Origin of the sequence: Amycolatopsis sp. NPDC005961 (assembly GCF_040629235.1) — a bacterium.
GTDB classification, from domain to species: domain Bacteria; phylum Actinomycetota; class Actinomycetes; order Mycobacteriales; family Pseudonocardiaceae; genus Amycolatopsis; species Amycolatopsis camponoti.
This window is the reverse complement of the sequence record NZ_JBEXVF010000065.1, coordinates 1-55668: the sequence shown is the minus strand read 5'-3', so window position 1 is coordinate 55668 and position 55668 is coordinate 1. Positions and strand designations below refer to the sequence as shown.

General features: G+C 71.2%; 57 protein-coding genes and 1 pseudogene (1 of these 58 only partly in view). 24 read left to right on the top strand and 34 right to left on the bottom strand.

The window, feature by feature from the left end; all coding sequences use genetic code 11:
• The 3 genes in view from ABZ342_RS38860 to ABZ342_RS38850 are tightly spaced (at most 45 nt apart) and all read right to left on the bottom strand, a layout consistent with a single transcriptional unit that may run on beyond the window.
• Positions 1 to 399 carry the 5' portion of a DUF350 domain-containing protein gene (locus tag ABZ342_RS38860; RefSeq protein ID WP_360484081.1) on the bottom strand. 105 nt of this gene lie to the left of the window's left edge, so 399 of the gene's 504 nt are visible here — the first part of the coding sequence; it begins with the start codon at positions 397 to 399; its stop codon lies off the left edge, out of view.
• Between the two features lie 45 nt (positions 400 to 444).
• Positions 445 to 1611: a glutathionylspermidine synthase family protein gene (locus ABZ342_RS38855; RefSeq protein ID WP_155548457.1), complete on the bottom strand. Its 1167-nt coding sequence runs from the start codon at positions 1609 to 1611 to the stop codon at positions 445 to 447.
• Positions 1612 to 2163 (bottom strand): hypothetical protein, encoded by a 552-nt coding sequence (locus ABZ342_RS38850; RefSeq protein ID WP_360484077.1) that lies wholly within the window; start codon positions 2161 to 2163, stop codon positions 1612 to 1614.
• A 155-nt stretch (positions 2164 to 2318) separates the two neighbouring features.
• On the opposite strand from ABZ342_RS38850, the gene ABZ342_RS38845 reads away from it, so the two are divergent.
• From ABZ342_RS38845 to ABZ342_RS38830, 4 genes are all read left to right on the top strand, one after another.
• Positions 2319 to 3356: a septum formation family protein gene (locus ABZ342_RS38845; protein ID WP_360484074.1), complete on the top strand. Its 1038-nt coding sequence runs from the start codon at positions 2319 to 2321 to the stop codon at positions 3354 to 3356.
• Positions 3356 to 3706 carry a metallopeptidase family protein gene (locus ABZ342_RS38840; RefSeq protein WP_360484071.1) on the top strand — a complete coding sequence of 117 codons (351 nt, stop codon included), beginning with the start codon at positions 3356 to 3358 and terminating at the stop codon, positions 3704 to 3706. The genes ABZ342_RS38845 and ABZ342_RS38840 overlap by 1 nt, the downstream gene beginning before the upstream one ends.
• 100 nt (positions 3707 to 3806) lie before the next feature.
• Complete coding sequence (locus ABZ342_RS38835) at positions 3807 to 5051, top strand: MFS transporter (protein ID WP_360484068.1); 1245 nt, start codon at positions 3807 to 3809, stop codon at positions 5049 to 5051.
• Between the two features lie 38 nt (positions 5052 to 5089).
• Positions 5090 to 5572, top strand: coding sequence for a hypothetical protein (locus tag ABZ342_RS38830; protein ID WP_155548453.1), 483 nt, complete (start codon positions 5090 to 5092; stop codon positions 5570 to 5572).
• Here ABZ342_RS38830 and ABZ342_RS38825 read toward each other — a convergent pair.
• The 3 genes from ABZ342_RS38825 to pheA all read right to left on the bottom strand — a co-directional run bounded on the left by ABZ342_RS38825 (position 5569) and on the right by pheA (position 7858).
• Positions 5569 to 6213: a DUF4232 domain-containing protein gene (locus tag ABZ342_RS38825; RefSeq protein WP_360484065.1), complete on the bottom strand. Its 645-nt coding sequence runs from the start codon at positions 6211 to 6213 to the stop codon at positions 5569 to 5571. The two genes, ABZ342_RS38830 and ABZ342_RS38825, sit on opposite strands and share 4 nt — an antisense overlap.
• Before the next feature lie 122 nt (positions 6214 to 6335).
• A complete protein-coding gene (locus tag ABZ342_RS38820; RefSeq protein ID WP_360484062.1) occupies positions 6336 to 6953 on the bottom strand; it encodes a histidine phosphatase family protein in 618 nt (205 codons plus the stop codon).
• Positions 6950 to 7858, bottom strand: coding sequence for a prephenate dehydratase (pheA, locus tag ABZ342_RS38815; RefSeq protein ID WP_155548450.1), 909 nt, complete (start codon positions 7856 to 7858; stop codon positions 6950 to 6952). The genes ABZ342_RS38820 and pheA overlap by 4 nt, the downstream gene beginning before the upstream one ends.
• A 98-nt stretch (positions 7859 to 7956) precedes the next feature.
• Between pheA and ABZ342_RS38810 the strand changes: the two genes are divergently transcribed.
• From ABZ342_RS38810 to ABZ342_RS38800, 3 genes are all read left to right on the top strand, one after another.
• Positions 7957 to 8571 carry a macro domain-containing protein gene (locus ABZ342_RS38810; protein ID WP_155548449.1) on the top strand — a complete coding sequence of 205 codons (615 nt, stop codon included), beginning with the start codon at positions 7957 to 7959 and terminating at the stop codon, positions 8569 to 8571.
• Between the two features lie 113 nt (positions 8572 to 8684).
• On the top strand, positions 8685 to 9617 hold the full coding sequence (gene coaA / locus ABZ342_RS38805; protein ID WP_155548448.1) for a type I pantothenate kinase: 933 nt from the start codon (positions 8685 to 8687) through the stop codon (positions 9615 to 9617).
• A 218-nt stretch (positions 9618 to 9835) separates the two neighbouring features.
• Complete coding sequence (locus ABZ342_RS38800) at positions 9836 to 9991, top strand: hypothetical protein (RefSeq protein ID WP_196425826.1); 156 nt, start codon at positions 9836 to 9838, stop codon at positions 9989 to 9991.
• Positions 9992 to 9994: 3 nt separating this feature from the next.
• On the opposite strand, the gene ABZ342_RS38795 is transcribed toward ABZ342_RS38800, so the two are convergent.
• The 3 genes from ABZ342_RS38795 to ABZ342_RS38785 all read right to left on the bottom strand — a co-directional run bounded on the left by ABZ342_RS38795 (position 9995) and on the right by ABZ342_RS38785 (position 14047).
• A complete protein-coding gene (locus tag ABZ342_RS38795; RefSeq protein WP_360484057.1) occupies positions 9995 to 11506 on the bottom strand; it encodes a hypothetical protein in 1512 nt (503 codons plus the stop codon).
• 188 nt (positions 11507 to 11694) lie between these two features.
• Positions 11695 to 13038, bottom strand: a complete 1344-nt coding sequence (locus ABZ342_RS38790; protein WP_360484054.1) for a DUF6880 family protein — start codon at positions 13036 to 13038, stop codon at positions 11695 to 11697.
• Between the two features lie 88 nt (positions 13039 to 13126).
• On the bottom strand, positions 13127 to 14047 hold the full coding sequence (locus ABZ342_RS38785) for a nitrate- and nitrite sensing domain-containing protein (RefSeq protein ID WP_360484051.1): 921 nt from the start codon (positions 14045 to 14047) through the stop codon (positions 13127 to 13129).
• A 133-nt stretch (positions 14048 to 14180) separates the two neighbouring features.
• Between ABZ342_RS38785 and ABZ342_RS38780 the strand changes: the two genes are divergently transcribed.
• On the top strand, positions 14181 to 14522 hold the full coding sequence (locus ABZ342_RS38780; protein WP_155548445.1) for a nucleotide pyrophosphohydrolase: 342 nt from the start codon (positions 14181 to 14183) through the stop codon (positions 14520 to 14522).
• Here the strand turns inward: ABZ342_RS38780 and ABZ342_RS38775 are convergent.
• The 3 genes from ABZ342_RS38775 to ABZ342_RS38765 form a co-directional block, all read right to left on the bottom strand.
• Entirely contained in the window at positions 14495 to 15028 is a 534-nt protein-coding gene (locus ABZ342_RS38775; protein WP_360484048.1) for an AAA family ATPase, read from the bottom strand. The genes ABZ342_RS38780 and ABZ342_RS38775 overlap by 28 nt on opposite strands.
• Positions 15029 to 15063: 35 nt before the next feature.
• The gene (locus ABZ342_RS38770) at positions 15064 to 15402 is read right to left on the bottom strand and encodes a DUF3024 domain-containing protein (RefSeq protein ID WP_360484045.1); all 339 of its coding nucleotides are present in this window, start codon (positions 15400 to 15402) and stop codon (positions 15064 to 15066) included.
• Positions 15403 to 15473: 71 nt separating this feature from the next.
• Positions 15474 to 16865 carry an exonuclease domain-containing protein gene (locus tag ABZ342_RS38765; protein ID WP_360484042.1) on the bottom strand — a complete coding sequence of 464 codons (1392 nt, stop codon included), beginning with the start codon at positions 16863 to 16865 and terminating at the stop codon, positions 15474 to 15476.
• Positions 16866 to 17058: 193 nt separating this feature from the next.
• On the opposite strand from ABZ342_RS38765, the gene ABZ342_RS38760 reads away from it, so the two are divergent.
• Entirely contained in the window at positions 17059 to 17832 is a 774-nt protein-coding gene (locus ABZ342_RS38760; protein WP_360484039.1) for an excalibur calcium-binding domain-containing protein, read from the top strand.
• 14 nt (positions 17833 to 17846) lie between these two features.
• Positions 17847 to 20111 carry a helicase-associated domain-containing protein gene (locus ABZ342_RS38755; protein ID WP_360484036.1) on the top strand — a complete coding sequence of 755 codons (2265 nt, stop codon included), beginning with the start codon at positions 17847 to 17849 and terminating at the stop codon, positions 20109 to 20111.
• Here ABZ342_RS38755 and ABZ342_RS38750 read toward each other — a convergent pair.
• Positions 20108 to 20746, bottom strand: a complete 639-nt coding sequence (locus tag ABZ342_RS38750) for a class F sortase (RefSeq protein ID WP_360484033.1) — start codon at positions 20744 to 20746, stop codon at positions 20108 to 20110. The genes ABZ342_RS38755 and ABZ342_RS38750 overlap by 4 nt on opposite strands.
• Positions 20743 to 21231 (bottom strand): excalibur calcium-binding domain-containing protein, encoded by a 489-nt coding sequence (locus ABZ342_RS38745; RefSeq protein WP_360484030.1) that lies wholly within the window; start codon positions 21229 to 21231, stop codon positions 20743 to 20745. Before ABZ342_RS38745 ends, ABZ342_RS38750 begins: the two co-directional genes overlap by 4 nt.
• A 293-nt stretch (positions 21232 to 21524) precedes the next feature.
• Between ABZ342_RS38745 and ABZ342_RS38740 the strand changes: the two genes are divergently transcribed.
• Entirely contained in the window at positions 21525 to 22151 is a 627-nt protein-coding gene (locus ABZ342_RS38740) for a response regulator transcription factor (RefSeq protein WP_155548437.1), read from the top strand.
• A gap of 198 nt (positions 22152 to 22349) precedes the next feature.
• On the opposite strand, the gene ABZ342_RS38735 is transcribed toward ABZ342_RS38740, so the two are convergent.
• The 6 genes and pseudogenes from ABZ342_RS38735 to ABZ342_RS38710 form a co-directional block, all read right to left on the bottom strand.
• Positions 22350 to 23480, bottom strand: coding sequence for a histidine kinase (locus ABZ342_RS38735; protein WP_360484095.1), 1131 nt, complete (start codon positions 23478 to 23480; stop codon positions 22350 to 22352).
• Positions 23481 to 23861: 381 nt separating this feature from the next.
• Positions 23862 to 24050: pseudogene (locus tag ABZ342_RS38730) on the bottom strand (sensor histidine kinase); the annotation flags it as partial.
• Positions 24051 to 24109: 59 nt separating this feature from the next.
• Entirely contained in the window at positions 24110 to 27460 is a 3351-nt protein-coding gene (cydD, locus tag ABZ342_RS38725; protein ID WP_360484092.1) for a thiol reductant ABC exporter subunit CydD, read from the bottom strand.
• A 44-nt stretch (positions 27461 to 27504) separates the two neighbouring features.
• Positions 27505 to 28512, bottom strand: coding sequence for a cytochrome d ubiquinol oxidase subunit II (cydB, locus tag ABZ342_RS38720; protein WP_360484027.1), 1008 nt, complete (start codon positions 28510 to 28512; stop codon positions 27505 to 27507).
• A gap of 120 nt (positions 28513 to 28632) precedes the next feature.
• On the bottom strand, positions 28633 to 30105 hold the full coding sequence (locus ABZ342_RS38715; protein WP_360484024.1) for a cytochrome ubiquinol oxidase subunit I: 1473 nt from the start codon (positions 30103 to 30105) through the stop codon (positions 28633 to 28635).
• Between the two features lie 79 nt (positions 30106 to 30184).
• Positions 30185 to 31144, bottom strand: a complete 960-nt coding sequence (locus tag ABZ342_RS38710; protein WP_360484021.1) for a S41 family peptidase — start codon at positions 31142 to 31144, stop codon at positions 30185 to 30187.
• A 186-nt stretch (positions 31145 to 31330) separates the two neighbouring features.
• On the opposite strand from ABZ342_RS38710, the gene ABZ342_RS38705 reads away from it, so the two are divergent.
• Positions 31331 to 31918: a TMEM165/GDT1 family protein gene (locus ABZ342_RS38705; protein ID WP_360484089.1), complete on the top strand. Its 588-nt coding sequence runs from the start codon at positions 31331 to 31333 to the stop codon at positions 31916 to 31918.
• Positions 31919 to 31974: 56 nt separating this feature from the next.
• Complete coding sequence (locus ABZ342_RS38700) at positions 31975 to 32637, top strand: DUF998 domain-containing protein (RefSeq protein ID WP_360484018.1); 663 nt, start codon at positions 31975 to 31977, stop codon at positions 32635 to 32637.
• On the opposite strand, the gene ABZ342_RS38695 is transcribed toward ABZ342_RS38700, so the two are convergent.
• Positions 32634 to 33269, bottom strand: coding sequence for a helix-turn-helix domain-containing protein (locus tag ABZ342_RS38695; RefSeq protein ID WP_155548432.1), 636 nt, complete (start codon positions 33267 to 33269; stop codon positions 32634 to 32636). The two genes, ABZ342_RS38700 and ABZ342_RS38695, sit on opposite strands and share 4 nt — an antisense overlap.
• The gene (locus ABZ342_RS38690; RefSeq protein ID WP_277875494.1) at positions 33266 to 34120 is read right to left on the bottom strand and encodes a hypothetical protein; all 855 of its coding nucleotides are present in this window, start codon (positions 34118 to 34120) and stop codon (positions 33266 to 33268) included. Before ABZ342_RS38690 ends, ABZ342_RS38695 begins: the two co-directional genes overlap by 4 nt.
• 85 nt (positions 34121 to 34205) lie before the next feature.
• Between ABZ342_RS38690 and ABZ342_RS38685 the strand changes: the two genes are divergently transcribed.
• The 4 genes from ABZ342_RS38685 (at position 34206) to ABZ342_RS38670 (ending at position 38508) form a co-directional block, all read left to right on the top strand.
• The gene (locus tag ABZ342_RS38685) at positions 34206 to 35378 is read left to right on the top strand and encodes a homogentisate 1,2-dioxygenase domain-containing protein (RefSeq protein ID WP_360484015.1); all 1173 of its coding nucleotides are present in this window, start codon (positions 34206 to 34208) and stop codon (positions 35376 to 35378) included.
• 71 nt (positions 35379 to 35449) lie between these two features.
• Entirely contained in the window at positions 35450 to 37258 is a 1809-nt protein-coding gene (locus tag ABZ342_RS38680) for a substrate-binding and VWA domain-containing protein (RefSeq protein ID WP_360484012.1), read from the top strand.
• Position 37259: 1 nt separating this feature from the next.
• Positions 37260 to 37997: a hypothetical protein gene (locus tag ABZ342_RS38675; RefSeq protein WP_360484009.1), complete on the top strand. Its 738-nt coding sequence runs from the start codon at positions 37260 to 37262 to the stop codon at positions 37995 to 37997.
• Positions 37998 to 38019: 22 nt separating this feature from the next.
• A complete protein-coding gene (locus ABZ342_RS38670; RefSeq protein WP_360484006.1) occupies positions 38020 to 38508 on the top strand; it encodes a DUF4231 domain-containing protein in 489 nt (162 codons plus the stop codon).
• Positions 38509 to 38595: 87 nt separating this feature from the next.
• Here the strand turns inward: ABZ342_RS38670 and ABZ342_RS38665 are convergent, their stop codons facing one another.
• Positions 38596 to 39501, bottom strand: coding sequence for a LysR family transcriptional regulator (locus ABZ342_RS38665; RefSeq protein ID WP_360484003.1), 906 nt, complete (start codon positions 39499 to 39501; stop codon positions 38596 to 38598).
• 92 nt (positions 39502 to 39593) lie between these two features.
• Between ABZ342_RS38665 and ABZ342_RS38660 the strand changes: the two genes are divergently transcribed.
• Entirely contained in the window at positions 39594 to 40829 is a 1236-nt protein-coding gene (locus tag ABZ342_RS38660; RefSeq protein WP_360484000.1) for an MFS transporter, read from the top strand.
• Here the strand turns inward: ABZ342_RS38660 and ABZ342_RS38655 are convergent.
• Positions 40796 to 41854 carry a hypothetical protein gene (locus tag ABZ342_RS38655; RefSeq protein WP_360483997.1) on the bottom strand — a complete coding sequence of 353 codons (1059 nt, stop codon included), beginning with the start codon at positions 41852 to 41854 and terminating at the stop codon, positions 40796 to 40798. The genes ABZ342_RS38660 and ABZ342_RS38655 overlap by 34 nt on opposite strands.
• Positions 41855 to 41989: 135 nt before the next feature.
• On the opposite strand from ABZ342_RS38655, the gene ABZ342_RS38650 reads away from it, so the two are divergent.
• Complete coding sequence (locus ABZ342_RS38650) at positions 41990 to 42784, top strand: DUF2470 domain-containing protein (protein ID WP_360483994.1); 795 nt, start codon at positions 41990 to 41992, stop codon at positions 42782 to 42784.
• Here the strand turns inward: ABZ342_RS38650 and ABZ342_RS38645 are convergent.
• Entirely contained in the window at positions 42776 to 43237 is a 462-nt protein-coding gene (locus ABZ342_RS38645) for a PPOX class F420-dependent oxidoreductase (protein ID WP_360483991.1), read from the bottom strand. The two genes, ABZ342_RS38650 and ABZ342_RS38645, sit on opposite strands and share 9 nt — an antisense overlap.
• 22 nt (positions 43238 to 43259) lie before the next feature.
• On the opposite strand from ABZ342_RS38645, the gene ABZ342_RS38640 reads away from it, so the two are divergent.
• The 3 genes from ABZ342_RS38640 (at position 43260) to ABZ342_RS38630 (ending at position 46004) form a co-directional block, all read left to right on the top strand.
• Positions 43260 to 44072, top strand: coding sequence for a type II CAAX endopeptidase family protein (locus ABZ342_RS38640; protein ID WP_360483988.1), 813 nt, complete (start codon positions 43260 to 43262; stop codon positions 44070 to 44072).
• 40 nt (positions 44073 to 44112) lie between these two features.
• Entirely contained in the window at positions 44113 to 45300 is a 1188-nt protein-coding gene (locus ABZ342_RS38635; protein ID WP_196425922.1) for an arginine deiminase, read from the top strand.
• 149 nt (positions 45301 to 45449) lie between these two features.
• Positions 45450 to 46004: a ferritin gene (locus ABZ342_RS38630; protein ID WP_155548420.1), complete on the top strand. Its 555-nt coding sequence runs from the start codon at positions 45450 to 45452 to the stop codon at positions 46002 to 46004.
• An 82-nt stretch (positions 46005 to 46086) separates the two neighbouring features.
• On the opposite strand, the gene ABZ342_RS38625 is transcribed toward ABZ342_RS38630, so the two are convergent.
• The 4 genes from ABZ342_RS38625 to ABZ342_RS38610 form a co-directional block, all read right to left on the bottom strand.
• Positions 46087 to 46911 (bottom strand): hypothetical protein, encoded by an 825-nt coding sequence (locus tag ABZ342_RS38625; protein WP_155548419.1) that lies wholly within the window; start codon positions 46909 to 46911, stop codon positions 46087 to 46089.
• Entirely contained in the window at positions 46908 to 47420 is a 513-nt protein-coding gene (locus ABZ342_RS38620) for a SigE family RNA polymerase sigma factor (RefSeq protein WP_155549409.1), read from the bottom strand. Before ABZ342_RS38620 ends, ABZ342_RS38625 begins: the two co-directional genes overlap by 4 nt.
• A 198-nt stretch (positions 47421 to 47618) precedes the next feature.
• On the bottom strand, positions 47619 to 47969 hold the full coding sequence (locus tag ABZ342_RS38615; RefSeq protein ID WP_360483984.1) for a DUF952 domain-containing protein: 351 nt from the start codon (positions 47967 to 47969) through the stop codon (positions 47619 to 47621).
• A gap of 469 nt (positions 47970 to 48438) precedes the next feature.
• Positions 48439 to 49320: a DUF5926 family protein gene (locus ABZ342_RS38610; RefSeq protein WP_360483981.1), complete on the bottom strand. Its 882-nt coding sequence runs from the start codon at positions 49318 to 49320 to the stop codon at positions 48439 to 48441.
• Between the two features lie 53 nt (positions 49321 to 49373).
• Here ABZ342_RS38610 and ABZ342_RS38605 point away from each other — a divergent pair, with 53 nt between their 5' ends.
• The gene (locus tag ABZ342_RS38605; RefSeq protein WP_360483978.1) at positions 49374 to 50540 is read left to right on the top strand and encodes a cytochrome P450; all 1167 of its coding nucleotides are present in this window, start codon (positions 49374 to 49376) and stop codon (positions 50538 to 50540) included.
• A gap of 111 nt (positions 50541 to 50651) precedes the next feature.
• On the opposite strand, the gene mca is transcribed toward ABZ342_RS38605, so the two are convergent.
• Positions 50652 to 51497, bottom strand: a complete 846-nt coding sequence (gene mca / locus ABZ342_RS38600) for a mycothiol conjugate amidase Mca (protein ID WP_360483975.1) — start codon at positions 51495 to 51497, stop codon at positions 50652 to 50654.
• Positions 51498 to 51606: 109 nt separating this feature from the next.
• Between mca and ABZ342_RS38595 the strand changes: the two genes are divergently transcribed.
• Positions 51607 to 52197, top strand: a complete 591-nt coding sequence (locus ABZ342_RS38595; RefSeq protein WP_360483972.1) for a TetR/AcrR family transcriptional regulator — start codon at positions 51607 to 51609, stop codon at positions 52195 to 52197.
• Here ABZ342_RS38595 and ABZ342_RS38590 read toward each other — a convergent pair.
• The 4 genes from ABZ342_RS38590 to ABZ342_RS38575 all read right to left on the bottom strand — a co-directional run bounded on the left by ABZ342_RS38590 (position 52194) and on the right by ABZ342_RS38575 (position 55665).
• A complete protein-coding gene (locus ABZ342_RS38590; protein WP_360483969.1) occupies positions 52194 to 53216 on the bottom strand; it encodes a DUF4328 domain-containing protein in 1023 nt (340 codons plus the stop codon). The two genes, ABZ342_RS38595 and ABZ342_RS38590, sit on opposite strands and share 4 nt — an antisense overlap.
• 2 nt (positions 53217 to 53218) lie before the next feature.
• Complete coding sequence (locus tag ABZ342_RS38585; protein WP_155548413.1) at positions 53219 to 53578, bottom strand: rhodanese-like domain-containing protein; 360 nt, start codon at positions 53576 to 53578, stop codon at positions 53219 to 53221.
• Between the two features lie 168 nt (positions 53579 to 53746).
• A complete protein-coding gene (locus ABZ342_RS38580; protein ID WP_360483966.1) occupies positions 53747 to 55375 on the bottom strand; it encodes a cation acetate symporter in 1629 nt (542 codons plus the stop codon).
• Positions 55372 to 55665, bottom strand: a complete 294-nt coding sequence (locus tag ABZ342_RS38575) for a DUF485 domain-containing protein (RefSeq protein WP_360484084.1) — start codon at positions 55663 to 55665, stop codon at positions 55372 to 55374. The genes ABZ342_RS38580 and ABZ342_RS38575 overlap by 4 nt, the downstream gene beginning before the upstream one ends.
• Between the last annotated feature and the right edge of the window lie 3 nt (positions 55666 to 55668).

Below are 55668 nucleotides of genomic sequence, written 5' to 3'. Positions count from 1 at the left end.
GACGATGCTCACCGGGGCGAACTTCTCGCTCTCGATGGTCGACGCCACGTCGATGCGGGTCGCCCACTCCAGGAGCCGGACCGCGATCACCTGGACGATGATCCCGAGCAGGCCGTAGACCAGCGACGTGATCAGGCCCTCGGTGAGGTCGCTGGCCGAGTTGAAGATCGCCACGACGACGATGAACGCCATCGAGAGCATCCCGGACGCGGTCACGATCACCGCGTTCGGCAGGCCCTGCGTGACCAGCTTCGACAGCTTGCCGGGCGTGGTCCAGTCGATCGCGTAGAAGCCGGCGAACATCAGCAGCAGGCCGATGACGCCGTACAGCAGGATCGCGCCGATCCCCCGCACGAGGTCGGAGCCGAACGTGTCGGACAGCGCAAGGGTCGTGTTCACGAGTTGTCTCCCAGGAGAAAAGAGCTGATCAGCGACGGTGTTCTATCACGACTCGACGATGCGATGTGGGACAAATGCCGCACCGTCGTCGGTGACCAGGCCGCCGGTCTCCCGAATGCCGAGGCCCGCGGAGCTGTCCCCGACGATCCACGCGCCCAGCGCCGGCCGGTAGCCGTCGAACTCGGGCAGGGGGTCGAACGCCTGGTAGACGAAGCCTTCCGCGCCGTAGACGCCGTCGGTCTGGGTCTCGTAGCCGGTCGCGACGATCTGGACGTTCGCGCCCTCGCGGCCCAGCTTGGGCTTGCGGACGTACTCCGTGAGCAGGCCGGGGTCGTCGGCGAACGCGGGCAGCAGGTTCGGGTGGCCCGGGTAGTTCTCCCACAGGATCGCGAGCAGCGTCTTGTTGGAGAGGATCATCTTCCAGAGCGGCTCGATCCACAACGTCCGCGGCAGCGACTCGACGGCGTTGCGGCCGAACTCCTCGTCGACCACCCACTCCCACGGGTACAGCTTCAGCACGGTCGCCATCTGCGACTCTTCGAGGTCGACGAACCGCTTGAGCACCGGGTCCCAGCCGATCTCCTCGATCGCCAGCCCCACGGTGTCGAGCCCGGCCTCGGCCGCCGTCTCCTGCAGGTACGCCGTGGTGACGTTGTCCTCGCCACTCGGATCCGCGGCCGACCAGGTGAAGTGCAGCTCGTTCGACGGCAGCTTGTCCCGCAGGAACGCCCACCGCTCGACGAGCTTCTCGTGGATCGAGTTCCACTGGTCGTCGTCCGGGAAGACGTCGGTCTTCCAGTGCCACTGCAGCAGCGACGCCTCCAGCAGCGTGGTCGGCGTGTCCGCGTTGTACTCGAGCAGCTTCGCCGGCGACTTGCCGTCGTAGCGCAGGTCGAACCGCCCGTAGACGTGCGGGTCCTGCCGCTTCCACGACTCGGCGATGTGCGGCCAGACCCACTCGGGGATCCCGAACCGCTGGTAGCCCTCGGTGGTCACGACGTTGTCGACGGCCTCCAGGCACATCGAGTGCAGCAGTTCGACGTCGGCCTCGAGCGAGAGAACCTCGTCCATGTCGAAGACGTAGTGCACGGACTCGTCCCAGTAGGGCCGCATCCGCCCGCTGTTGTCGCGGGCCGGCGTGCCGTAGACGAGCCCCTGCTCCTCGACGATCCGCTGCCAGTCGCGCCGCGGCTCACGCCGGTCCCGGTACACCTAAGATCCCCCGCTCTTGCCGCTGCCGCCGGTGCCCCCGGTGCTGCCGCTCTTGCCGCTGATGCCGAAGCCGCCGCGCTGGACGGACTTGCCGGACTTCGTGCTGACGTTGGTGCGCGACGACGGCGCGTCGTACGAACCGCCGGACACGCGCTGCCCGATGGCGCCGGTGCCGCCGTAGTTGTAGCGGTAGCTGTTGTAGCCACCCCCGCCGATCGGCAGGAACAGGAAGCCACCGCTGGAGTACCCGCCGTGACTGGTGACGTAGTTCTCGTCGCAGTTGTCGTCGTTCTGGATGACACCGCTGTTGTCGGTGCAGACGGCGGTGACGTCACCCTCCGGCTTCGCGACGGCGTAGAACGTCGCGACCAGGCCGACGAGCCCGACGGTCACGCCGCTGCCGATCAGGATCTTCCGCCGGGTCGCCGCCTTGGCGTCGGCCTGACGGGCCAGCTCGGCGTCCCGTTCCTCTTGGACGAGGGCCTGCTGTCGGGCTCGCTGCTCCGCAACCGACGGCTGCTTGGGCTGCGTGTTCGAGTCCTGGAATCTCATCGAACCGCGCTTCGGCGGCTCGGGGGGCGGCTGGTCCCCAGTGTTGTTGTCCTGCGTCATGTGCGCTCCGTAATCCCGGCCACCACGAAACCGTGACCCACCCTAACCACCCTAGGTCGCGCACGTCGCACGCGGCGCGGGCATCATGGACTGCGATGTCTCCCAGCGCCGATCGGTTCCCTGCCGCCACACAGACGCTGCGCACCCGCGTCGTGATGGGCGGGATCTTCGCGGGCGCGCTCATCGCGCTCGCCCTCAGCGTCCTGTTCACCGGCAGCGGCGGCTTCGCCGGCGGGTCCGGCGGCGGGGCGGGAAAGCTCTCCCCGGCGGCGGAGGAGGCGTTCCACTCACCGCCAGGCAGCTGCCTGACCTGGAACAACGCCGACGCGAGCGACGCGAGCAAGGTGGCCTGCACGCAGCCGCACAAGTTCGAGGTGACCGCGCTCGTGGACATCGGCGCCCAGTTCCCGGAGGGCGCGCCGGTGCCGTCGCTGGAGCAGTGGCAGCAGATCGCCCAGCAGAAGTGCACCTCGGACGTGAAGCCGTACCTCGGCCACAACCTCGACCCGTACGGCAAGCTCACGACGAACCTGCTGCGCCCGACGCCGTCGCAGTGGGACGACGGCGACCGCCAGCTGCGGTGCGGCCTGCAGTGGGCGGGCCCCGGCGGCACGCTGCTGGCGACCACCGGACCGGCCAAGGAGCAGGACCAGTCGCTCGTGTTCGAGCCGGGCACCTGCCTCGCGCTGCAGGGCAAGGGCGTCGGCGACCCGCTCGAGTGCACCAAGCCGCACTCCTACGAGATCATCGCGATCCTCGACCTCAAGACGAAGTTCAAGGACACCTACCCGTCGCAGGACGACCAGAAGGCCTGGCTCGACACCGAGTGCACCAAGCAGGCGGCGGACTACACGGGCGGCGCCGACCTGGACGCGAAGAAGCTGATCCTGACCTGGGACCTGCGGGAGCAGGAGAGCTGGGACGCCGGGTCGACCAAGGTCAACTGCAAGGTGGCGGCGCTGCTGCCGGACAAGAGCGGCCTGCAGGCCGTGACCGGCAGCATCAAGGCCGCCCCGGCCGGTCCCGACGGCCCCGATGCCGGCCAGCCCCAGGACGGCGGCCCGCCGTCGGACGGGGGCGGCGGGCCGACCGCGTCGAACTCGGCCCCGCCGACGTCGAAGCAGAACGGCTGATGCCGGTCGAGATGAGCCGCGAGCGGTTCGAGGAACTGGTCTCGGAGGCCCTGGACGAGGTGCCCGCCGAGTTCGCGAAGGCGATGGACAACGTCGTCGTGCTCGTCGAGGAGTTCAACGACGAGGCGCCGGACATCCTCGGGCTCTACCACGGGATCGCGCTGACCGAGCGGACGTCGTCCTACGGCGGGGTGCTGCCCGACCGGATCTCGATCTACCGGCGGCCGATCCTCTCCATGTGCGAGGACGAGGACGAGGTCGTCGAGGAGGTCCTCATCACCGTCGTGCACGAGCTGGGTCACCACTTCGGGATCGACGACGCCCGGCTGCACGAGCTCGGCTGGGGCTGATCCGGCACTAGTAGTAACACCGTGACCACTTTCCGGTGACACCACGCTTATCCTGTCACTGGAAGTCAGTGCGTGACTGCGATGAGTACCGGGGGTCGCGGTGAACCCTGCCCGAAGACTCACGTGGCTGCTGACGTCGAGCGCCGCCTCCCACCTGGGCGACGGCATCGGCAAGGTGGCCCTGCCCCTGCTGGCGACGACGCTGACCCGCGATCCCGTGCTGATCGCCGGGCTGTCCGCCACCCAGTTCCTCCCCTGGCTGCTCTTCGCCGCCGTCGCCGGCGCGCTGGTCGACCGGATCGACCGGCGGCGCGCGATGATCGTCGCGAACACCGCCCGCGCCGTCGTCGTCGGCATCCTCGCCGTGCTCGTCGCCGCCGGCGGGATGACGATCTGGCTGGTCTACGCGACGGCCCTGGTCATCGGGACCGCCGAGACGATCGCGGACAGCGCGGCCAACGCCCTGGTCCCGGCGGTCGTCGGCGACGGCTCGCTCGACGCCGCCAACAGCAAGCTGCAGGCGTGCGAGATCGTCGGCCAGACGTTCCTCGGCGGCCCGGTCGGCGGCCTGACCTTCGCGCTCTTCGCCGCCTTCCCGTTCGTCCTCAACTCCGCGGGCTTCGCGATCGCGGCCGCGGTGCTGCTCGGGCTCGCCGGCACCTACCGCGGGCAAGCCGAAGCCCGGCCGCGGACGCGGTTGCGCACCGAGCTGGCCGACGGCCTGCACTGGCTGCGCGGGAACGCGCTGCTCACGCGCCTGCTCGTCATCGCCGGGCTGCTCAGCCTGGTCAGCGAGCTCGCGCAGGCGCAGCTGGTGCTCTACGCGCTCGACGACCTCCGCCTGTCCGACGCGACCTTCGGGCTCTTCGCGTTCGTCGGCGGCATCGGCGGGCTGCTCGGCGCCGGCGTCGCGCCACGGCTCGTGCGCGCGGCCGGCCGGCGCGTGGTCGTGACCGGCGGGATCCTCGGCTGCGGCGCCGGGTTCGGCGGGATGGGCCTGGTGCGCTCGCCCGTCGCGGCCGCGGCGCTGTTCGGCCTGTTCGCGGCCGCGGTGGTCGCCGTCAACGTCGTGCTCGCGACCGCGCGGCACACACTGGTGCCGGGCGAGCTGCTCGGCCGGGTGCTCGGCGTGTGGCGCACGGTCGTCTGGGGCGCGATCCCGCTCGGCGCCCTGCTCGGCGGGGTGCTGACCGAGGCGCTCGGCACCGCCGCGCACACGTTCGCCGTGTCCGGGCTGGCCATGCTGGGGATCGCCGCGTTCGCTTCCGTCGCGCTGCGGCGCTTGCCGCTCGATGACAAATCGGCCTCAGCCGTGGCGCTACTGCACCAGGATCCGGGTTTGTGAGCTGAAATGTCTCATCACCCAGGTGGTGGGAGGCGGCTATGCGCACCGTGGACCAGGGCACCGGCACCGACGCCGAGCCCGGCTCCGACGAGTCCTCGACCGAGTCCGAGGAGGTCAAGGCGGCACCGCCGCAGTCACGCCGGATGCTCGTGCTGTGCGCGGTCGCCGGGTTCGTGCTCGGCGGCGGCGTCTTCGGGCTGCTGTGGGGCCTGTCCGGCGTGCACGCGGGCGCTCTCGACGACGCACTGGCCGCGTGCCAGGCCCTCGACCGCGTCGGCGAGCTGCCGGACACGAGCCGGGACGCGCAGCCGTCGCTGACGCCCGGCCTCACGCCCGAACGCCTGCACCGGATGACGGCGGCGCGCGAGCTGTCCGCGGCCGCCGCCCAGGTCAACGCCACCTACCAGCCGCTGGCCGACCACATCGACGGCGTCAGCCGGATGGTGCTCAGCCTGCACTTCAACGACATCTCCGGCCAGCGGCACCTGGTCGAAGCGCAGGAGATCTGCGGGCGCCTTTAAGAGGTGTGGACCGTCTTCACCGAAAGCTGGTTGCCCGGGATCTTCGTGCTCGCGCAGGCGGTGCCGTCGGTGGGCACGAAGTTCGACGCGGTCTCCTGCGGGAGGTAGATCCGCAGGCCCTTCACCGCCGTCGGCTGGCAGGTGCCCGGGTCGAAGTTCTGCACGTTGACGAACTGGATGTCGGCGACCGCGGTCTGGCCGGGGTTCAGCTTGACCGCGTTGCCCTTGGTGCCTTCGCGGAACGCGTCCTTGCCGACCTGGTGCCCGTCGTTGCCCGCCACGTAGGAGACGCCGGGGAAGCCCTGGATCTCGCACGGCTTCGCGCTCTTGTTCTTGATGAGCAGCGGCCGGTAGACCGAGCCCGCACCGGCGTCGCCCTGGCCGAGCGAGAGCGTGACGTCGCCGGCCTTGCAGAGACCGTTGTCCGCCGGCTGGGCGGGCGGCGTCGCGGCCGGCGTCGAGCTGCTCGGGCTGGACGCGGCCGTGGTGGCGCTGGCCGACGTCGTCGGCGATGCCGTGGTCGACGGCGTCGAGCTGCTCGCCGCGTTCGTGGTGCCCCCGCTCCCGCACGCGGAGAGGGCGAGCACACCCGCCGAAGCCGCGATGATGGGGAACAACCGTGAAAGCTTCGTCCGAGCCATTTCAATCGCCTCCCTGGTGTGGTGCTACTGGGTAGACGTACGGATCTCCGGCAGGTTGGTTCGCCCCGTTAATTCCCCACCTAAAGTGTTCTAAACGTGACGGGATCACACTTTCGTGACGGTCAGAGCGGGGTGTCGACCCAGGTCAGGCAGTGCCACCGGCCGTCCGGACGGGCGTCCAGCTCCACCAGGCCGGTGTTCGGGATCAGCGCCGCGTTGGCGATGTCCGCGTGGACGTTCGGCGCCAGCCATTCGGCGGACAGCCGGATCGCGCCCCCGTGGCTGACCAGCGCGATCACGCCGTCCGGGTCGGCCTGCTCGTGCTTCGCGCGCAGCCGGCCGACCGCGTCGAGCATGCGGGTGCGCACGCTCGTGCCGCTCTCGCCGCCGGGCAGCGACGGCGTCAGCTCACCGAGCGTCCACCGCCGGACGACCTCCATGTAGGTCCGGATCGACGCGTGGTCGGTCGCCCCTTCGAGATCACCCGCGACGACCTCGTGGACGCCGTCGACGACCTGGACGTCGAGCGAGAACCGGGCGGCCAGCGGCGCCGCCGTCTGCTGGGCGCGGGTCGCCTGGGACGCGTAGACCGCGACGATCGGCTCCCCCGACAGCCGGAACGCGAGGTCTTCGGCCTGGGTCCGGCCGAGCTCGGTCAGCGGCGGGCCGGGCAGGGCGGTGTCGAGCGCGCCGCGGACGTTCCCGTCGGTCTGACCGTGGCGGATCAGCAGCAGCCTCACGCCAGGTCCCCCTTGCGGACCGCGTCGGCCCACACGGCGGCGTCGACGAAGTCGTCGTTGCCGGCCCCGGGCTGGATCGTGGTGCGCGTCCCGTCGGCGCGCGGGTGCGAGCCGAGGAACCGCAGGTTGCGGCAGTGCCTGCGCAACGCCGTCAGCGCGTCGAGGATCCGCGGCTCGGCCACGTGCCCCTCGAAGTCGATGAAGAAGCGGTACTCGCCGAAGTTGCTGCGCGTCGGGCGGGCGTCGAGCCGGGTGAGGTTGATCCCGCGATCGGCCAGCGCGGTGAGCAGCTCGGCGAGCGTGCCGGTGCGGTTCACCGCCGCGGCGACCACGGACGTCCGGTCGGCGCCCGTCGGCTCCGGCAGCTCGCCCGGCGGGCGGACCAGCAGGAACCGCGTCGCCGCGTCGCTGACGTCGGCGACCTCGGTGGCCAGCACCTCGAGGTCGTAGTGCTCGACGGCGACCGGTGCGCAGACCGCGGCGTCGAAGTGGCCGTCGAGCACGCCGACCGCAGCCGCCGACGTCGACGAGGACGCCACCGGGTGCGCGTCCGGGAGGTTCGCTTCCACCCACTCGCGGACCTGGGCGAGCGCGTGCGGGTGGCTGGCGACGGTCTTGATGTCCCCGCCGCCGCGCCGCGTCAGCACGCTGAAGTGGATCGGCAGGATGGTTTCGGCGACGGCGACCAGCGGGGTCGACTCGCTGAGCGCGTCGAGCGTGGTCGGCACCACGCCCTCGACCGAGTTCTCGATGGGGACGCACGCGGCGTCCGCCTCGCCCTCGCGGACGGCCGTCATCGCCAGCCGGACGGTCTCGACCGGAATCAGTTCTTCGCCGCCGGCGAGCACCCGTGCGGCCTGTTCGGTGAAGGTCCCCTGGGGGCCGAAGTATGCGATCCGTGACACAACACCCAGGCTACGGGGCGAGACCGTGGCGACTTTCACTCGGACAGCCGGTACCAGAACCGGTTACGCCGGGTGGCATTTTTTGCGATGCTAGGGGTGTGACCGCCGACTCGGGCACGCACACCGGCCGTGAGGGCACGCACCCGCCGGTCTCCCCTCGCACACCGGAGCTGGTGCTGTGCGCCGTCGATGAACCACTCGCCACCGCCTGGACGTCAGCCGCGAAAAAGCTGGCCGGCCGGGTCCGGGTGCACCGCGGGTCGGTCCTCGACGTCGTCGCCCAGGCCGTGGTCAGCCCGGCCAACTCCTACGGCTGGATGCGCGGGGGCATCGACGCCGTCTACGCGCGGGCGTTCCCCGGGGTCGAGCAGAGCGTCCGCAGTGCCGTTTTGGCTTTTCACGGGGGTGAGCTGCCCCTCGGCGACGCCGTGGTCGTGCCGACCGGCGAGGCCGAGCCGGCGTGGCTGATCAGCGCGCCGACGATGCGCGAACCCGGCGAAACGCTGCCCCCCGACACCGTGCACCCCTACCTCGCGGCGCGGGCGGTGTTCCTGCAGTGGCGCGACGGACGGCTCGACCAGGGTCCGGTCCGGGAGCTCGTCGACACGATCGCGATGCCGGGGCTCGGTACCGGCGTCGGCGGGGTCGACCCGGTGACGTGCGCGCGTCAGGTCGCGGCGGCGTGGGACGAGGTCTTCCGTAACGCGCGGTGATCAACCGAAACCCGGGGTGGACTACATCACAGCGCGTTCACCGGCCGTAAGCCCTACCGTTAATCACGCAGGTGAACGTCCGCCAGTGCAGGCGACGGCCGGAGGAGTATGCGATGACCCGGGTCCGCGAACTCAGCCCGTATGTCGAGCTGCACCGGGAACAATGGAAAGAGCTGCGCAGTTCGACGCCGCTGCCGCTGACCGCGGCCGAGCTGCTGAAGCTGCGCGGCCTCGGCGAGCAGGTCGACCTGGCCGAGGTGGCCGACGTCTACCTGCCGCTTTCCCGCCTGATCAACCTCCAGGTCGCCGCGCGCCAGCGGCTCTACGAGGCGACCACGACGTTCCTCGGTGACGACTCCCGCGGCACGAAGGTCCCGTACGTGATCGGCATCGCCGGAAGCGTGGCGGTCGGCAAGTCGACCACCGCCCGCATCCTGCGCACGCTGCTCGCCCGCTGGCCGGACCACCCCCGCGTCGACCTGGTCACCACCGACGGGTTCCTGCACCCGCGCGCCGAGCTGATGCGGCGCGGGATCATGCACCGCAAGGGCTTCCCCGAGAGCTACGACCGCCGCGCGCTGCTGCGGTTCGTCACCGAGGTCAAGTCGGGTGCCGAGCGCGTCACCGCGCCGGTGTACTCGCACCTGGCCTACGACATCCTGCCGGGCCAGGAGCAGGTGGTGCAGCAGCCGGACATCCTCATCCTCGAGGGCCTGAACGTGCTGCAGCCGGGCCCGCGGCTGATGGTGTCCGACCTCTTCGACTTCTCGATCTACGTCGACGCGCACACCGACGACATCCAGCGCTGGTACATCGAGCGGTTCCTGGAGCTGCGGCACACGGCGTTCGCCGACCCGGCCTCGCACTTCCACCACTTCGCCGGCCTGCCCGACGACGAGGCCCGCGCCGAGGCGCGGCACCTGTGGCGCTCGATCAACGAGCCGAACCTGATGGAGAACATCAAGCCGACCCGCCCGCGGGCCACGCTGGTGCTGCGCAAGGACGCCGACCACACCATCAACCGGGTCCGCCTGCGCAAGCTCTGATTCGTCGGAGGGGTGACGCGCCTCGTCACCCACATGCCGGGCATTTCCACGCTGGGCGAACGTCCGGGCACTCTTCGTCGTGCGCCGGCGACTCTCCGCGCCGGAACCCGGCCGATCGGCCGAGATGACGTAACCGGTTGGCCGATACCGGCAGCCCCCGGTGAAAGCGACCCTGAAGGAGTCAGGAAAACCGCTCTGAGCTGGGGAGGAGGCCCACGATGTTCGCCATGATCCTCACGTGGGTCGGTGCGGTGCTCGGTCTGGTCCTGCTCATCGCGATGGCCGCCGGAACGTTCGCCGTGGACTTCGACGACCGGCTTCAGGAGCGCCGTCGCAAGAGCAAGCCGATCGAACCGGCGGGCCCGCTCCCCTGAGCGTCAGAGTTCCGCCAGCGCCTCGACGTACGCGTCGGCGTCGTATTCGAGCGATTCCTCGGACTCCAGCAGGCTGCCTTCCAGCGCGTCGATCAGCTGCTCGAAGACCTCGTCGCGGTCGAGCTCGCCCTCCTGCAGGCGCTGCGCGGCCTGCCAGGCTTCGGCGGGCTCGTCGTCCCACAGCTGGTCGACGATCGTCGCCCGCAGCACGAGGCGCTGCTCTTCCTCGTCCTCGTCGGCCTCGGCGATGACCAGCGCCCGGCGCTGGTCGGGGTCGGTGGGGTCGAGGTCGACCTCCTCGTCCTCGATCTCCGTGGTCAGCGACGGCACGGCGAACATCCGGCGCTCCAGCGCGTCCGCGAGCTCGGTCGGCGACAGGTCGCCGACGTCGCCGAAGTAGCGCTCCAGCGGGGAGTCGTCCTCGTCGGCGTACTCGCTCAGGTAGTCGGCGACGGCCTCGTCGAGTGCGGCGATGGCCGTCCCGGTCAGCCCGGCGCGCTCGCCCGTCCACTGCACCCAGGCCAGCACGACCGGCTCCACGGCCTCCTCGTGCTCGGCGTCGAGCTCGAACTCCTCGCCGAGCAGGCCTTCGAGGAACCGCGCGATCTTCTCCGGCCCGACGCGCAGCGGGTTCGCGGGGTCGGTGGCCAGGCCGTGCTCCAGCAGCATGCGCCCGATGGCGCGGGCGGCGCCGGCGTCCTCACCGCTGGCGGCGACGAACTGCTCGACGACGGCGGCGCGCTCGGTCTCGGACCACTCGGCGACCTCGGGGACGAGCGCGGGTTCCGGCAGCGCGCGCGACCACGTCAGCGCGACCGCGTGGAAGCGCGCGTAGTCCTCGCTGACGTCGGCCTCGTCGAGGCGGTCGGTGGCGTCGAGGCCGTCGGCGAGCAGGCGGTGCGCCTCGGCGGGGTCGACGGCCTCGGCGACGACCAGCTCCGGGTCGGCGTCGGACTGCGCCCGCATCTCGGCGAGGACCTCCCCGGGCTGCTCGATCACGACGAGGTCCCGCACGCGGCCGCCCTCGGTGAAGTCGAGCAGGGCGAGCAGGCCGTGCGCCTGGTCGCCGTGGGTGAAGACGCAGAGCAGGGACGACTCGTCGCCGTAGACGTCGCCGGTCCGCCAGCACTCGCCGGCGGTGACCTGGCCCAGGTCGGCGGCCCAGGTGGGCGCGGGGATGCCGCGGCCGAGGACGACCTGCAGGCCGTCTTCGGCGGCCTTGCGCTCGACGTCGGTCTCCGCGACGACCTTCAGCGCGGCCAGCAGCGCGGCGGCGCCCGGGGTGATCTTGCGCTGCGCGAAAGCGATCAGTTCGAGGCCGAGCGGCTCGTCGCCCTCTTCGAGGGGCACTTCGTGGAACTGGCCGAGGACCTCGGAGGTGAGCAGTTCGACATCCACCGGCGCGGGGTCGGCGCCCAGCGCCGAAAAGTCGTTCAGGATGTCCTTGAACAAGCCGGTCACGCTGTGGGTGACGGGCTGCGGTGCCTTCTTGCGGGCGCGACTCACCGGGCTCATGAGGTCATCGTTTCATCGGCCCGGCGAGCTGGTCGCGGTGGCCCTGGCGCGGGTCCCGCCGCGTGCTCGACGGGGAGGCGCCGAGCCGGACGGCGGAACAGGGCCACCGCGACATCGCTGGCCAAGGGTGTGACCGCCTTGGCGGAATTTCGCTGTCCCGGTGCACGTGAAACACCGGTTCACCCGGCTCAACGAGGTGGTCTTGGGGAGGTTACGGCCTTCGGGATGGCAATTCGGGCGGCCCGGATTTCCGTGATCAGGCGGGATTTCCGGCGGTGGGTTTCCACCAGGGCACCGACGTAGGCGGTGAATTCGTCCGCTGTTTCCGCACGCTTGTGCAAGGTGCGCAACAGCTTCAGCCGGCGCGCGGCCTCACGGTAGGCCTGCGGGTCCTTGCGCTCGATGAGCTCGTCGACGTGCTCGCGGAAGACCGGGATCGTCTCGGCCGGGTGCTCGGCGGCGCGCTGCTCGGCGAGTTCGAGCTTCAGCTCCGGCGACGCCCCGAACCGCACGCACGCGCGCCAGGCTTCGTCGGGACGGCCGTCGTCGAGCAGGACGCGGGCCAGCTCGTCGGCGTGCCCCGGTCCTTCGGCGGCCAGCTCGCGCAGGCGGGCCAGCGCGGCCCGGCGCTGGGTCGTCCACTTCCCGTCGGCGGTCGCGGCTTCGCGCAGCGCGGCGAACGTCCCGCAGTCCGGCTCGGCGTCGAACTCCTTGCGACGGCGGGACGTTTCGTCGTCCGGTTCCGGCACCCTGACCGGTTCCGGCGCGTGCCCGTTCTTGTCGTGGGTGAGCGCGCGGGCGGCGTGCGCGATGGCCTCGCTGTGCCGCCCGGCGGCCCGCAGCACCCGGACGATCTTGAGGCTGACGTCGCGCCGCGGCGGCTTGGCCGACAGGATCGCGACCAGCTCGTCGACGTCGCCGAGCACCTCGGCCAGCTGTTCGCGCAGCCGTTCGGCGACGTCCCGGCGGTGCCCCGGCCCGCTCGCGGTCAGCACATCGTCCACAGTGGACTTGATCCGCCGCAGGCCGGCCTCGCCCAGCGGCGCCGCGAAGTCGGCGAGGGCGATCGACGGACGGCCCGGGCCGTCGAACTCGACCTCGAGGATCCAGTCGGCCAGCTTCTCCGGGTCCGGCGGCCGGGCGGCGCACGCGCGGGCGTACAGCTCCACGGCGCGGTCCAGCCGGTCGCCGAGGTCGCCGGTGTGGTCGCCGGACTGCTCGAGCACCTCGCTGATGTCGTCGACCGTGCGGCGGGCGAGCGGGGCCAGGTCGGCGCGGCTGCCGGCGTCGAGCATGCGCCGCAGCGTGTCGAGGACCGCCCCGACTTTCGCGGTGTACTCGCCGTTCCCGTCGGTCACCGCGGCGTCGAGCAGCCGGTGCGCCTCGCTGACGTCACCGGATTGGGTGGCGGCGCGCAGTTCGAGCGAATGCCGCAACTCAGGGTCACGTTCGGCTTGGGCGTGTAACAGGTCCGCCAGCGTTTCCGCGTCCAAAGTGCGCAGGTAGGGGCGGAGATCCGGAGGGGGACTCACGCCGACCAGTCTGCCCGAGCCCGGCAATCGCGCGTGTGGGCCAACCGCGTGCTCTTTTCGGCGTAGTCCGTGACTTTGCGTGAGGTCCTCATCGGCGTCGCAAGTCGTCGAGCACGGCTTTCATCGGCCACGGTTCGGGCAGGCGCGGCCGCCGTGACCGTGCGTGGCGGGGTCGCGGGATGGCCGCCTGCATGGTCGGCACCATGATCGGGACGACCGGCACCGGCACGCGGGCGACGAGCCGCCGCACGACGACGAGCAGCAGCCCGGCGGACAGCAGCAGGGCCGTGCTCGCGGCGATCGCGCCGGCGAGCGTGCGGCGGCCGTCGTCGAGGGTGAGCTGCACGGCGTACTGGCTTTGCTGCGAATACAGGCCGCCGAGCTGCTGCGAGACGGTGTAGGCGGCGCTGCGCCAGGTGGATTCGGGGATGGGCAACGGTTCGGCGGCCGCGAACGCGTCTTCGACGGCGGCCAGCCTGCTCCAATCGGCGCTGCGGGTGAGCGACTCGTACGCGATACGGCCACTTTCGGTGAGCTGCGGCGCGAGCCGGTCCAGTTCGGCCCGGTAGGCGGCCACGGCCTCGCTGAACGGCCGCCGCGTCACGCCGTCGATCCCCGCGAGGGCGAGGGAATCGGAGCGATCCATGCCTTCGGCGACGGAAAGCAGCTCGACGGCGGTGGTCTGCTGGTACGCGGATTCGGCGTCGGGCGCGTAGCGGGTGTGGTCGCGCAGCCCGGCGATGGCGGTGTCGATCCGCTGGGTGAAATTCGCGTACGCGGCGGTCCGTTGGTCGGGCGCGGACATCGCCGCGCTGCGCTGACCCTGCAGGGCGACGACGGCGCGGGCGGTCCGCCCGGCGGCGTCCGCCGCGTCCAGGGCGCTGTCCCGCGTCCGGTTCGCTTGGTGGACCAGGAAGAACGCGATCACGACGGCCACGACGACGAGCGCTCCGGCGGGCACGAACGCGATGCACAGCATGCGTCCGCGGACGGATCGCAGGTACTTCAAGACGTTCCTTTCCGTGCTTCAAGCCCCGCAAGCATCCCGACGAAGTTCAACCTATTGAGTGAGAGATTCACCGGTCAACGCCAGTCCGCCATACGGCCGTTAGCGCACCGTGACGGGCGGGGACAATCACCGCGTGACCCTCGACGACGTGACCCAGCGCCTCCGCGCCTTCGCGGCGGCCCGCGCCTGGGAGCCGTACCACACCCCGAAGAACCTCGTGATGGCGTTGTCCGGCGAGGTCGGCGAGCTGACCTCGCTGTTCCAGTGGCTGACCCCGGAGGAGTCCGACGCGTGGCGCGAAGATCCCGCGTTGGAAGCGAACGTCCTGGACGAGATCGCGGACGTCACCCTGTACCTGCTCCAGCTGGCCGACCGCCTGGGCGTGGACCTGGCGGCCGCGGCGCACGCGAAGATCGACCGCAACGAGGTCCGCTTCCCACCACCGGATCAGAGCAACGCGACGACATCGGCGTAGGTCTGGGCGCTCGTACGCCCGTCCGTGGGTACGACGAGGCAGTCCGGGCGCTGCGGGAGGTAAGCGGTGAGCTGGTCGTGGATCCGTTCGACCAGCGCGATCCCCCCGCCGCGGTCGATGACGACGTCGATGCCCTCGGTGGCGGAGCCGGAGCGCGCGGCGAACCGGGCCCCGGCGACGGCCTTGTCGGCGGTGAGCAGGATTTCCCGGTACTCGGCGCCGCAGCGTGCCGCGGCGTCTTCGAAGGCCGCGATGTCGGCCACGCGGGTGGCGAGCTGCGGCATGACGACGTCGTGCCCGGTCCGCAGGTGCGTCTCGGCCATGGCGCGGGTGAGCAGCTGCGCGGCTTCGAAGGTCTTGAAGAAGGCGTCCTGCCAGCCGCCGATGAGGCAGACGATCCGATCGGTGTCGAGGTTGAGCACCCCGGGGTGCCGCTCGGCGTAGGTCTGCGCGATCGTCGACTTCCCGATTCCGGACGGCCCGTTCAAGTGGATCAGTCTCGGCACCGGAGCGACGGTACCGAAGTCCCGCCAGGCGCCGGTCAGCCCCAGAAGATGCCGTCCGGGTTGCGCTCGATCTCGGCCAGCAGGAGCGTCGGCGAGCTGGCGACCGGTGCGTCCGGGTAGGTCAGCCACCGTCCGTTGCGGTCGGACCGGAGGACCGACCAGATGCCGAACTCGTCGAGGCGCAGCTGCGCGATCTTCTGCTCGGTCCACTCGGGACCGGCCTGAGGCGACCAGGGTGCCCGCAGCTCGACGATCGTCACCGCGCGGCCCCGGGTCCGGCATTCGACGCGGACCTGGTCGTGAAGGTGCTCGGGGACGCGCTGCGCGCACCACCGCTCGACCTGCCGGAGCGCGAGTTCCGGAATTCCTGCCATGGGTCCCAGTGAACCGGTGACGCCGGACACCCGGCCACCCGGGTCGGCTCCGCCCCGCCGGCGACCGGGGGTCACCGCGGCGCCGGCTCGGCGAGCACCCACCCGCCGAGCAACGCGCCCACGCCCAGGACCGCCAGGAAGATCCCGCCCGCCAGCGGGGTGCCGCCGAACATCCCGATCACGACGATGAACATCAGCACCAGGCCGGCGCCCATCAGGAGCCGGCCGCCGAGCACCTTCGCCGGGCGGCTCGGCGCCGCGACCGCGGCCCGGGGTGCGGGCGGCGGCTCGAAGCCGAGCGCCACGGGTGCCGCGCGGACGTCGACCACTTCGGCGCCCAGCTCGGCGGCCCGCGCCCGCCGGGGCTCGGTGGCCGGCACGGTCGCGTCGACCACCAGGTGCGTGACGCTCGCGGTCAGCTTCTTGGCCAGCTGGACGCCCTCGGCGAGCACCCGGGCCCGCATCCCGTCCGCCGCCACGGTGGTGCCGAGCACCAGCACCCGGGTCGGCTTGCCGCCGGCGGCCGGACGCAGGTCGCCGGCGTCCGTGACGCCGAGCGCCGTCGCCACCTGGCGCAGCTCGCGCGCTTCCACGGCCGTCACGACGCCGTCCCGTTCCGCGATGTGCCGCAGGGCCGTCACGAGCTGCTCGTGCGTCGTCCGCACCCGCCCTTCGGACAGCCCGGCCTCGGTCGCCGACGCGGCCAAGGCGGCCACCTCGGCACGCGACAGGTGCTGATCCGAGACGGCCTCGGCGAGCAGGTCCAGGTAGGCGTCCCCGGTCCGCCCGGCCGCCACCCGCTCGAGCGCCTCGGCCATCCACCCGGGCTCGGCCGGCACCGCTTCGCCGCGCGGGAGCAGCCGTCCGCCGGCCAGCCGCGGCAGGCCGGGGAACACCGGTTGCGTCGCGAACGTGCACCCGTACCGCCCGAACATGCCGGTGACCAGCGCGGCGACCGTCCTCGCCCGGGAGAGCGCGGTTTGCCCGGGCCTGCCGGACACACCCAGGGCGTGGGCGACGGTGGCGAGCCGGTAGTTGGGCAGCCGGACCACGGACTGCGCGGCCGCCAGCGTCGAGACGCCCGGCAGCACGGGCATCCGGACGCCGGCGAACTGGGTTTCGAAGTCCAGGAAAGCCGTCACGAACGCCAGGTCGTGGGCCACGATCACGCTGCCGGCGCACAGGTCGAGGAGCGGCCCCAGCACGGCACCGAACGACGGCGCGTCGTCGAGTTCGCCGCGCGTGATGCCGTGGACGACCGACGGACCGGGCGAAACGTCGGCGCCGGGATCCACCAGCGTCGTCAGCTCGCCCACGAGCGAGCCGTCGGCGTGGACCCGCACCGCGGCGAGTTCGACGACGCGCCCGGGGCGCAGCCCGGTCGTCCGGACGTCCACCGCGGTGAAGTCGGTTCCGTGCGCGGGGTGGCCGCCCGCGCCGAGCAGCGAGAGGGATTCGATCACGCCCGCTGGTCGTTTCCCGGCCGCGCGTTGTGACAGCTTTTCGAGGCGCGGCCGCTGTTCGTGACGCGATCGTGACGGCAACAATCCGCCCGATAACGACTGGTGGCCGATCACGAGCCGATGCGTAACAAGGGCGGGAGATTTCGCGAGTACACCGTCGGCACGTCGCGTTCGAGGAACGAGGAATCCCGGCATGAAACGCTTTCCGAACTGGCTGAAGATCGTCTTGGCCGCCTTCGCCGTCCTGTTCGTGCTGGGCGCGATCTTCGGAAAGGCCCCGGAGCCGAAGCTCGCGGCCGCCACACCCCCAGCACCCGCGACGACCACCGCGAGCAGCGCGACTCCGGCGCCCGTCAGTTACACGATCGGGACCGTGGCCGACGGCGCGACCGTGGTGGTGAACGGCAGTGATGGCACCTCCAAAACGGTCCGCGTCCTCGGCGTCACAGCGCCCGCCGGCACCACCGGGTGCTACTCCGCGGAATCGCTCGCCTGGGCGACCACCGCGCTTTCCGGCAAATCCGTGACGCTCGGCGCGGAAACGGCGAACGGCGTCGCCGTCACTTTAGCGGGCGGTCAGGACTACGCGACTCTCGCCATTCGAATGGGGTACCTCAAGTACGCGACGGACGCGGCGCTGCCCGCGCTCGCGGCTGCCGAGACCGCGGCGAAGCAGGCGACCACCGGGCTGTGGGCGCCGCCATGCAACGGGACCATCGACGTCCCCGCGCCGACGCCGACGCCCACGCCGACCCCGACCCCGGAGCCGCCGGCCACCAAGGCAGCCCCGGTCCCGCCGCCCGTCGAGACCACCGAGGACGCGCCGGACCCGAAGCCCGATACCGCCGCGTACTACAAGAACTGCACCGCCGCGAAGGCCGCCGGCGCCGCACCGCTGTACCGCGGCGAACCCGGATACCGGGCCGCCCTCGATCGTGACGGCGACGGCGTGGCCTGCGAACGGTGATCTAACCTGGGCCGATGACCTCCGCGGACGAGCTGCTCGGCAGGCTTGCCGCCCTCGATCGCGAAGAGCTGGCCAAGGTCCTCGCCCACCGGCCCGACGCGCTGCACGAACCGTGGCCGCGGCGGCTCGACGTCGTCGCGGCCCGGCTCGCGACCGCGCAGTCCGTGAACGAGGCCGTGCTCGGGTTGTCGTTGCCGCAGGTGCAGGTCGTGAGCGCCGTCCAGCTGTGTCACGCGCTGGGGCGGCGGCCGGTGCCGGTCGGCGAAGTCGCGAAGCTGCTCGGCACGACAGCCGAGACGATCGAGTCCTTTGTGGACGAACTTGCCGAACGCGCCTTGCTGTGGCGCGATCCCGACGGCATCCGGCTCCCGGAACTCCTGCACAAGAGGAACTTCAGCGCCGAAGGCCTCGGTCAGCCCGTCGCCGAACTGCTCGGAGAGATCGGCCGGAGCCGCGCGGCGCGCCTGTCCCAGGCCCTCGGCCTGCCCGAAGGCCACAAGGAACTCGTCCACTTCTTCCGCGACGGCGACCGCGTGCGCGAGGTGTTCGGCACCGCCCCCGAACCGACCCGGAAACTGTTGCGGGACATGGCCGACGGCGTCCCCGAGGCCGAAGGGGTGCTGTCCTTCCACACCGCGGAGGGCTGGGCGTTCGAGCACGGCTTCCTGTTCAGCACCTACTACGGCAGCGCGGTCATGCCGATCGAGGTGTCGCTCGCCCTGCGCGGCCCGGACCACCAGCTGCCGTTCACGCCCGCCGAACCCGGGTACGCCGTCACACACGTCGGTGCCGAGTCGGTGGAGGCCACGTCATCGGCTGCCGCGCTGCGGCTGCTCGACCGCGTCTCGGCCGTACTCGATCGCGCCGGCGTGGAGCCGTTCCCGCTGCTCAAGGACGGCACGATCGGCGCGCGGCTCGTCAAGAAGGTCGCCAAGGACACCGGCGGGACGCCCGCGGAGATCGAGCTGGCCATCGACCTCGCGGCGCAGGCCGGGCTGTTGCTGGCCGACGAGCCGCCGCCACCGCGTCGCGGCCAGAAGGCGCCGCCGCCCACGCTGGCGCCGGACCCCGATCTCGCCCGGCCCGAGCCCGCGCTGCTGTACCGCCTGCTGCTGACGACCTGGTGGGAGCCGGCGCCGCCGGAGTACGAAGCCGACGTCGACGCGCTGGTGCGCCGTCTCGTCGTGCGGGTGCTGGCGCGGCTCGAGCCCGGCACCGCGATCGCCGACGTCGACGCGCTCACCCGCCTCGCCGAGTGGCACGCGCCGATGCTGCCGATCGAGGACTTCGCCGGCCACCTGCGGGACGCGCTGGACACGGCCGAGCTCCTCGGCGTCGTCGCGCACGGCGCTGCCACCGCGACCGGCCGGGCGCTCCTCGAGGAAACCGGCCTCGTCGAAGTCACCGGTGAGCTGGTCGCCCGAGCGCGGACGACGGCGCTGTTCGGCACCGACCTGACCGCGATCGTGCCCGGGTCGCCGGACGCCCGGCTCGCCGCGTCGCTCGACCGCGTCGCCGACCGCGAGGCCCAGGGCACCGCGACCAGCTGGCGGTTCTCCCCCGCGAGCGTCCGGCGGGGGTTCGACCAAGGTTCGACGGCGGCCGAGCTGCTCGACGAGCTGGGCGCGATCGCCGCGGGCGAGCTGCCGCAACCGCTGGTGTACCTGGTCAACGACGTCGCGCGGCGCCACGGCGAGGCGCAGGTGCACGACGTCGCCAGCGTCGTCGTCGGCGAACCCGCCGTGCTCGCCGAGCTGGCCGCGCACCGCAAGCTCGCGAAACTCGGCCTGCGCGCGGTGGCGCCGACTGCCCTGACGTCCACAGTGGACGCATCCGGGACGCTGGACGCGTTGCGCGGAGCCGGTTACGCGCCGACTCACCATGCCGCCGACGGCACCATCGTGCTGCCCGCCCGCGAAACCGACGCGGCCGAGCCCAGGGTCGTCGTCCGCGACGCCGGCCCCGGCGACCGGCCGCCGGATCCCCTCGACCACGCCGAGCGGCTGCTCGCGGCGCCGTCGAGCGGCCCGAGCCTGCTGCGCGGGCAGCTCGCGCGGGCGATGAGCGACCGCTACGCCGGACGTCTGACGCCGAAGCAGCAACAACTCTGCTGGCAGCTCGAAGCCGGCATCCCGGCGGAGATCGTCTACCAGGCGGACGCCGGCCCCGCCCGCCTGGTGATCGCGTACCCGGAGCTCGACGGCGACGTCCTGGACGTCTGGTCGGTCGGTGACCGCGCGTACCGGCGGCTCGAGCTGACGCGGATCGACCTGAGCTAGGCCTCGACGCCGGTGAGCCGCGCGTAGACCACGACGTTGTCGAGGTAGTTGCCGCTCGACCGGTCGAACGCCCCGCCGCAGGTGATGAGCCGCAGCTCGGGATCGGCTGTGTCGCCGTAGACCTGGTCGGTCGGGAACTCCGCCTTGGCGTAGCGGTCGACGCGGTAGACGGTGAAGACCGCCGTCCGGCCGTCGGCGCGGCCGACCCGCGCCTGCTCGCCCGGGCGCAGCTCCTTGAGCCGGGAGAACGCGCCGGGGACGTGCTTGTAGTCGACGTGCGCCGCCAGCACCGCCGGGCCGGCCTCGCCGGGCGACGGCGCCCCGGTGAACCAGCCGACCGTCGTGGCGTCGCCGGGGACCTCGAGCTCACCGCCCGAGGTCAGCCCGAGGTCCTTGATCCCGTCGGTCCGCACGCCGATCGCCGGGATAGTCAAGGAGGCCGGTTTCGCCGCCGGGAGCGCGTCGCCGGACGGCGCGGCGGCGGCCGGCGGCGCGATCCCGACAGGCGTGGCGGACGGCGGGGCGACCTGGTCCGGCGGGTGCGGCGAGAACGCGAGGACGGCGGCCACCACCAGGATCGCGCCGAGGGCGGCGACGACCGCCGTGACCGCCGGCCACAGGCGCGGGTGCCTCAACTCGTGCGCCGGCGCAGGTAGAGCACCATGCCGCCGGACACCGCCGCGGCGAGCAGCGCACCGCTCAGGACCAGGATCGCGGGGGCGCCTTCGTCCGGCTCGCCGCCGCCGGTGGCGACGCCACCGACCGGCTTCACCTTCACCTGGCTGCCCGTTGTGGACTTCTTGGTGGTGGTGGTGGATTTCGGGACGGTGTGGGTCTTCGTCGTGGTCGACGGCGGTACGGGCGTCGGGTTGGACGTGTTCTGCGGGCGGTGCGGCAGGGATTCGCAGGCGATTCCGTCGTGATCGGAATCGAGGTTGTTCGGGTCGCCCGGCGTTGCGTCAAGGACCGCCTGCGCCTCTTCCTGGTACTGGAAGTTCTTGCAGTCCAGGTCGGCCGCGAGCGGCGTCGCGAGCTGCGCGGAGGCGAGGGAGACGGGGCCGAGGAGAGCGAGCCCGGCGACGGCCGCGGCCGTCGTCAGGGCACGACGAAACAAGGACACCGGAAGGTCCTTTCAGGAAGAATCGGGGTGATTGCGTGGTAACTATCGCGGCTGCGGCGGGGCCGTTACGGACTATTCCGGAATTTCGGAAACGCCAGTGCCCCACCAAAAACCGGCCGGCTGGTGATTCTTCGCCATTCGCCGTTGACCTGCGGAATCAGCGGCAAGAATGCATACCGTCGGGTTTGTTACGAGATTCGTGGTCACACTTTGGGGTAATGGATCGGGCCCGGCCGGTGTGATGTGCGGACCAGCCGTCACCGTGGCGGGCACGTACCCCGTAACCTGGGGATATGCCGATCCAGGTACTGCTCGTCGACGACCACGAACTGGTCCGTCGCGGGCTCCGCGACCTTCTCGGCGACGAGCCCGACATCGAGGTCGTCGCCGAGGCGGGCAGCGTCGAAGAGGCGCTGGCGGTGGCGATGCACGTCGAGCCGGAGGTCGCGGTGGTCGACGTCCGCCTCGGCGACGGCGACGGCATCACGCTCTGCCGCGAACTGCGGTCGAAGCCGAACCCGCCGGCCTGCCTGATGCTGACCGCGTTCGACGACGAAGAGGCGATGGTCGGCGCGATCATGGCCGGGGCCGCGGGTTATCTGCTGAAGCAGGTGCGGGGGCAGGACGTGGTGTACGCGGTCCGCGAGGTCGCGGCCGGGCGCTCGCTGCTGGACCCGGTGAGCACCGCGCGGGTGCTCGACAAGATGCGGCACCCGCCGACGGACGAGCTGGCGACGCTGACCGAGCGCGAGCGGGACGTGCTGGAGCTGATCGGCCAGGGCCTGTCGAACCGCGAGATCGCCGAGCGGCTGTTTCTCGCCGAGAAGACGGTCAAGAACTACGTCACGTCGGTGCTGGCGAAGCTCGGCATGCAGCGCCGGACGCAGGCCGCCGCCTGGATCGCGCGCCGGGAAAAGTAACTCCCCGCGGCCGTCCCGTCCGCAAGCCGCCGTTCGCTGCGTACTTTTCACCTCTCGTCACGGTCCGCCACGCCCATCAGCGGTTTCGTCCTGCCAGTTTCACTCGAATGTGAGTCGAATGGGTGTTCGAAAAGCCGGTACGATCTTCAGTGAGGGCGAGGAAGGGAGGCGGGATGACCCGAGAAGGGTAGATCGCGATCAGGCAAGTGGGAGGTCGAACGCGACGAGCGTGCCGAGGCTGGGCGAGGAGTTCAGGAAGAACTTGCCGCCGGCGGCATCCGCGCGTTCGGCAAGATGGCGCAGGCCACGGGTGGCGACGCCTTGGGGGACCCCGGAACCGTTGTCCCGGACGCGGAGTTTGACGCCGCCGGAGTCCCTGGTGAGGGTCACGCGGGTTTCGCTCGCGCCGGAGTGTCTGACCACATTGGACAGAGCTTCGCGCAGGGCGGCCCGGATGTGGTCGGCGCTTTCCGCGGGGATGTCGGCGAACTCGCCGGACAGCTCCAGGGTCGGCGGGAAACCGAGCAGTTCGCCGGCGATGCGGACCTCGCCGCGCGCCGACTCGGCGAGGTCGGTGGGCGTGCCGGTGTCGTGGCGAGGCTCCGGCGACCGCAGCGCGCGCACGGTGCCCCGGATTTCCTCGATGGTCTGGTCCAGCTGGTCGATGGCGTCCGAAAGCCGCGCGCCGTCGGCTTGGGCGAACCGCTTGCGCATGTTGCGCCGAACCCGGTCGAGCTGCATCCCGGCGCCGTAGAGGCGCTGGACGATGACGTCATGAAGTTCGCGAGCGATCCGCTCCCGCTCTTCGTAGAGCGCGACGCGGTGCCGAGCATTGGCGCCTTCGGCGAGCGCGAGCACAACCCCGGCTTGGGCGGCGAAGGCAACAAGCATCTCAACGGTCCCGGCAGAGAACGGCTCACGCCCCCGCTTCCGGTAGACGGTGAGAGCCCCGAGAACCCGCCCCCCAGACCCGAACGGCGCGGCGGCGAAGGGCCCATAGCCCTGAAGTTCGGCGGGAACGTAGGGCGCGGTCCGAGGATCGACGACGAAGTCGGCACTGGCAACGGGCTCCCCACCGCGGGCCACCCGCCCGGCGGCCGAGTCCGCGGGGAGAGCAAGTCCGCGCAGTGTTTCCGCCGCTGTGATGGTGGTTGCCGCGGTGCCCGCGACCTGATCGCCAAGCAAGGCACCCGCACCGCTGGCGGGACCTCCGGCCGCCGCGCTCGCAGCGCTTGCCGCGGCGCCCGCGACCTGATCGCTGAGCGAGGCACCCGCACCACTGGCGGGACTTCCCGCCGCCGCACTCGCAGCGCTTGCCGCGGCGCCCACGGCCTGATCGCCGAGCGAGGCACCCGCACCGCCACCGGGACCTCCGGCCGCCGCGCTCGCGGCGCTTGCCGCGGCCGCGCCCTGATCGCCAAGCGAGACGCCCGCACCGCCGGCGGGACTTCCCGCCGCCGAACCTGCGCCACCACGCGCATCGGGGTCACCGGGCGCGAAACGCTCGTCGGCCTGCGTAGGCGGCGCCGGGCTGCCCGCCGCCGCACTTCCGTCGCCGGATCGTGCGCCCGCACTGCTGCTTGCTTTCGAGCCGTTCGTTGCCGAGCCTGCGACCGCGTCGCTGCCTGGGTGTGGCTCGGCCGGGGCCGCGTCGGCGGTCCGGCCTTCGGGCGATGCGAACTCGTCCGCGGCCGGGTGGGCGGTGGCGTAGTGGGCGGCCTCGACCACCACCCGGCCGTCTTCGGCGCTGACCATGGCCAGGCCGAGGTCCGCGTCGGCGAGTTCGGCCGCTCGGGCGACGACCGTGTCCAGCACCGCTCCCGGGTCGTCGCCGGACAGGGCGGTGCTCGTGATCTCGGTGGCGGCGGACAGCGCCCGCGCGGCAAGCGTCGGATCCATGAGTTCCGTCATTATCGCGCGACGCTGCGGCGGCGCGCCAAGCACGCTTCGAGAATCGATCACGCCACCGGCACCCGCGTCACGATCCGGCCGTCCCGGACCTCCAGGACCACGTCCGCACCGGCGGCTTCCTCGGCGCGGTGGGTCACGTGCACGACCGTCCGGCCCGCCAGCGCCTCGCGCAACTGTGCGCGCACGGCCTGGGCGGTCGGCTCGTCGAGGTGAGCGGTCGGCTCGTCGAGCAGCACGAGCCCCGCCGACGACGCGCCGAGCAACGCCCGCGCCAGCGCGACGCGCTGCGCCTGGCCACCCGACAGTCCGCTGCCGCCGCTGCCCAGCAAGGTCGACATGTCGAGATCGGCGAGCCCCGCCTGCCGCAACGCCTCCCGCAGCTCTTCGGCGGTTGCCGTCGGCCGCGCGAGCCGGAGGTTTTCGGCCACGGTGGTCCCGGCGAGCATCGGCTCCTGCGGCGCCCACGCAACCCGATCCGGCACAGCGACGACACCACACCGCGGAGCAAGAAACCCCAGCAGCGCGGCCACAAGAGTCGACTTGCCGGCACCGCTCGGCCCCACCACGGCGGCGTAGGTACCCGGCGCGAGGTCGAGATCGACATCGCGCAGGACCACCGGCCCGCCGGGCCAGCCGAGATCGGCTCCCCGAAGCACCACGCGCTGCCCAGCACCACCCTCGACCGGCAAGCTCCGATCCGCCCCGCCGCGACGGCCGATCTCAGCCCCCTCCGCCACAACGCGCCGCCCAGCACCACCCTCGACCGGCAAGCTCCGATCCGCCCCGCCGCGACGGCCGAGATCGGCTCCCCGAAGCACCACGCGCTGCCCGGCCCCGACCTCTTCCGCCGCGCCGTGACGTCCGACCTCGGCCGTATCCGATGCGACGCGCTGCCGTGCACGCTGCAGGGTGTCCCAGTGCTGTGCCGCCGACGGCAGGAGCGCCAGGACCTCCGCCAGGGCCAGCGGCACCAATGCCACTACCGGCGCGAGCACGGCGTCGAGGCTTCCCGCCGCCACCGCCTGGGCGGCCAGTGCCGTGCTGACCACCGTGCCCGCTCCGCAAGCCAGCGTGATCAACGCCTCCGCCGCGCCCACTCCGAACGCCTGACGGCGGGCCTGCCCCACCAGGCGCGTGTCCGCCTCCGTGAGTGCGCGGCGGTGGGCGCGGTCCTTGCCGAAGGCGAGCAGTTCCGCCGCCGCCTCGAACAGCACCAAGACTCGCGACGCCACCTCGCGACGACCTTCCGCCAGGGCTGTCGTCGCGCGGCGTTCGGCTCGCAGCGCCACCCACGGTGCGCACAGCCCCACCGCCACCGATGCCGCCAGGGCCAGACCCGCCGCGGGCAGAACCCACGTCTGCACGGCGATCGCCCCTGCCGCGACCAGCGCCACCACCAGCGGCGGTGACACCACCCGCGGCAACAAGTCGCGGACCATGTCGACGTCGGCGACCAGGCGACGCTGTCCCTCGCCCGCGCGCAGGCCTCGCGCGGGACCGAGGCGGACGAGCGAATTCCACAGCCGCACGCGGAGGCGGCCGGCGATGCGGAACGCCGCGTCGTGGGTGACCAGCCGTTCCACGTACCTCAGCCCCGCGCGCCCCAGGCCGAACGCGCGGACGCCGACCACCGCGACCGTCAGGGTCAGGATCGGCGGCTGCTGCGACGCCTTCGCGATCAGCCAGCCCGACGTCGCCGTCAGCGCCACCCCCGCCAGTAACGCGAGCGCCCCCAGCGCCGCGCCGGCGAACAACCGTCCGTCGAGCATCGCTCGCCACGGCAACGGCGACGCGGAAGTGTCGACAGTGGACTCAACAGCACTAGGCACCGTCTCCGGCGGCAGGTCGACCGCGGGGGTGTGCTCGTGGGCCGCGATGATCGCCGCGGCGCCGCCGTCGACCGCTCGCTGGACCGCGTCGAGCACCAGGCGCGCATTGGCCTCGTCCAGGTGGGCCGTCGGCTCGTCGAGCAGGAGCAGCCACGCGCCGTCGCGGACCCGGTCGAGCGCGCGGGCGACCGCGACGCGCTGACGTTGCCCCAGCGAAAGCTGAGCCACCGGCCGGTCCGCCAGCCCGGTCAGGCCCAGCTCGGCCAGCGGAGCGTCGGAGCCGATCTCCGAGCGGACCGTGCCACCGGTGAACACCGGCGACTGCGGCACCCACGCCACCTGCTCGCGCCAGCGTGCGAGGTCGGCATCGGCGAGGTTCGTCGAGCCGACCGTGATGGCGCCGTCGTGGGCCGGGACGAAACCGAGCAGTGCCGCGAGCGTCGTCGACTTGCCGCCGCCGCTCGGGGCTCGGAGCCAGACCGTCTCGCCCGGGCGGACCGTGAACGTCTCGCCGTCCGGAGCGAACCCGCCGCGTCGCGCGACGCGCAGGGAAGACACCCGGAGTGCGCCACGCGAAGGGATCGCGGTTCCGGCCTCGAAAGCCGGCTCGGCCAGCAGATCGGCGACGCGCCGGACCGCTTCGACGCCGTCCTCGCTGGCGTGGAACGCGGCGCCGACCGCGCGCAGCGGCTGGTAGCACTCCGGCGCGAGGATCAGCACGCCGAGCCCGACGGCCAGCGGCAGGTTCCCGCCGACCAGCCGGACGCCGATCACCACCGCGACGAGCGCCACCGACAGCGTCGCGATCAGTTCGAGCACGAAAGCCGAGGAGAACGCGACCTTCAACGTCTTGAGCGTCGCCCGGCGGTGACGCTCGGAGAGTTCCCGGACCGCCTCGCCCTGCGCGGCCGCGCGGCGGAACGCGGTCAGCACCGGCAGCACGCGCACGAGCTCCAGGAGCCGTTCGGACATCCGGTGCGTCGCGTCGGTCGCCCCGGCGACGCGCCCGGCCGTGTACTTGCCGACGAGGATCGCGAACATCGGCAGCAGCGGCACCGTGAGCGCGACGATCACCCCGGACGGCCAGTCGGCGCACAGGATCGCCGCGCCCGCGCCGAGCGGCACGACCGCCGCCGTCACCAACGCGGGCAGGTATTCGCGGAAGTAGGCGTCGAGCGCGTCGAGGCCGCGGGTCGTCAACGCCGTCAGCTCGCCGTGGCCGCGGCGGGCGATCCACTCCGGACCGAGGCGCAGCGCGTGGTCGACGGCCTTCGCGCGCAGCTCGCGGTGCGCGGTCGCGGCCGCGCGGGCCGAGACCGTGCGCACCGCCCAGCCGGTCAGCGCACGCGTCACGACGAGCGCGAGCAACGCGGCCAGCTGGGCGGTGCTTCCCCCGGAACCCGCTCCGACGATCGCCGCGAGGACGTCGGCGAGCAGGAACGCCTGGGCCACCAGCGCGAGGGCGTTGAGGAAGGCGAGGAACCCCACCAGGGCCAACGCCCGGCGCACCGCCGGCACGAGGGCCGGCAATGCGCCGAGCGGGCCCTTTCCCGGCCGCGCCGAGTCCATTGTGGACTCCGAGGCGAGAAGGGTCGCGCGCCCGGGAAGCTTGCTCATGGCGCGTGGACCGCCGGGATGTGCTGAGTGCCGATGCGCTTGCGGAACACCCAGTAGGTCCAGCCCTGGTAGATCAGCACCGCGGGCGCACCGAAGACGGCCACCCAGGTCATGACGGTCAGCGTGTACGGGCTCGACGCGGCACCGGCGATGGTCAGCGTGTTGGCGGCGTCGAGCGTCGAGGGCAGCACGTTCGGGAAGAGCGCCCCGAACATGACCACCGCGGCCCCGGCGATGACGACGCCGAGCGCGGCGAACGCCTGGCCGTCGCGGTCGGCGCGCAGCCTCAGCCAGGCGACGACCGCGGCGAGAGCACTGATCCCGAACGCGAGCAGTGTCCACAGCGTGCCCGAACGCCACTGGACGACCGAGAGGAACCCGACGATCGGCAGCATGGCGATCGGGAGGAACCGAAGCGCCAGCGTACGAGCGCGTTCCCGCAGGTCACCGCCGGTTTTGAGGGCGAGGAACGCCGCGCCGTGCGTGATCGCGAAGGCGACGACCGCGACCGCGCCGAGCAGGGTGTCCCAGCGGAACGCGGCGAACGCGGAGCCGACGCGGTTGCCTTCGGCGTCGAGGGGCAGGCCGAGGACGGTGGTGGCGAGGATGAGGCCGACGCCGAGCGGCGCGACCCACGAGCCGATCATGATCACGCGGTCCCAGGTGCGCCGCCATCGTTCGGAGTCGACCTTGCCGCGGTATTCGAAGGCGACGCCGCGGCCGATGAGGGCGAGCAGCACGATCAGGAGCGGCAGGTAGGCGGCCGAGAAGAGGCCCGCGTACCAGGCGGGGAAGGCGGCGAACATCGCTCCGCCGGCGACGATGAGCCAGACCTCGTTGCCGTCCCACACGGGTCCGATGGTGTTGACCATAACGCGGCGCTCGGTGTTGTCGCGCGCGAGGACGGGCAGCAGCATGCCGACGCCGAAGTCGAAGCCTTCGAGGAAGAGGTAGCCGAGCCAGAAGAAGGCGATGACGACGAACCAGACGGTTTCGAGGGTCATCGGGTCACTCCTCGGTAGCCGTGAGTTATCCACAACCCGTCGAGTTGTCCACAGGGTGCCTGTGGGTAACTCGGCAGAGTGAAGAAGTCGATACTTTGAGTGTTCATCCCGTCCGCCCCCTCAGTACGCGAAGGCGAGCGTGTCGCCGTCGGTCTTGTCGGAGTCCTTCTTCGGTGGCGGCATCACCGCGTCGACGCCGCCGCGGATGTACTTGCGCATCAGGTACAGCTCCACCAGGCCCAGCGCCGCGTACACCGTGGTCAGCGCGATCAGGGACGTCCAGACCTCGCCCGCCGTCAGCCGCGACACCGCCTGGGCCGTGAACATCCACACCCCGTCGACGCCCGACGGGTTCGGGACGACCACGAACGGCTGACGGCCCATCTCCGTGAAGATCCAGCCCGCGCTGTTGCCCAGGAACGGCGTCGCGATGCCGCCGAGGACCAGCAGCGGGAACCAGCGGCCACCCGGAATCCGATCGCGGCGGGTCAGCCACAGGGCCAGCAGGCCGATGCCCGCCGACACCGCGCCGAAGCCGATCATCATGCGGAAGCCCCAGTACGTCACCGGCAGGTTCGGCACGTAGTCGATCGGCTTGCCCGCCAGCGACCCCAGCTCGGGATCGTCCGGGTAGTTCGTGCCGTACTTCGCCTGGTACTCGGTGATCAGGTCCTCGACGCCCTTGACCTCGGTCTTGAAGTCGTTGTGCGCCAGGAACGAGAGCAGCGCGGGCACGTTGAACGTCTTGACGTCCTCGCAGTTCGACCCCGCGACGTCGCCGATCGCGATGATCGAGAAGCTCGCCGGCTTTTCCGTGTGGCACAGCGCTTCCGCCGACGCCATCTTCATCGGCTGCTGCTCGAACATCAGCTTGCCCTGCGTGTCACCCGTGATCGCGAGGACCGCGAACGCGGCGATACCGACCCAGCCACCGAGGCGCAGCGAAGTCCGCCAGACGTCCTGGTGGTCGCCGCGCCGCCACAGGTGCCAGCCCGCGACGCCCACGAGGAACGCCGACGCCACCGAGAACGCGCCGGCGAGGGTGTGCGGGATCGCGGCCAGCGCCGTGTTGTTCGTCAGCACCGCCCAGATCGAGTTCATCGTCGGCTTGCCGTTCTCGAACGTCACGCCCACCGGGTGCTGCATCCACGAGTTCGCGGCCAGGATGAAGTACGCCGACGCCATCGTGGCCAGCGAAAACGCCCACGCGCACGCCAGGTGCACCTTCTTCGGCAGCCGGTCCCAGCCGAAGATCCACAGGCCGAGGAACGTCGACTCGACGAAGAACGCGACGAGCCCTTCCATCGCGAGCGGCGCGCCGAAGACGTCGCCGACGAAGCGCGAGTACGCGCTCCAGTTCATCCCGAACTGGAACTCCTGCACGATTCCGGTCACGACGCCCATGGCGAAGTTGACCAGCAGCAGCTTGCCCCAGAACTTGGTCATCTTCAGGTGCCGCAGCTCGCCGGTGCGGACCCAGCGGGTCTGCATCGCCGCGACCAGGATCGACAGCCCGATGGTCAGCGGGACCATCAGGAAGTGGTAGACGGTGGTGATGCCGAACTGCCACCTTGCTAGCTCCAGGACCTCCACGTGGTCCAGCGTGCTCCGGGGGCGCGGCCACAGCCAGATCAAGTGGTCCCGACAAGCGCAGGACCAACGTCCTGGGTGACTACAGCTGGTCGAGCGCCGCCCGCGCTTCGTCCGCCACCGTCCGCCGCGGACCGGCCGAACCCAGCTCGAGGACGTGCTCCAGCGCCAGCGCGTACGCCGTGTCGAACGCCCGGTCCGCGGCCACCGGGAGGTCCGGGCGGACGCCGGTGCCCTCCCAGTTCTCCCCCGTCTCCGGGTGGAACGAGCGCGCGATCGACACGGTCACGTCGAGGTAGGTGTCGACCTTGTACTGCTCACGCGGGTGGGCGCCGCCGCGGGTGGCCTCCCCGACCGTCTTCGCGCGACCCTGCTGCTGGAGCGAGAACGCGAGGTCCTCGCCGCCGGAGAACGTCCGCGGCCCGGTCAGCACCCAGACCGGCTTGGTGCCGCCGAACCGCAGGCCCGGGACGTACGGCAGCGTCCACATCTGGATGGTCTTGTGGTCTTCGCGCTCGTAGATGTCGAGGTAGTGGACCTGCTCGTCGACGAGGTAGGTCTGCAGCAGCGCGCTCGTGCCGGGGGTGCCGCCGCGGTTGCGGCGCACGTCCAGCAGGAGGGCGTCCGTCGGCGCGAGCAGCGTCATCGCCGCCGCGATCGCGGGGCCGGCCAGCTCGGGCGGGTAGAGCATCGTCGTGTCGAGGTAGCCGACGTTGCCGGCCAGGCGCCGGACCTCGGCGATGCCGAAGCCTTCCAGCTCGGCCTCGACCCGGAACCCGTCGGAGTTCACGGCCGCGTCGCCGTCTTCGGCGACCGGGTCGACGTGGTGGCGCAGGCGCAGGTGCTGGTCGCCGTTCACCGACTGCAGGTCCGTTGTGACCAGCGTCGCGAACTCCGCGTCACCCAGACCGTTGTACGCGCCTTCGCCGAGACGCTCGCGAAGCACTTCTGCCAGCTTCGCCGCGACGTCCGGGAAGACGTAGTGAGCTTCCAGCCGGCGGATGACCTCATTGACCTGCGCAGCACGCGCTTCAGACCCCATGGCCGCCAACCTACCGCAGCCCACAATCGAATTTTCGGTACGCCGAAGAAAATTGTGCGACGCGGCTTGACAACAAATTCATGACGGCCTGTCGGACAATTTCGCGGAAGCCATCAGCTTGCGGTGTTCCGAAACTCCCCTTTATCGTTGAAGTGAAAGGGGCGAAACATACTCATGACTTCCGCAATGGTGGCGCTGCTCACCGCGTTCGGCCTGGTCCTCGCCGTGGAGCTGCCGGACAAGACGCTGGTCGCAACCCTGGTGCTGACCACCCGTTTCCGCGGTGGTCCGGTATTCGCCGGGGTCTGCGCGGCGTTCGCCGTGCAATGCGTCATCGCGGTCGCGTTCGGCAGTGTGCTGACGCTGTTGCCGGACCTGGTCCTTTCGCTGGTGGTCGCCGCGATGTTCGGCCTCGGCTCTTTCATGCTCCTTCGCGAGGGATTCAGCGAAGCCGACGAAGCAGGCGAAGACGCTTCGCGCGTCGGCCCCGCTCCGCTGTCCTTCCTGCGCTCCGCGATGACATCGTTCGGCGTGCTCTTCGCCGCCGAGTGGGGTGACGCCTCCCAGCTCGCGACGGCGAGCCTCGCCGCCCGCATCGGCAACCCCGTCGCCGTCGGCGTCGGCGCGTTCGCCGCGCTCATCGTCGTGGCCGGGCTCGCGGTGTTCATCGGCGGGAAGATCCGCAGCCGGATCAAGCCGAAGCTGATCCAGCGCTGCGCCGGGTTCGTGTTCGCCGGTTTCGCGGCGTTCGCCCTGCTCCAGCTCGCCTTCTGACCGCTGCCTCACAGGTTCACCGGGTAACCTTTCGGAAACGAAAGGGTGGAAGCCAGGTGAACAAGCCATTGCCCGCGGTCTCGCCGTTGCACGGCCGGGTCGCGCTCGGCGGCATCGGCCTCGCCGTGGCCATCTCGATCGACCTGCACCTGCGGCTCTCCGGCCAGGTCAGCCCGATCTGGCAGACGCTGTCGGAGTACGTCTACGGCAAGCTCGGCTCGTCGTCGGCGGCTCCGCTGTTCAGCGTGATGTGCCTGGCCCTCTCGCTCGGCTCGGTCGCCCTGCTCGCCGGCATCGCGAAGGCCCACAGGCCGGGTACGACCGCCGTCTGCGTGTTGCTCGGCGTGTGGTCGGCCGGCCTGCTCGTGTGCGGGCTTGTCCCCGTCGACCCGGACGGACAGGCGCGCTCGACGGCCGGGCAGGTCCACAACCTCGCCGCGCTCACGGCGTTCGTCGCCCTGCCCGTGGCCGCGTTCGTGCTGACGAAGAAGGGCCGTGAGCGCTGCCCGTGGGAACCACGCCGGACGACGATCCGGCGCCTGGCCACGGCGAGCTTCGCCAGCATCGGCGTGGTGCTCGCCGGCTTCGTCGTCACGCTGATCGTCGGCCCCGCGCAGCAGGACGTCACGCTCGGCCTGTTCGAGCGGTTGTTGTTCACGATCGACGTCGCCCTGCTGCTGACCATGGTCCGGCCGCTGCTGGCGGTCTCGCGCCGCTAAGCGCGCAGGATGTCGGCCAGCCGGGCGGCGGCCGCGACGACCTGAGGGCCCACCTCGGCGGCTTTCAGCGGCTCCATCGAAACGACTCCGACGCTCGCCTTCAGCCCCGGCACGCCGCGAACCGGCGCCGCGACGCCGGACGCGCCCGCCTCCAGCTCGCCCGTCGACGTCACCCAGCCGTCGCCGCCCGGACGCAGGGACATCGCCTTGCCGGCCGCGCCCGCCGTCAGCGAGTGCCGGCTCCCGACGCGGTAGGCGACGTGGAAGCTCGTCCACGACGGCTCGACGACGGCCACCGCAAGCGCTTGCGTGCCCTGGGCGACGGACAGGTGCGCGGTCGCGCCCACCTTCTCGGCCAGCTCGCGCAGCACCGGACCGGCCGCGTCCCGCAGCTGCGGGAGCACCTGCCCGGCCAGCCGGAGCAGGCCGACGCCGAGCCGGACCTTGGTGCCGTCGCGCCAGACCAGCCCGCGCTCCGACAGCGGCACGAGCAGCCGGTAGACGGCCGCGCGGCTGGCCCCGATGGCCACGGCCAGCTCGGAGATGGTCGCCGCGTCGCCACCGGCGTCGGCCACTGCCTGCAGCAGCGCCAAGCCTCGGTCGAGCGTCAGCGACCCCTCCCGGCCGGTCACAGCAAGCCGAGTTCGCCCATGTCGGCGACGGGCTGCTCGAACGAAGCCGCCGCGTACGACGCGAAGAGCGCCCGGACGGCCTTCGCGGCCTGCTCGGACAACCCGCGGGCCTCTTCGGCCAGCGCCTCGGCGTCGGTCGACTCCAGCGCACCCCGGACGTCGCCGCCGGAGAGGCTGCGCGCGGAGGCCACGAGCAGGTTCAGGAAGCCGTGGTGCACGAAGCCGGTGTCCGGATCGGTGTGCCGGACGGCGCGGTGCAGGCTGTTCGTCGCCTTGAACGAGGCGCCGGAGGACCCGCTGACCACCGCGAGGAAGTCCGCGACCTCGTCGACGTTGGGGAAGTTCTCGCCCGCCTTGCCGCCGCAGCGGATCTTCGGCCAGCTGCCGTGCTCGATGACCTTCCGCACGCCGTCCAGCCAGCCGACGCCGCGCCGCGGCTCGACGACGCGGATGACGTCCTCCGGGACGAACTCCGAGACGCGCTCCAGCCACACCTCGTCGACGTCCGACGGCGCCGGCATCTCGACCATCCGCAGCGCCAGCAGCTCGCTGCGCGACTCGACGATCGAGATCGCCTTCGGGACGCCGCCGAGACCGGTGTCGATGATCAGCGACAGGGGCAACGGCTGCTTCGGCTTGATCTTGATCAACTCGGTGATCAGCTCCGGCAACCGCGAGGCTTGACAGAGGAAAACCCCCAGTACACCGGCGTGCTCGGACTCCCGGCTCGCGAAGTGCGCGCGGAGGGCTTCGGGCATGGCCGCATCGCCGGGAGGGAACAGCGCCGAGTCGTCGACGAGCCTCGCGAACAGGGGAGGAATCCCACGGGGGCCGGGGGGCGTGAGTTCCACAGCGCTTGACACGAATGACACGCTAGTAGCGTACGACATGAGGACAAAATCGTTCGCACAGCGGACGCGTCTGAAGGGGTTGTCGATGCCTTACTACCGGCGAGTAGGTGAGATCCCGCACAAGCGGCACACCGCGTTCCGGAAGCCGGACGGCGGGCTCTACGCCGAGGAGCTGATGGGCGTCGAAGGCTTCTCCGCCGACTCCGCGCTGCTGTACCACCGGGGCCTGCCCACGGCGATCGTCGACGCCGTGGCGGTCGAGGAGGACCGCGGGACGCTGACGCCGAACCACCCGCTCAAGCCGCGGGCCTACCGGACGCAGGACCTCAAGTTCGGCGCCGAGGCCGACGCGGTGACGGACCGGCGGCGGCTGTTCGGCAACAACGACGTGACCATCGGGTTCGTCACGGCGACCGCGCCCAGCCCGCTCTACCGCAACGCGGCCGGCGACGAGCTGTTCTACGTCCAGGGCGGCTCCGCGACCGTCGAGACGATCTACGGCAGCCTCGAGATCGGCGACGGCGACTACCTCGTGCTCCCGACGTCGTGCACCTACCGCGTCGTCCCCCACGGCGAGGTCGGCCTCTTCATCCTCGAGGCGCGCGGGCACATCGGGCCGCCGAAGCGGTACCTGTCGGCGAAGGGCCAGTTCCTGGAGCACTCGCCGTACTGCGAGCGCGACGTCCGCGGGCCGTCGTCGCCGCTGGTCGTGGACGGCGAGGACGTCGACGTGCTCGTGCGGCACCGCGCGGGCCTGACGCGCTACACGTACGCGACGCACCCCTTCGACGTCGTGGGCTGGGACGGCTGCCTCTACCCGTGGGCCTTCAACATCGACGACTTCGAGCCGATCACCGGCCGCGTGCACCAGCCGCCGCCGGTGCACCAGACGTTCGAGGGCCCGAACTTCGTCGTCTGCTCCTTCTGCCCGCGGAAGGTCGACTACCACGAGGACTCGATCCCGGTGCCGTACAACCACGCGAACGTCGACTCCGACGAGCTGATGTTCTACGTGCGCGGCAACTACGAGGCCCGGAAGGGCTCCGGGATCGGCGTCGGCTCGCTGTCGCTGCACCCGTCCGGCTTCACGCACGGCCCGCAGCCGGGCGCGGCGGAGGCGTCGATCGGCGCGGAGTTCTTCGACGAGACCGCCGTCATGGTCGACACGTTCGCGCCGCTGGAACTCGGCGAGGCCGCCGACGCGTCCGAAGACCCCGGCTACGCGTGGACGTGGTCGCGTCGCGGTCCTAAGCAATAGTCAAAATACCGTCCCCTTCGCGTTCCGCTGCCGGATAATGGCATTTCCGGCGACGGATCGGGGAGGATTCGATGATCAATTCCCAACCAGCACGGCGCAAGAGAAAGTTTCTCCCGTTCCTGGCCGCCATCCTGGTCGCCGCCGGGTTGATCGTCGGAATCCGGTATTGGACCAGTGACTCGGCCGACGAGGCGGACGAGCCGAAATGCACAGGCTCGGACGCCATCGCGCTCACCGTCGCGTCGTCCCCGGAAAAGGTCGGAATAGTCCAGGAAGCCGCGAAGGCCTACTCCGGACGGACCGTCGCCGGCCACTGCGTCGACGTCGTCGTGAAGTCGAAGTCGTCGGGCATCGCGATGCAGGCGCTGGCGAACGGCTGGAACGAGGCCACCGACGGCCCGCGCCCGGACGTCTGGACGCCGGCCGCGAGCGGCTGGGTCAACCTGCTGCGCGTCAACGCGAAGGGCGACTCGGCGTCGATCGTGCCGGACGGCGACCCGCAGTCGATCGCGAACTCGCCGCTGACCGTCGCGATGCCGAAGCCGATGGCCGAGGCGCTGGGCTGGCCGGCCAAGCCGATCGGCTGGAAGGACCTCGCCACGCTGGCGACCGACCCGGCCGGCTGGGCGAAGTACGGCCACCCGGAGTGGGGCAAGTTCCGGCTCGGCAAGACGAACCCGAACATCTCCACCGCGGGGCTGAACGCGACCATCGGCGCTTACTACGCGGCGACCGGCACCTCGTCCGACCTCACCGCGGCCGCGCTCGAGAAGCCCGAGGCGAAGCAGTTCGTCACGAACATCGAGCAGGCGATCGTGCACTACGGCGACAACACCCTGACCTTCCTGACGAACCTGCAGAAGGCCGACGACCGCGGCGCGGCGCTGTCCTACATCTCGGCGGTGACCGTCGAGGAGAGCTCGCTGATCGGCTACAACCAGGGCAACCCGACGAACGACCCGGCGAAGGTCGGCCAGCACGCGCCGCCGAAGGTGCCGCTCGTCGCGATCTACCCGGCGGACGGCACGCTCAACTCCGACCACCCGTTCGTCACGCTGAACTGGGCCGACGCGACGCGCAAGCAGATCGCCGCCGACTTCCTGGGCTACCTGCGCGGCCCGGAGACGCAGCAGAAGTTCGCCGCGCTGGGCTTCCGCTCGTTCGACGGTCAGCCGGGCGCGCAGGTCACGACCCAGAACGGCGCCCAACCGGACGCGAAGATCAGCTTCCTGCGGCCGCCGTCGCCGACGGTGCTCTCGAAGCTGCTGACGACGTGGACCGAGCTGCGCAAGAAGGCGAACGTGCTGCTGGTCGTGGACGTCTCGGGCTCGATGGGCGACGAGGTCAAGGGCACCGGCAAGAGCAAGATCGACCTGGCCAAGCAGGCCGCGATCGACGCGCTCGGCCAGTTCGTGCCGCGCGACCAGGTCGGGCTCTGGCAGTTCTCGACCCACCTCGACGGCGACCGGGACTACCAGGAGCTGGTCCCGGTGCAGGCGCTCGGGAACAGCGGCAAGGAGACGCTGGCGTCGCGGCTCGGCGGGCTGACGCCGCAGGCGGGCACCGGGCTCTACGACTCTTCGCAGGCCGCGTACGAGTACATGAAGGCGCACATCGACCCGTCGGCGATCAACGCGGTCGTGGTGCTGACCGACGGACGCAACGAGGACTCCGGCGGCGTCGACCTCGATCACCTGCTGCCGCAGCTGCGGCCGGAGGGCAACGCGGAGACGGTCCGGCTGTTCACGATCGCCTACGGCTCGGACGCCGACCAGGGCGTGCTGAAGCAGATCGCCGAAGCGACCGAGGGATCGGAGTACGATTCGTCCAAACCGGACTCGATCAACCAGGTGTTCACCTCAGTGATTTCGAATTTCTGACATGAAGTTCGCCCGTGAGCTCGCCGAACCGTGGGGGCTGCTGCTGGCCGCCACGTCGGCGGGCGTGGCGTGGGCCGTGCAGCTGCCGGTGCTCGTCGCCATCCTGATCGGGATGGCGGTCCTGGCCGCACGCGCGGGCGTGGCTTCGCTGGGCCGGGAGCAGGAGCCGGCCCGCCGGGAAGCGCGCGTGCTCGACGTCGCCACGGGTTCTCCCGAGGAGAACTGGCTGCGCCGGGCCGAGGGCGCGGCCGACGGGTTCGCGTCGCTGAGCGCGTCCCTCGACTCCGGTCCGCTGGCCGACCGCGTCGCGGACATGGAACCGGTGGTCCAGGAGACGCTGGCCACGCTCCGGCGCCTCGCCGGGCGCGCGTCGGCGACAGGAAAGGCGTTGTCCCGCGTCGACCTCTCCGCGGTGACGCGGGAGCGGCGCCGGCTGGAGCAACAGCTGGGGTCGGCGCGCGAGGAGGTCCGCGGAGATCTGGAGCAGGCGCTGACGGCGGTCCAGGCCCAGGCGGACGTGCACGCACGGCTTTCGAGCGCGAGCGACAAGCTGCTGGCCCAGCTGCAGTCGGGCGCACTGGGCCTGGACAGCCTGGTGGCCCGCGTCGCGGAGCTGACGGCGGCGACGACGGACGTCGCAGTGGACACGGGCGCGGTGCGGGAGCTGAGCGACCAGCTGGAGGGCATCCGGCAGGGCGTGCTCGAGACCGAGCAGGCGACGCGGAAGTCGCTGGGTTGACCGGTGGTGTGAACTTTTGTCCATGAAGGCAGAGCCACGTTCGAGCGCGCGCAGTCAGTGGGTCCTGGAAGCGAAGGGCGTCGACGACGAGCCCGTGCCACCATCGGTGCTCGCCGAGTGGCGGCGCTACCAGCGGTCTTCGTGGGCCGCGCGGCGCCGGCATTCGATCGTCGAGGTGACGAGCCTGGTCGTGACCGCCACGATTCCCGCACTCGCGGCGTTCGCTTTGGACGTGCGGCTCATCGCCGCGGTCGGGTCGCTCGCGGTGCTGATCAACGGGCTCCGGGCGCTGGGTGGGTACAAGGAGAACTGGACCAGCCGGACCCGGGCGCGCTACGCGATCGAGAAGGAGATCGCGCTGTTCGCGGCCAAGCACGACGCGTACGCCACCTCCGGCGCGGCGGCGGTGCTGGTGGAGACGGTCGAGGAGATCTGCGCCGGAGAACGCGACGGCTGGGTAGCGCTGCGGCTGTCGTACGGCAAGACCCGCGAGAACGCTTTGACGAGTTAGTTCTGTCCGGGGAGGCCGGTCCACCGTTACGAACACGCCGCAGGCGATCACCGCACTCGCTGGTCACCCGCGCCCCAACCTCACGGGTCAGTACACCTGGCTCGCCCAGCCAGGCAGCCAGGTGGCGCCGGCCCGGACGCCCGGGCTCAGGTGGGCGCGCAGCCGGGCGAGTGCGGGGTGCGCGTTGCCCCGGCGCCAGACCAGCGAGTGGGGATAAACGGGCGTCGGATTCTCGATCGGCACGCGCCGCAAGTCGTGGCCGGCCGGCCACAGGATCCGGCTCCGGGCCCCGACCAGGGTGGCCACGTCCGCCGACTCCGCGATCTTGTCGAGCACGACCTCGGTGCCGAAATTGGGCCCGGCAGCGTCGATCGACAGTCCGAACGCGGCCGCGAACTCGCCGTAGTACGCGCCCCACTCGGTTCCGGGCACCACGCCGGGCATCCAGATCCGGTGCCCGGCCAGCTCCGCCGGAGTCACCGACGACAACGCGGCCAGCGGGTGCGCGGGGCCGCACAGCAACTGGAGCGGCTCGTCGAACACCCGCTGCGCGTCGAGGTCGTCGGGCAACTCGACGACCGCGCGGAACGACGCGTCGACCGAGCCGGCCCGGATCGCGGCGGTCGCGGTGTCAAAGAGCGTCACGACCTCCAACGCGACCTCCGGGTGAGTCTCGTGGAATTCGCGCAACAACCCCGCCGGGCACAGCCGCCGTCCGATGACGTCGACACGGAGCGGGCCGGTGCGGACCGACGCGAGCGCTCGCGCCTCGGCCAGAAGCAGCTCGCGGGCGTGCGGCAGGAACGCCTCGCCCTCACCGGTGAGCACGGCTCCGCGCGCGGTGCGTGTGAACAACCGCGCCCCGAGCGACTTCTCCAGTGCGGCGATGCGCTTCGACACGGCTTGTTGCGTGATCGAGAGATCGACCGCGGCGTCCTGAAACCGGCCCGCCTCCGCGGCGGCGGCGAACGTACGCACGGCATCGAGGTCCACAGCGGACGACTCTAGGTTCACAACGCCGTGTTGTGGCTCGCCGCCGTGTCGGTTGTTTGCTTCGCCGGGTCGTTCCCCGCTTTGATCCTCCGGTGATGCGCAGGCGGCTCGGGCGGCGGTTCAGGTGGCTGTGGACGGCTTACGCCGTGAGCGCGTTCGGTACCTGGCTCGGCTTCGGGGCCTTTCCCATGCTGGCGATCCTCGTGCTGCACGCCGGGCCCGCGGCCGTCTCAGCGCTCGCCGCCGTCGGGCCGGCTGTCGGGGCGCTCGTGGCCGTTCCGCTGGGGCCGTGGGTCGATCGGCGGCCGAAGCGGCCGGTGCTGGTGGCCATGGACCTCGTCCGGTTCGGCGCGCTGATCAGCGTTCCTGCCTTCTACGCGCTCGGGTCGCTGAGTTTCGTCCAGCTGCTCGTCGTCTCCGTGGTCGTCGCCGCGGCGGACATCACCTTCACCTCGGCGAGCGGTGCCTACCTGAAGGGGATCGTGGCGCCCGAAGACCTGCTCGTCGCGAACGGGCGGTTCGAGTCGACGAGCTGGACGGCCACCGCGCTCGGCCCGCCGCTCGGCGGGGCCGCCTTCGCGCTCTTCGGCCCGGTGACGTCGGTGGCCGCCAACGCCGTCAGCTTCCTGCTCTCCGCGCTCGGGATCCGGGCGATCGGCGGCGGCGAGCCGCGGCCGCGGCAGACCTCTCGCCTGCGGGCGCGCGACTTGGCCGAAGGGTGGCGCACAATCCTGACGCACCCCGGGCTGCGGCCGCTCTACTTCAACGTTCTGGTGTTCAACGGCCTCGTCATGGGGACCGAGCCGCTGCTGGCCGTGCTGATGCTGAACCAGCTCGGCTTCACGCCGTGGCAGTACGGGCTCGCGTTCGCGGTCCCGTGCCTCGGTGGGCTCGCCGGGTCGCGGCTGACCCCGCGGCTCGTCCGGCGGTTCGGCAGGCACCCCGTCCTGGTCACGGCCGGCGCCGTCCGGGCGTGCTGGCTGCTCGCGCTGGCCTTCCTGCCGGGCGGCACCGGTGGGCTGGTCTTCGTGATGGTCGTCGAACTCGGCTTGATCGTCTCCTGCAGCGTGTTCAACCCGGTGCTCGCCACCTATCGGCTCGAGCAGCTCCCGGCGGACCGCGTCGCGAGCACGCTCTCGGCGTGGTCGGTCAGCACCAAGGCGTCGATCGCCACGCTGACCGCGCTCTGGGGCGTGCTCGCGAGCTTCACCGGTCCGCGCGTCGCGATCGGTGTCGCCGGGGTGCTGATCCTGGTGACGCCGCTGCTGCTGCCGCGTCGCGACCGGACGCCCGCTCAGCCCAGCCAGACCGTGCCCAGCACCGGATAGCCCGGCACGCCCGCCTTCGCCGCGCCCGGCCGGGGGACGCCCGCGATCCACAGGCGGCCCGTCGCGGATATGTTCGCCGCCATCGACGGGTCCGCCTTGTGCAGGCGGAAGCCGACCACCGTTCCGTCGGCGAGCATCGTCAGGCCGCTCAGGCGGGCCGCGCCGTGGCGGCCCATGCGGACCGGGCCGTCGAGGACGGCGCGCAGCTCCGTCCAGTGGTCCGCCGGCAGCGGGCGCCGGTAGGTCAGCGCTCGCAGCGCGGTCGCTAGCGCGCCCAGCAGCGCACCGGCTGTGACGGTCAGCGCGACCCACTTCGTCACCGGGAAGTCGAACCGCACCCACACCGCGAACCCGGCCAGGACCAGCAGGAACGCCGCCATCGCGCGCAGCTCGCGGGCGATCCGGCGGCGGTGCGCGGCCAGCACGGGGTCGAGCCGCGGCGAATCGGACGTCACCGGGGCCGGCACGGCCACCGCACCCGACGGCGGCGCGTCGACGATCCGGGCGCGACGCACCCGCACGACGCCGGAGAAGCCGACGAACACCTTCGGGCCACGCCCGAGCAGCCACACGCGCCGGTGTCCGGCCAGCAGCAGCCGGTACGTCTCGTCAAGGCGGACGCGCAGCCAGCGGCCGTCCGGCAGGCGGACACCGACCGTCCGCCCGGCGGCGACCAGCGCGTCCGGCGCGATGTCGACCTGCCGGAACGGTTCGCGCTTCAGCCGCGTCTCGGGCACCCAGAGGTGCGCGCGGTAGAGCCACCACGCCACGACCGAGCCGGCCAGCGCGATCGTGCCGAGCGGCAACGCGATCCCGGCGCCCGTGAAGAACTGGGCGATCCCGAACACCGGCAGGACCCAGGTCAGCAGGCGTCCGTTCGCCGCGGTGCGGCCGATCCGGTCGAGGTACTCGCCGAAGATCGGCAGCGCGCCCGAGGGCATGGCGGGGTCGAGCTCGAACGCGGGCACGCGTTCGGGAACCGGAACGATCTGCACGCTGGCCCCCACCGTGTCGACACTGGTCACCGGACTTTTCGGAATTTTGCACGGCCGCGTTACCGGTACTCCGTTCAGCGGAACGCCCGCGTGACCCGGACCGCAAGCCAGCGACTATCCAGACCGCGACATTCAGGTTAGGCTCACCTAAGTAGGAGGTGAGCCGTGACTGAGGCCCCGACATCCATCCGCCGCCCGCCGGCGCCGAACCCCGCCGAGCGCGCGAAGACGATCGCCACTCGCAACGGGCCGGCGTCGCTCATGCCCACCTGCGAACGCGCCGGTCTCGACAGCGAGCGCGTCGTCCCGGTCCTGCACCACGTGCACCACAGCGGGAGCGTCAGCGTGCTGCTGCCCGACGACCACCCGATGGTCGACGCGGCCAAGCAGACGCAGCGCGGCGAGCTGGCCGTGATGGTCGAGCTCGCCGACCAGGCGCCGGTCGACCTGCGCGAGCCGATCCGCGGGCTGCTGTGGATCACCGGCTGGCTGCGGCCGCTCTCACCGGTGTCGGCCCGCGCGCGGGCGATCGCGATCGCCGAGTCGCGGCCGGACGAACGGCTCCTCGACGTCGGCCACGGCATGACGCTGCTGCGGCTCACCCCGGCGTCGCTCGTGCTCGCGGACGCCGAAGGCACGCACTCGTTGCGCCCGCACACGTTCAGCGCCGCGCCGCCGGATCCGTTCCACGACTACGAAGCCCACTGGCTGCGACACCTGGAGAGCGACCACTCCGACGTCGTCGAGCAGCTGGCCAAGCACCTGCCGGCGGACCTGCGCGGCGGCCGGATCCGTCCGCTCGGGCTCGACCGGTTCGGGCTGCGGCTGCGCGTCGAGTCCGACGCGGGCGACCACGACGTCCGGCTGGCGTTCTCGAAGTCCGTCGACAGCCCGCAGCAGCTCGCGGTGGAGCTGCGGCGGCTGGTCGGCTGCCCGTTCCTGCGGGGTGCGTCAGGCTAGTTCGGCGGGGAAGCCGCCCTTGACCAGCGGGCCCCAGCTCTCGATCGTCACCCGGATGATGCTCTTGCCCTGCTTCACCATGGCTTCGCGGTATTCGTCCCAGTCCGGGTGTTCGCCCGAAATGCTGCGGAAGTAGTCCACGAGCGGCTCGACGGAGTCCGGGATGTCCAGCACCTCGGCGGTGCCGTTGAGCTGCACCCACTGGTCGTTCCACTCGTCGGACAGGATGCAGGCCGAGACCTGCGGGTTGCGCTTGATGTTCACGATCTTGGCGCGCTTCGGGTAGGTCGAGATGACCAGCCTGCCCTCGGCGTCGACGCCGCACGTGACCGGCGAGAGCTGCGGGCCGCCGTCGGCCTTCGTGGTCAGCAGGATCGCGCGGTGGCGGGTGGACAGGAACTCGACCAGCGCGGCGCGGTCGACGGTTTCGTTGGTGGCGATGCTCCTCGGCATACCCCGAAGGTAGCGTGCGCACATGACGTTCACCGCGCGATCGTGGCTGGCCCCGGCCGCACCGGCGTTCCCGGAGCCGATCGATGACCCGCGGGAGCGCCGGGCGATCAAGATCGAGCTGCTGATCGTCTTCGGCATCACGCTCGGGCTGTCCGGCGTGCGCAGCCTGCTGTCCCTTGTGGACTCCCTGCTGCAGCCCACGCCGTTGGCCCAGCAGCAGGTCCAGCTCAACGTCCCCCAGGCCGCGGCGAGCCTGATCGACCTGCTCAAGCAGCTGCTCTCGGCCGCCCAGCTGGTCGGCTGGGGCGCGCTCGGGCTGTACTTCCTGTGGCGCGCCGGGATCAAGATCGCGCAGGTCGGGCTGGACCGCCGGTCCCCCGGCCGCGACGCGCTGCTCACCCTCGGGCTCGCCGCGCTGATCGGGATCCCCGGCCTCGCGCTGTACTTCATCTCCTACCACCTGGGGTTCAGCCTGGCGGTGCAACCGTCCACTTTGAACGACACGTGGTGGCGCCCGATCACGTTGACGCTGTCGGCGTTCGGCAACGCGTTCGCCGAGGAAGTCCTGGTCATCGGCTACCTGCTGACGCGACTGCGGCAGCTCGGCGTCCGGGAGAACAACGCGCTGTTCGGCGCCGCCGTGCTGCGCGGGTCGTACCACCTCTACCAGGGCTTCGGCGGGTTCGTCGGCAACCTGATCATGGGCCTGGTGTTCGGGCGGCTGTGGCAGAAGACGAACCGGCTGTGGCCGCTCGTCGCCGCGCACACGCTGTTCGACTTCGTGTCGTTCGTCGGATATGCGCTGTTGAAGGGGCACGTTTCCTGGCTGCCCTGACTAGGATTGGCGGGTGATCGACGAAACGACACCTCCCCGGGTGGACAGCGAAGTCGGACCCCTGCGCGCGGTGCTGCTGCACCGGCCCGGCAACGAGCTCAAAAGGCTGACGCCCCGCAACAACGACCAGCTCCTGTTCGACTCGATCCCGTGGGTCGACCGGGCCCAGGCCGAGCACGACGCGTTCGCCGACGTGCTGCGCAGCCGCGGCGTCGAGGTGCTGCTGCTGGCCGACGCGCTCCGCACGGCGCTGGAAGACGACCGCGCTCACGCGGCCGGCGTCCACGCGGCGGTCGACGACCGGCGGCTCGGCGTCGACCTGGCCGATTCGCTGCGTTCGCACCTTTCCGGCGTCAGCTCGGCCGGCCTCGCCGAGGTGCTGATGGCCGGGATGACGTTCGAGGAGCTGCCGTCCGCGGAGGGCGCGTCGCTGGTGCGGATGATGAACCACCCGCACGACTTCGCCGTCGACCCGCTGCCGAACCTGCTGTTCACGCGCGATTCGTCGGCGTGGATCGCCGACCGCGTCGCGATCTCGTCGCTGACGATGCCCGCGCGCCGCCGCGAGACCGCGGTGCTGGACCTGATCTACGCCTACCACCCGTACTTCCGGCACGCGGCCCGCGCGTACGGCGCGCATTCGGCGCCGATCGAGGGCGGCGACGTGATGCTGCTGGCGCCGGGCGTGCTCGCCATCGGCGTCGGCGAGCGGACGACGGCGGCCGGCGCGGAGTCCCTGGCGCGGTCGGTGTTCGCCGACGGCATCGCGCACACCGTGCTGGCGGTGCCGATCGAGCAGTCCCGCGCGACGATGCACCTGGACACGGTGTGCACGATGGTCGACGCCGACGCGGTCGTGATGTACCCGCTGGCGCGCGACTCCCTGACGGCGTTCACCATCCGCCCGACCGGCGACGGCGGCGTCAAGGTCGCGGGCCCGACGCCGTTCCTGACGGCCGCGGCCGAGGCGATGGAAATCGAGCGGCTGCGCGTCATCGACACCGGCCTCGACCCCGTGACGGCCGAACGCGAGCAGTGGGACGACGGCAACAACACGCTGGCGCTGGCGCCGGGCGTGGTCGTGGGTTACGAGCGGAACGTCGAGACGAACGAGCGCCTGGAGGCGGCCGGCATCGAGGTGCTGCCGATCGCCGGGTCCGAGCTGGGTTCGGGCCGGGGCGGACCGCGGTGCATGTCCTGTCCGGTGCGCCGGGACCCGCTGCATTAAATGAAGTAAGCCTTCCCTAAATGTTTACGACAATTTAGGGAAGGCTTACTTAAATAAGGCTCGTCTTCTTTAGGAATGGTAACCCTAATAGGGGGGAGATCACCACCCCCAAGTGGCTTTTTCGCCAATCTTGATCTATTCTCGTCTTCATGGCCCTCACCAAGAAGAAAGAACCGCGCTCGAAGTTCTACGAACTGCTGCAGGCGCAGATCCACAACGAGTTCAACGCGTCCCAGCAGTACATCGCGCTCGCGGTGTGGTTCGACGCCGAGGACCTGCCGCAGCTGGCGAAGCACTTCTACAAGCAGTCCGTCGAAGAGCGCAACCACGCGATGGCGCTCGTGCAGTACATGCTCGACCGCGACCACCACGTCGAAATCCCCGGCACGGGCGAAGTGCGCAACGAGTTCTCCGGCGTCACCGAGGTCATCGAGCTCGCGCTCGAGCAGGAGAAGGACGTCGCCACGGACATCTCCGCGATGGCCAAGGCCGCGCGCGCCGAAGAGGACTACATCAGCGAGCAGTTCATGCAGTGGTTCCTCAAGGAGCAGGTCGAAGAGATCTCCCAGATGAACACGCTGCTGAACGTCGTCAAGCGCGCGAACGGCAACCTGTTCGAGGTCGAGAACCACCTGCACCGCGAGTCCGTCGGCGACGGCGGCTCCGACTCGCAGATGCCGCCGGTGGCCGGCGGAGCGCTCTGACTGCGCTTTCCCACCACGCTTGAAACCGGAAACCCGGGCTCTCCCCCTGTGGACAGCCCGGGTTTCCGCATGTGGCCGGCGCTCAGCCGGCGCAGTCCTGGTTGACGCTCATCAGGCTGGTCTGCACGACCCCGGAGTCGTCGAGCCGGAAGTGGTAGTCGGCGGCGGCGGTGGCCGGGGCGACGACGCCGCCCGATTCTTCCCTCGCCGCGGGATAGGTCGCGAGCACCTGCGCCTTGGTCGAGCCGGCGCCGACGCCCTCGGCGGTGTGCGCCGCCTGGTTCGGGGTGACGACCGTGAGCCCGACCGCTTTCGAGACCACGACCTTCGCGGCCGACGGCACTCCGCTGCCCTGCACGGTGTAGACGGTGCAGCCGGCGCCGGCCTGAGCATCGGTGAGCGTGACGCCTTGCGCGGCCATCTCGGTCTCGGACATGCCGAGCTTGATGGTGCCGAAGCCGTCCGAACCGAGCAGTGGCCCGCTCAGCACGGGCGGCAGCTTCGACGGCGGCTGGGTCGACGGCGGCTGCGAGGCCTTCGACGTCGACGCGGCGGGAGGCGCCGAGACCTCGATGTCCTGGGTGCTGGTCGGCTCCGGAACCGGGGTCTGGGGCTGCCGCCCGGCCGTGAGGTTCTCGGGCGGCTTGACGTTGATCGAGGATCCATCGGCGGACATCACCGCGGTGCCGTCCTCGGCATGGAGGCGCACCATGGTGAGCCCACCCGCGACGGCGACCACGGCCGCCGCGACACCGGTCACGGCCAGGACGCCATGACGACGGCGACGACGCCGTCGCGCACCGGCGACGATGGTCGTGCCGGCCTCCGGCGGCGGCGGCAAGTCCAGCCGTTCGTCGGCGAACAGCTCACGCAGGCGCTGCTCCAGCTCGTCCTCGGAGATGTTCAACCCGCGTCACTCCCTTCGCCGTGGATGTCGGCTGCTGTCAGTTTCGATCGCAGCGAAGCGATCGCCTTGCTGGCCTGGCTCTTGACGGTTCCCTGCGTGACCCCGAGCGAACCGGCGATCTCCGCTTCGGAGAGACCTTCGTAGTAACGCAGGACCATGACGGCCCGTTGCCTCGGCGGCAGCGTCCGTAACGCGCGCCACAGCGGCTCGTGCTCGAACGGGTCGTCCGGCACGTGCGGGCTGGTGTCCGGGAGATCGGCCACCAGGCTCTCACGGCGCGTGCGGCGCCACCGGCTGACGTGCGCGTTCGCCATCGACCGGCGGACGTAGGCGAGCGGGTCGCCCGTCTTTTCGTGCACGTACGTCCAGCGCGAACCGATCTTCTCCAGCACGGTCTGCACCAGGTCCGCCGCGTCGTGCGGGTTGCCGGTGAGCGCGTGGCCGTACCGCAGCAGGCCCGGCAGGGTGGCCTGCACGAAGTCGCCGAAGTCGGCCAGCTCACCCGGCAACGTCGCGGCCCTCCCTCGGCCTGCGCTGGTCACCCAGGTATCTCCCCCGGTGAAGACGGGTGCCGCAGCGGTCACCGTATCGCCTCCCCCCGGGGTCGGATAGTCGCTTTCCCCCTGCACACGCATCACAGCCCCCTCAGGTTGCCCGCGTTCCCGCCCGGATTCGCAGACGTCCGGGCGGTTCTCGAGTTGCCCACGTCAGCGGCGGGCGAGCGCATCCGGCAGCCGGAAACGGCCGTCGGTTTCGTCGAACTCGTGCACCCCGACCACCGCGGCGTGCGGAATCGGGCCGTAGACGTGCGGGAACCACACGCCGGCCGGATGCGGCGGCTCGCCGTCTTCCCAGCGGACGGCGACGCCGAGCTTGGCCGGGTCGATCTCGAGCAGCACCAGATCGGTGCGGCCCCGGTAGAGCGCGTTGGCCGGCAGGTGCGCCGTGCCGAAGTCGGAACAGTGGACGAACCCGACTTCCCCCAGTGAAGGCGGCCGGTACTGGCCGCCTTCGCCCACTTCGGCCCAGTCGGCCGCCCCGCAGATGTGAAGTATCACGCGCTGAATCGTCCCACCACGGCGTTCCGGCGGCGGTGTCTCGTGCGCCACATAAGGCCTGGTTGAACGCTCACCGAGACGGTTTCCGGCCACCGGAACACACCGACGGTCCGGTGCTTTCCGACGGCGGCCGGTGGGGCTCGCCCGCTCGGAAGCCGTCGCGCGCGGGCCTGCGAGTGGTAGTCCCTGGCTGGCGCGGTGGGGCGGAACGAAGCCGCCGTTAGCGGAGGTCGTGGGCCAGCTCGGCGAGGCCGGGATGAGACCGCCGCGAGCCGAAGTTGTGGGCGGCACGGCGAAGCTGGAGCGAAGCCTCCTCAAGAGACGGTCGTGCGCCGGCGCGGCGGGGACGGAACGAGAGCGACTCCAGCGGGGGTTGTACGCCGGCGCGGTGAGGCGAAATCAGAACCGCCGCCGGGCGGGGTGCTCGGCGGCGGTCGTGGGCTGGTGCCCGATGGTCGTGGCGGTGCGGTCAGCGCAGGGTGAGCTGGCGGCCGATCAGGCCGTCGCGGGCGCGGCGCTCCGCCGCGTTCAGCGGTTCGGTGTCGAGGGACTTCAAAGCCGTCTCGAGGCGGGTGCCGAGGGCGTCCTTCGCCTCGGCCCACTCGCGGGCGTGGGCCTCGGGGTCGAGGTCCCAGACCGGGACCAGCAGGCCGTGCGCGCGGAACGAGCCGGCGTAGCGGGAGCCTTCGCCGAGGCCGAGCTCGCCGGCCGCGGACAGCCGGGCCAGGGCCTGGAGCAGCAGGTTCTCCGGCTCCGGGCGGACCCAGCGCAGGTGCGCCTTCTCGCCGGCGAGAACCCAGTAGGCGCCGTGGCCGAGGCGCTCGGTCGGCATGATCGCGGCGTTCGCACGCTCGAGGGAGACCGCGACGTCACCGGTGGCGTCCGCGTCCTCCGGCAGCCACCAGGCGAAGTCCTTGTGGAGCGTGACGTCGAGCTCGGCGCCCGGCGTCAGCAGGTCCTGGAGGCGGGCGTGCTCGTCGGCGGACGGCGGGGTCGTCGTGTCCGGCACGCCGAGGACGTCGCCCTCCTTCGCGTCCAGCAGCCACTTCAGCGAGCGGCCGAGGTCGCGGCTGATGTCGGACGAGCGGGTCTGCACCTGCAGGCCGACGTACCGCTCGCCGTCCGAGCGGACGAACGCGGCCGCGGCCATCGGCAGCACGGTGCCGAGGGTGACGTCGCCGCCGTCGGCGAGGGTCAGCTTGGCCGTCGCGGACGGCACGAACTCACGCAGCGCGATCAGCTCGGGCTCCGCCGCCAGCCCCTCGAACGGCTGGCCGACGAAGACGTCGCGCACCTTCGGCTTGCGGTCCGTCGCCTGCTTGGGACCCTTCTTGCGCGCGCCCTTGCCCACTGCTGCCTCCTCTGGCTCGGCTTCGAACGCTATCGAAGGGTTAGTCTCGCGACGTGTTCGACCCCCGCGATCCCGCATTCCTGGAAGACCCGTACCCGGCGTTCGCCGCACTGCGCGAGCATGGCGACGTCCATTTTCACGACGAGCTCGGCCTGGCCGTGGCGGTGTCGCACGCCGCGTCGTCGGCTGTGCTGCGGCATCGCGGGCTGGGCCGGATCTGGCAGGACGCGCAGCCGCTCGAACGGTTCGCGTCGTTCAACCTGCTGCACCGCAACTCGCTGCTGGAGAACGAGCCGCCCGCGCACACCCGCCTGCGTCGCCTGATCGCGGGCGCGTTCGGCCGCGGCCACGTGCAGCGGCTGCGTCCGATGGTCGCGACGCTCGCCGACCGGATGGTCGACGACCTCGCGGCCGCGATCGCCACCGACGGCAGCGCGGACCTCCTCGCGCACTTGGCCCAGCCGCTGCCGGTCGCGGTGATCGCCGAACTGCTGGGCGTCCCCGGCACCGACGGGCCGCGGATGGTCGAGCTGTCCAACGCGATCGTGAAGATGTACGAGTACGGCTTGCCCGAGGACGGCCGCGACGCCGCCGAGCGGGCGGCCGCCGAGTTCGTCGAGTACGTCCGGTCGGTGGCCGCGGCTCGGGCCGACGCCCCGGGCGACGACATCATCAGCGACCTCCTGCGCAGCGAGCTGACGCCGGACGAGCTGGTCGCGACCGCGGTGCTGCTGCTGATGGCCGGTCACGAGGCGACGGTCAACGTGCTCGGCAACGGCATCACGGCGCTGCTCACCCACCGGGACCAGTGGGAGCGCTTGCTGGCGGCTCCTTCCTTGCTGGATTCGTGCGTCGAGGAACTGATCCGGTTCGACGCGCCCCTGCAGCTGTTCGAGCGGACGGCGACCGAGGACGTGTCGATCTGCGGACATGTCGTCCCGCAGGGGCAGAAGATCGGCGCGCTGCTGGGTGCCGCGGCCCGCGACCCGAAGGTGTTCGACGCGCCGGACACCCTCGACATCGGACGGACGCCGAACGCGCACCTCGGCTTCGGCCTGGGGATCCACTACTGCGTGGGTGCTCCTCTCGCTCGGGTGGAGATCGCCGCGGCGTTGAGCGCGTTGGCCGCCAAGCTGCCGGGGTTGCGGCTCGCCGAGACTCCGCGCCGGCGGCCCGAGTTCGTGATCCGGGGGCTGCGGGAGCTTCGCGTCACGGTGTGAGCCGGGTCCGGGGCGGATCTCGCGTGCTTGAAGGGGCATCACGTGTGATTGGGAGGGCATCACGCGTGATTGGGGAGGCATCACGCGTGATTGGAGGGGCGACACGGGGGTTCATGGGGTTACTCCGGTGAAGAGGTCGTCTTCTTGGTCGGCGGGTGGCGTGGGGTGGGCCAGGTGGTAGTCCTCGTGGGGCCAGGCTTGGCGTTCGATTTCGCGTGAGTGGGCGAAAAACGGGTGGGCTGGGTCGACCTGGGTTTGGTGGGACAGGAGGGCCTGGTCTCGGGTGGCGAAGTACTGCTCGCAGCGGATTCGGGTCGTGACGGGCACGGCCGGCTCGAGCGGGAGTTCGGCCAGGACATCGGTCATCGCGGACTCCAGGCCGGCGGCGAGGGTCGCGTCGTGGATCGCTTGGAACCAGGCTCGGCTCAGGGTTGCTTGGTAGTACAGCTTTTGTGGACGCCAAGGGGTCCCGGTGCCTGGGTAGCGGGTGGGGTCGGCGGCCGCGGTGAAGGCTTCGAGCGTCACCTCGTGGGTGCGGATGTGGTCCGGGTGGGGGTAGCCGCCGGTTTCGTCGTACGTGATCACGACGTGGGGGCGGAACTCGCGGATCAGCGCGACCAGTGGGGCAGCCGCCGCGGACAGCGGGAGGGCGGCGAAGCAGCCGTCCGGTAAGGGTTCGCCTTCGCCGGGCAGGCCGGAGTCGACCAGCCCGAGGAAGCGCTGGCGGATACCGAGGATTTCGGCTGCGGCGGCCATCTCGCGACGGCGGATCGCCGGGAGGTCGGCGCGGTTTTCCGGGGTGTCGACGGCCGGGTTGAGGATGTCGCCACGCTCGCCGCCGGTGCACGTGGCCACCAGGACGTCGACGCCTTCGGCCGCGTATCGGGCGAGGGTGGCCGCACCCTTGCTGGACTCGTCGTCAGGGTGGGCGTGGACGCTCAGGAGGCGGAACGTCATCGGATGCTCCTTCGGGGCTTCCCCAGAATATTGGGTCGAACCTCAGATTAGGTCCGACCCAATGAGTAGGTCAAGCACAATCTTGGGTCCGACCCAGTAGAGTGACGGCATGAGCGAGGGACTCCGGGCCCAGAAGAAGCACGAGACCAGGAAGACCATCTCGGACGTGGCGACGAAGCTATTCATCCGCAACGGCTTCGAGGACGTGACGATCGCGGACATCGCCACCGAGGCGCGGGTCGCCAAGATGACCGTCACGAACCACTTCCCGCGCAAGGAGGACCTGGTCTTCGACATCCGCGCCGACTTCGCGTCCTGGCCGGCCAGCCTGGTCCGCGACAGCGTCTTCCACGACACCCGCGAGCTCTACTTCGAAGCACTGGGGGCCGAGCACGCGCTGGTCGGCTTCTCACGCCCGGGCTTCGTGCGGATGATCAAGGAGAGCCCGGTCCTGACGAACGCCCTGCACGAAATGCACCGCGAGCGTGAGGCGGCGCTCACGCACCTGCTGATCCGGCGTCACCCCGAGGAGGGGCTCGAGCCCGTGCTCGCCGCCGCCCACCTCGCCACCGTGCTGCGCGTGCTCTTCCAGGAGGTCTTCGACCGGACCCTCGAGGACGAAAAGGGGATCGCCGACGCGCTGTGGCCCACCGCCGAACTGGCTTTCGACCAGCTGGAACCGGTGCTGGGCCGGTACTAGCGCGCGGCGCCGGAAGGCCGTGCGGTGCGCAGCTCGGGCTCCGGAGCGCCGGCCACCTTCAGTACGCGCATCGAGCGCACGGCCCGCGCGTCCGACGGCGCCAGCAGCGCCGTGAACCGCCGCACGACCATGGCGGTCACGACCGCCAACGAGGCCGCCGCCAGGTCGGTCAGCGCGACCAGGACGACGCTGTCGGCCATCGACTGGACGTCGTCGCGGAAGCGCCAGACGATCGTCACGCCCAGCAGGACCCAGTTGAGCAGCCAAGCGCCCCACCACACGAGCACCTGCCGCGACGGCTTCGGCCGGACGTCGCGCGAGCGGCCCAGCACCGCGTGCTCCAGCTCGCCGGCGATCGACAACGCCATCGGCAGGTTGGCCAGCGGCACGAGGACGCCGACCAGCACCTGCCACACCGGCCGGGGCGGGTCGTCGCCCGAGACGTCGGCCGCCGCCCGGCGGGCGACCAGCAGCCACCAGAGCGTCAGCGCGGCGGGCAGCAGCGCGAGGATCGAAGCGAGCAGGCCGGCGGTGAGCACGAAGCCGTCGGAAAACGCCACCACCGAACGGTTCAGCGCGGACTCGCGGCCCTCGACGAGCAGCACGTACCGCCAGACCTCCGCGCCGGCGGCGACCACGGCGAGGACGGCGAACGCGAACAGGACACCGATCAGGCTGCGGCTGAGCACCGGCAGCCGGTCGATCGGGCGGACTTCGTCCGACGCCGTGCCAGGCACCGAAGTCGGGCGGCGCCAGACCAGGTTGGGGAAACCCCAGCGCGGCGGCACCGGGTACGACGGCGGCCCGTAGTACCGCTCGGGCGGCGTCACGCGGCGACGCGGCCACGCGCCCGGCGGCGGGGACGCCACCCAGCGCAGCTTCGGCCGGTGCGCGGGACGGTGCTGGTACGGGTACGGCTCCGGCTGGGCGGCCAGCGTCCGGCCCCGCAGCTGCTGGGCGTTCGGCGGCGGGGTCTGGCGCGGCCAGTACCCAGGTGGAGGAGGCGGACCCGGCTGCAAGGCTAGATCACTTCGGGATCGATGCCGGGGTGCTCGCCGACCATCGGCCGGCCTTCGCGCTGCCACGCGCCCATGCCGCCGGCGACGTTCACCGCGTCCCAGCCGCTCTGGTTGAGCCACGACGTCGCCCGCGCGGACCGGCCGCCGCTGCGGCAGATCACGTGGATCGGCTGGTCGTCAGGCAGGTCGGCCAGCTCGCCGACGCGGGCGGGCAGCTCCCCCATCGGGATGTGCACCGCGCCGGGCGCGTGCCCGGCGGCCCACTCGTCGTCTTCGCGGACGTCGAGCAGCACGAGGCCGTCCTTGGGCAGGTCGCGGACCTCGGCGGTCGGCAGTTCAGCAGGGCTCACCACGATCTCCATGCTGCCATGTCGGGGCGTTGCCCGCGCGTGAGGTGGACGGACGGCCGAGCGGAACGGGGCATCACACGTGATCCGGGAGGCATCACGCGTGATTGAAGGGGCATCACGCGTGATTGGAGGGGCGACACGGCGGGGCCTTCCGCGCGGTGCGGAAGGCCCCGGCCGCGGTCAGTGCTGGGCGGCCTTCTCGGCGCCCGCGCCGGTCAGTGCGCGGACCTCCATCTCGGCGTACTTGGCCTTGTTGCGCTCCTTGGACAGGACCGTGCCGAGCCAGCCGAGCAGGAACGCCGCCGGGATCGAGACCAGGCCCGGGTTGTCGAGCGGGAACCAGTGGAAGTCGACGCCCTGGATCATCGACGCGCTCTTGCCCGTCTTCGCGTCGACCGGCTTGCCCGAGACCGCCGGCGAGAAGACGATCAGCACGATCGTGACGACGAGGCCGCCGTAGATCGACCACAGCGCGCCCTGCGTGTTGAACCGCTTCCAGAACAGCGAGTACAGGATCGTCGGCAGGTTGGCCGACGCCGCCACCGCGAACGCCAGTGCCACCAGGAACGCGACGTTCTGGCTCTTCGCCAGGATGCCGCCCGCGATGGCCAGCGCGCCGATCACCAGCGCCGTGATCCGGGCGACGCGGACCTCACCGCCGGTGGAGACCTGGCCCTTCTTGATCACGCTCGCGTAGACGTCGTGGGCGAACGACGCCGACGCCGTGATCGTCAAGCCGGCGACCACCGCGAGGATCGTCGCGAACGCGACCGCGGAGATGAACCCGAGCAACACCGGCCCGCCGAGTTCCAGCGCGAGCAGCGGGGCCGCCGAGTTCGTCGTCCCCGGGGCCTTGGCGATCTTGTCCGGCCCGACGATCGCGCCCGCGCCGTACCCGAGCACCAGCGTGAAGAGGTAGAACACGCCGATCAGGACGATCGCCCAGACCACCGAACGACGGGCGTCGCGAGCGGTCGGGACCGTGTAGAAGCGCATCAGGACGTGCGGCAGGCCCGCCGTGCCGAGCACCAGCGCGATGCCGAGCGACAGGAAGTCGAGCTTCGTGGTGCCCGTCTTGCCGTACTGCTTGCCCGGGTCGAGCAGCGCCGCCCCGCCCTTGCCACCCTTGTCGACCGCGGCCTGGAACAGGTCGGACAGGTTGAAGCCGTACTTGCCGAGCACCCACAGCGTCATCGCGAACGCGCCGACGATCAGCAACGCCGCCTTGATGATCTGCACCCAGGTGGTGCCCTTCATGCCGCCGATCAGGACGTAGAGGATCATGATCACGCCGACGACGGCGATCACGACGTCCTGCCCCGCCTCGCCCGAGATGCCGAGCAACAGGTTGACCAGGCCACCGGCGCCCGCCATCTGCGCGAGCAGGTAGAAGAACGACACGATCAGCGTCGAAACCGCCGCCGCCGCGCGCACCGGCGTCTGCTTCATGCGGAACGCGAGGACGTCGCCCATCGTGAACTTGCCGGTGTTGCGGAGCAGTTCCGCGACCAGCAGCAACGCGACGAGCCACGCGACCAGGAAACCGATCGAATAGAGGAAGCCGTCGTAGCCGTTGACGGCGATCGCGCCCGCGATGCCGAGGAACGACGCCGCCGAAAGGTAGTCGCCGGAAATCGCGATGCCGTTCTGCGGACCGGTGAACGCCCGGCCGGCGGCGTAGTAGTCCGACGCCGTCTTCGTGTTGCGGCTGGCCCGGAACACGATCACCAGCGTGATCGCGACGAAGACCAGGAAGATGATGATGTTGAGGGTGGAGTTGCTGCCCTCCACGCCCGCGGCGACGGTCATTTGCGCGGCTCCCCTTCGATCTCGGCGCGGATCCTGTCGGCGACCGGGTCGAGCTTCCGGTTGGCGTAGCGCACGTAGAGGCCCGTGATGACGAACGTCGAGACGAACTGCAGGAGGCCGAACACCAGGCCGACGTTGATGTTGCCGACGAGCTTGGTGCTCATGAAGCCGTGCGCGTAGTCGGCGAGGAGCACGTACAGCAGGTACCAAAGCAGGAACAACGCGGTCATCGGGAACACGAACACCCGCAATCGGCGGCGCAGGTCCGTGAATTCGGGACTCCCCTGGATGCT

Bases quoted from the DNA above. Each gene is read 5' to 3' on its own strand.
- coaA (WP_155548448.1), top strand. From the start codon at position 8,685: ATGACCCGGGTCCGCGAACTCAGCCCGTATGTCGAGCTGCACCGGGAA.
- ABZ342_RS38645 (WP_360483991.1), bottom strand. From the start codon at position 43,237: ATGCCGAGGAGCATCGCCACCAACGAAACCGTCGACCGCGCCGCGCTG.
- ABZ342_RS38770 (WP_360484045.1), bottom strand. From the start codon at position 15,402: ATGGCAGGAATTCCGGAACTCGCGCTCCGGCAGGTCGAGCGGTGGTGC.
- ABZ342_RS38830 (WP_155548453.1), top strand. From the start codon at position 5,090: ATGCGCACCGTGGACCAGGGCACCGGCACCGACGCCGAGCCCGGCTCC.
- cydB (WP_360484027.1), bottom strand. From the start codon at position 28,512: ATGACCCTCGAAACCGTCTGGTTCGTCGTCATCGCCTTCTTCTGGCTC.
- ABZ342_RS38675 (WP_360484009.1), top strand. From the start codon at position 37,260: ATGAAGTTCGCCCGTGAGCTCGCCGAACCGTGGGGGCTGCTGCTGGCC.
- ABZ342_RS38640 (WP_360483988.1), top strand. From the start codon at position 43,260: ATGACGTTCACCGCGCGATCGTGGCTGGCCCCGGCCGCACCGGCGTTC.
- ABZ342_RS38825 (WP_360484065.1), bottom strand. From the start codon at position 6,213: ATGGCTCGGACGAAGCTTTCACGGTTGTTCCCCATCATCGCGGCTTCG.
- ABZ342_RS38585 (WP_155548413.1), bottom strand. From the start codon at position 53,578: ATGGAGATCGTGGTGAGCCCTGCTGAACTGCCGACCGCCGAGGTCCGC.
- mca (WP_360483975.1), bottom strand. From the start codon at position 51,497: ATGACGTTCCGCCTCCTGAGCGTCCACGCCCACCCTGACGACGAGTCC.
- ABZ342_RS38760 (WP_360484039.1), top strand. From the start codon at position 17,059: ATGAAACGCTTTCCGAACTGGCTGAAGATCGTCTTGGCCGCCTTCGCC.
- ABZ342_RS38595 (WP_360483972.1), top strand. From the start codon at position 51,607: ATGAGCGAGGGACTCCGGGCCCAGAAGAAGCACGAGACCAGGAAGACC.
- ABZ342_RS38850 (WP_360484077.1), bottom strand. From the start codon at position 2,163: ATGAGATTCCAGGACTCGAACACGCAGCCCAAGCAGCCGTCGGTTGCG.
- ABZ342_RS38630 (WP_155548420.1), top strand. From the start codon at position 45,450: ATGGCCCTCACCAAGAAGAAAGAACCGCGCTCGAAGTTCTACGAACTG.
- ABZ342_RS38580 (WP_360483966.1), bottom strand. From the start codon at position 55,375: ATGACCGTCGCCGCGGGCGTGGAGGGCAGCAACTCCACCCTCAACATC.
- ABZ342_RS38755 (WP_360484036.1), top strand. From the start codon at position 17,847: ATGACCTCCGCGGACGAGCTGCTCGGCAGGCTTGCCGCCCTCGATCGC.
- ABZ342_RS38840 (WP_360484071.1), top strand. From the start codon at position 3,356: ATGCCGGTCGAGATGAGCCGCGAGCGGTTCGAGGAACTGGTCTCGGAG.
- ABZ342_RS38800 (WP_196425826.1), top strand. From the start codon at position 9,836: ATGTTCGCCATGATCCTCACGTGGGTCGGTGCGGTGCTCGGTCTGGTC.
- ABZ342_RS38795 (WP_360484057.1), bottom strand. From the start codon at position 11,506: ATGAGCCCGGTGAGTCGCGCCCGCAAGAAGGCACCGCAGCCCGTCACC.
- ABZ342_RS38845 (WP_360484074.1), top strand. From the start codon at position 2,319: ATGTCTCCCAGCGCCGATCGGTTCCCTGCCGCCACACAGACGCTGCGC.
- ABZ342_RS38710 (WP_360484021.1), bottom strand. From the start codon at position 31,144: ATGGGGTCTGAAGCGCGTGCTGCGCAGGTCAATGAGGTCATCCGCCGG.
- ABZ342_RS38680 (WP_360484012.1), top strand. From the start codon at position 35,450: ATGATCAATTCCCAACCAGCACGGCGCAAGAGAAAGTTTCTCCCGTTC.
- cydD (WP_360484092.1), bottom strand. From the start codon at position 27,460: ATGGACTCGGCGCGGCCGGGAAAGGGCCCGCTCGGCGCATTGCCGGCC.
- ABZ342_RS38670 (WP_360484006.1), top strand. From the start codon at position 38,020: ATGAAGGCAGAGCCACGTTCGAGCGCGCGCAGTCAGTGGGTCCTGGAA.
- ABZ342_RS38705 (WP_360484089.1), top strand. From the start codon at position 31,331: ATGGTGGCGCTGCTCACCGCGTTCGGCCTGGTCCTCGCCGTGGAGCTG.
- ABZ342_RS38685 (WP_360484015.1), top strand. From the start codon at position 34,206: ATGCCTTACTACCGGCGAGTAGGTGAGATCCCGCACAAGCGGCACACC.
- ABZ342_RS38740 (WP_155548437.1), top strand. From the start codon at position 21,525: ATGCCGATCCAGGTACTGCTCGTCGACGACCACGAACTGGTCCGTCGC.